The organism is Ideonella azotifigens, assembly GCF_021043325.1.
In the GTDB taxonomy this organism is placed as follows: Bacteria; Pseudomonadota; Gammaproteobacteria; order Burkholderiales; family Burkholderiaceae_C; genus Ideonella; species Ideonella azotifigens.
Window position 1 is genome coordinate 1 of the sequence record NZ_JAJNKD010000004.1, and the last position, 56,666, is coordinate 56,666.

At 67.1% G+C, this 56,666-nt stretch carries 50 protein-coding genes (1 of these 50 running past the window's edge); 18 read left to right on the forward strand and 32 right to left on the reverse strand.

Annotated elements, in window-relative coordinates; all coding sequences use genetic code 11:
* From LRH25_RS10675 to guaB, 15 genes are all read right to left on the reverse strand, one after another.
* The coding region (locus tag LRH25_RS10675) for an IS66 family transposase (protein ID WP_445663771.1) at positions 1–560 on the reverse strand (560 nt) is incomplete at its 3' end.
* Between the two features lie 79 nt (positions 561–639).
* Entirely contained in the window at positions 640–990 is a 351-nt protein-coding gene (tnpB, locus tag LRH25_RS10680; protein ID WP_231011135.1) for an IS66 family insertion sequence element accessory protein TnpB, read from the reverse strand.
* Positions 966–1,406, reverse strand: a complete 441-nt coding sequence (gene tnpA / locus LRH25_RS10685) for an IS66-like element accessory protein TnpA (protein WP_231011136.1) — start codon at positions 1,404–1,406, stop codon at positions 966–968. Before tnpA ends, tnpB begins: the two co-directional genes overlap by 25 nt.
* Before the next feature lie 168 nt (positions 1,407–1,574).
* Positions 1,575–4,703 carry a TonB-dependent receptor gene (locus tag LRH25_RS10690; protein ID WP_141285836.1) on the reverse strand — a complete coding sequence of 1,043 codons (3,129 nt, stop codon included), beginning with the start codon at positions 4,701–4,703 and terminating at the stop codon, positions 1,575–1,577.
* A gap of 120 nt (positions 4,704–4,823) precedes the next feature.
* Positions 4,824–6,695 (reverse strand): ABC transporter ATP-binding protein, encoded by a 1,872-nt coding sequence (locus tag LRH25_RS10695; RefSeq protein WP_141285838.1) that lies wholly within the window; start codon positions 6,693–6,695, stop codon positions 4,824–4,826.
* A 9-nt stretch (positions 6,696–6,704) separates the two neighbouring features.
* A complete protein-coding gene (locus LRH25_RS10700; protein ID WP_141285840.1) occupies positions 6,705–8,159 on the reverse strand; it encodes an ABC transporter permease in 1,455 nt (484 codons plus the stop codon).
* A 22-nt stretch (positions 8,160–8,181) separates the two neighbouring features.
* Positions 8,182–9,165: an ABC transporter permease gene (locus tag LRH25_RS10705; RefSeq protein WP_141285842.1), complete on the reverse strand. Its 984-nt coding sequence runs from the start codon at positions 9,163–9,165 to the stop codon at positions 8,182–8,184.
* A gap of 7 nt (positions 9,166–9,172) precedes the next feature.
* Entirely contained in the window at positions 9,173–11,404 is a 2,232-nt protein-coding gene (locus LRH25_RS10710) for an ABC transporter substrate-binding protein (protein ID WP_375140560.1), read from the reverse strand.
* A 253-nt stretch (positions 11,405–11,657) separates the two neighbouring features.
* Positions 11,658–12,653, reverse strand: a complete 996-nt coding sequence (locus LRH25_RS10715; protein ID WP_141285846.1) for an LD-carboxypeptidase — start codon at positions 12,651–12,653, stop codon at positions 11,658–11,660.
* The gene (tadA, locus tag LRH25_RS10720) at positions 12,650–13,357 is read right to left on the reverse strand and encodes a tRNA adenosine(34) deaminase TadA (protein ID WP_141285848.1); all 708 of its coding nucleotides are present in this window, start codon (positions 13,355–13,357) and stop codon (positions 12,650–12,652) included. The genes LRH25_RS10715 and tadA overlap by 4 nt, the downstream gene beginning before the upstream one ends.
* 37 nt (positions 13,358–13,394) lie before the next feature.
* Positions 13,395–14,003 (reverse strand): 2'-5' RNA ligase family protein, encoded by a 609-nt coding sequence (locus LRH25_RS10725; protein ID WP_170200756.1) that lies wholly within the window; start codon positions 14,001–14,003, stop codon positions 13,395–13,397.
* 50 nt (positions 14,004–14,053) lie between these two features.
* On the reverse strand, positions 14,054–14,266 hold the full coding sequence (locus LRH25_RS10730) for a hypothetical protein (RefSeq protein ID WP_141285852.1): 213 nt from the start codon (positions 14,264–14,266) through the stop codon (positions 14,054–14,056).
* 31 nt (positions 14,267–14,297) lie between these two features.
* On the reverse strand, positions 14,298–15,902 hold the full coding sequence (gene guaA, locus LRH25_RS10735) for a glutamine-hydrolyzing GMP synthase (RefSeq protein ID WP_141285854.1): 1,605 nt from the start codon (positions 15,900–15,902) through the stop codon (positions 14,298–14,300).
* Positions 15,903–15,945: 43 nt separating this feature from the next.
* Complete coding sequence (locus tag LRH25_RS10740) at positions 15,946–17,151, reverse strand: MFS transporter (RefSeq protein WP_231011137.1); 1,206 nt, start codon at positions 17,149–17,151, stop codon at positions 15,946–15,948.
* 158 nt (positions 17,152–17,309) lie between these two features.
* Positions 17,310–18,782: an IMP dehydrogenase gene (gene guaB, locus LRH25_RS10745; protein ID WP_141285858.1), complete on the reverse strand. Its 1,473-nt coding sequence runs from the start codon at positions 18,780–18,782 to the stop codon at positions 17,310–17,312.
* A gap of 291 nt (positions 18,783–19,073) precedes the next feature.
* Here guaB and LRH25_RS10750 point away from each other — a divergent pair, with 291 nt between their 5' ends.
* The gene (locus LRH25_RS10750) at positions 19,074–19,562 is read left to right on the forward strand and encodes a DUF4124 domain-containing protein (RefSeq protein ID WP_231011138.1); all 489 of its coding nucleotides are present in this window, start codon (positions 19,074–19,076) and stop codon (positions 19,560–19,562) included.
* A gap of 34 nt (positions 19,563–19,596) precedes the next feature.
* Here LRH25_RS10750 and LRH25_RS10755 read toward each other — a convergent pair whose 3' ends face one another.
* Positions 19,597–19,926, reverse strand: coding sequence for an RnfH family protein (locus LRH25_RS10755; protein WP_211361363.1), 330 nt, complete (start codon positions 19,924–19,926; stop codon positions 19,597–19,599).
* The gene (locus tag LRH25_RS10760) at positions 19,913–20,365 is read right to left on the reverse strand and encodes a type II toxin-antitoxin system RatA family toxin (RefSeq protein ID WP_141287388.1); all 453 of its coding nucleotides are present in this window, start codon (positions 20,363–20,365) and stop codon (positions 19,913–19,915) included. Before LRH25_RS10760 ends, LRH25_RS10755 begins: the two co-directional genes overlap by 14 nt.
* Before the next feature lie 65 nt (positions 20,366–20,430).
* Between LRH25_RS10760 and smpB the strand changes: the two genes are divergently transcribed.
* Positions 20,431–20,910: an SsrA-binding protein SmpB gene (smpB, locus tag LRH25_RS10765; protein ID WP_141287387.1), complete on the forward strand. Its 480-nt coding sequence runs from the start codon at positions 20,431–20,433 to the stop codon at positions 20,908–20,910.
* A gap of 114 nt (positions 20,911–21,024) precedes the next feature.
* Here the strand turns inward: smpB and LRH25_RS10770 are convergent, their stop codons facing one another.
* Entirely contained in the window at positions 21,025–22,290 is a 1,266-nt protein-coding gene (locus LRH25_RS10770) for a choice-of-anchor tandem repeat GloVer-containing protein (RefSeq protein ID WP_141287386.1), read from the reverse strand.
* Between the two features lie 249 nt (positions 22,291–22,539).
* On the opposite strand from LRH25_RS10770, the gene pip reads away from it, so the two are divergent.
* Positions 22,540–23,526, forward strand: a complete 987-nt coding sequence (pip, locus tag LRH25_RS10775; protein ID WP_141287385.1) for a prolyl aminopeptidase — start codon at positions 22,540–22,542, stop codon at positions 23,524–23,526.
* Here the strand turns inward: pip and LRH25_RS10780 are convergent.
* From LRH25_RS10780 to LRH25_RS10800, 5 genes are all read right to left on the reverse strand, one after another.
* Positions 23,523–24,794, reverse strand: a complete 1,272-nt coding sequence (locus LRH25_RS10780; RefSeq protein ID WP_141287384.1) for a PLP-dependent transferase — start codon at positions 24,792–24,794, stop codon at positions 23,523–23,525. The genes pip and LRH25_RS10780 overlap by 4 nt on opposite strands.
* Before the next feature lie 17 nt (positions 24,795–24,811).
* Positions 24,812–26,224 (reverse strand): 30S ribosomal protein S12 methylthiotransferase RimO, encoded by a 1,413-nt coding sequence (gene rimO, locus LRH25_RS10785; protein ID WP_141287383.1) that lies wholly within the window; start codon positions 26,222–26,224, stop codon positions 24,812–24,814.
* 79 nt (positions 26,225–26,303) lie between these two features.
* The gene (gene phaR / locus LRH25_RS10790) at positions 26,304–26,903 is read right to left on the reverse strand and encodes a polyhydroxyalkanoate synthesis repressor PhaR (protein WP_141287382.1); all 600 of its coding nucleotides are present in this window, start codon (positions 26,901–26,903) and stop codon (positions 26,304–26,306) included.
* 273 nt (positions 26,904–27,176) lie between these two features.
* On the reverse strand, positions 27,177–27,692 hold the full coding sequence (locus LRH25_RS10795; protein ID WP_231011139.1) for a MerR family transcriptional regulator: 516 nt from the start codon (positions 27,690–27,692) through the stop codon (positions 27,177–27,179).
* Positions 27,692–27,988 (reverse strand): SCP2 sterol-binding domain-containing protein, encoded by a 297-nt coding sequence (locus LRH25_RS10800; RefSeq protein WP_141287381.1) that lies wholly within the window; start codon positions 27,986–27,988, stop codon positions 27,692–27,694. The genes LRH25_RS10795 and LRH25_RS10800 overlap by 1 nt, the downstream gene beginning before the upstream one ends.
* A 255-nt stretch (positions 27,989–28,243) precedes the next feature.
* On the opposite strand from LRH25_RS10800, the gene LRH25_RS10805 reads away from it, so the two are divergent.
* From LRH25_RS10805 to LRH25_RS10830, 6 genes are read left to right on the forward strand one after another with little or no spacing between them, the layout of a single operon-like run.
* Positions 28,244–29,173, forward strand: a complete 930-nt coding sequence (locus LRH25_RS10805) for an SDR family oxidoreductase (RefSeq protein ID WP_141287380.1) — start codon at positions 28,244–28,246, stop codon at positions 29,171–29,173.
* Positions 29,173–30,783, forward strand: a complete 1,611-nt coding sequence (locus LRH25_RS10810) for an acyl-CoA carboxylase subunit beta (RefSeq protein ID WP_231011140.1) — start codon at positions 29,173–29,175, stop codon at positions 30,781–30,783. Before LRH25_RS10805 ends, LRH25_RS10810 begins: the two co-directional genes overlap by 1 nt.
* 36 nt (positions 30,784–30,819) lie before the next feature.
* The gene (locus LRH25_RS10815) at positions 30,820–31,989 is read left to right on the forward strand and encodes an acyl-CoA dehydrogenase family protein (RefSeq protein ID WP_141291703.1); all 1,170 of its coding nucleotides are present in this window, start codon (positions 30,820–30,822) and stop codon (positions 31,987–31,989) included.
* On the forward strand, positions 31,986–32,876 hold the full coding sequence (locus LRH25_RS10820) for an enoyl-CoA hydratase/isomerase family protein (RefSeq protein WP_231011141.1): 891 nt from the start codon (positions 31,986–31,988) through the stop codon (positions 32,874–32,876). The genes LRH25_RS10815 and LRH25_RS10820 overlap by 4 nt, the downstream gene beginning before the upstream one ends.
* 10 nt (positions 32,877–32,886) lie before the next feature.
* Positions 32,887–34,962: an acetyl/propionyl/methylcrotonyl-CoA carboxylase subunit alpha gene (locus tag LRH25_RS10825; RefSeq protein WP_231011142.1), complete on the forward strand. Its 2,076-nt coding sequence runs from the start codon at positions 32,887–32,889 to the stop codon at positions 34,960–34,962.
* A gap of 1 nt (position 34,963) precedes the next feature.
* Entirely contained in the window at positions 34,964–35,839 is an 876-nt protein-coding gene (locus LRH25_RS10830) for a beta-keto acid cleavage family enzyme (RefSeq protein ID WP_141291611.1), read from the forward strand.
* Between the two features lie 109 nt (positions 35,840–35,948).
* Here LRH25_RS10830 and LRH25_RS10835 read toward each other — a convergent pair whose 3' ends face one another.
* Positions 35,949–36,377, reverse strand: coding sequence for a hypothetical protein (locus LRH25_RS10835; protein ID WP_141291609.1), 429 nt, complete (start codon positions 36,375–36,377; stop codon positions 35,949–35,951).
* A 119-nt stretch (positions 36,378–36,496) separates the two neighbouring features.
* On the opposite strand from LRH25_RS10835, the gene LRH25_RS10840 reads away from it, so the two are divergent.
* Both LRH25_RS10840 and LRH25_RS10845 read left to right on the forward strand, forming a co-directional pair.
* Complete coding sequence (locus LRH25_RS10840; RefSeq protein WP_231011143.1) at positions 36,497–37,333, forward strand: helix-turn-helix domain-containing protein; 837 nt, start codon at positions 36,497–36,499, stop codon at positions 37,331–37,333.
* Positions 37,334–37,397: 64 nt separating this feature from the next.
* Positions 37,398–39,677 carry a molybdopterin-dependent oxidoreductase gene (locus tag LRH25_RS10845; RefSeq protein WP_231011144.1) on the forward strand — a complete coding sequence of 760 codons (2,280 nt, stop codon included), beginning with the start codon at positions 37,398–37,400 and terminating at the stop codon, positions 39,675–39,677.
* Positions 39,678–39,705: 28 nt separating this feature from the next.
* Here the strand turns inward: LRH25_RS10845 and LRH25_RS10850 are convergent, their stop codons facing one another.
* A complete protein-coding gene (locus LRH25_RS10850; RefSeq protein WP_141286585.1) occupies positions 39,706–40,215 on the reverse strand; it encodes a DinB family protein in 510 nt (169 codons plus the stop codon).
* Positions 40,216–40,381: 166 nt separating this feature from the next.
* On the opposite strand from LRH25_RS10850, the gene LRH25_RS10855 reads away from it, so the two are divergent.
* Entirely contained in the window at positions 40,382–40,954 is a 573-nt protein-coding gene (locus LRH25_RS10855; protein WP_231011145.1) for a TetR/AcrR family transcriptional regulator, read from the forward strand.
* Here LRH25_RS10855 and LRH25_RS10860 read toward each other — a convergent pair.
* Positions 40,943–41,437, reverse strand: coding sequence for a GNAT family N-acetyltransferase (locus tag LRH25_RS10860; protein WP_141286581.1), 495 nt, complete (start codon positions 41,435–41,437; stop codon positions 40,943–40,945). The two genes, LRH25_RS10855 and LRH25_RS10860, sit on opposite strands and share 12 nt — an antisense overlap.
* A gap of 70 nt (positions 41,438–41,507) precedes the next feature.
* Between LRH25_RS10860 and LRH25_RS10865 the strand changes: the two genes are divergently transcribed.
* Positions 41,508–42,407: a LysR substrate-binding domain-containing protein gene (locus LRH25_RS10865; protein ID WP_141286579.1), complete on the forward strand. Its 900-nt coding sequence runs from the start codon at positions 41,508–41,510 to the stop codon at positions 42,405–42,407.
* Between the two features lie 47 nt (positions 42,408–42,454).
* Here the strand turns inward: LRH25_RS10865 and LRH25_RS10870 are convergent, their stop codons facing one another.
* From LRH25_RS10870 to LRH25_RS10885, 4 genes are read right to left on the reverse strand one after another with little or no spacing between them, the layout of a single operon-like run.
* Positions 42,455–43,456, reverse strand: a complete 1,002-nt coding sequence (locus LRH25_RS10870) for an ABC transporter substrate-binding protein (RefSeq protein ID WP_141286577.1) — start codon at positions 43,454–43,456, stop codon at positions 42,455–42,457.
* Positions 43,457–43,511: 55 nt separating this feature from the next.
* Positions 43,512–44,390, reverse strand: a complete 879-nt coding sequence (locus LRH25_RS10875) for an ABC transporter permease (protein ID WP_141286575.1) — start codon at positions 44,388–44,390, stop codon at positions 43,512–43,514.
* Positions 44,387–45,223 (reverse strand): ABC transporter ATP-binding protein, encoded by an 837-nt coding sequence (locus tag LRH25_RS10880; protein ID WP_141286573.1) that lies wholly within the window; start codon positions 45,221–45,223, stop codon positions 44,387–44,389. Before LRH25_RS10880 ends, LRH25_RS10875 begins: the two co-directional genes overlap by 4 nt.
* An 11-nt stretch (positions 45,224–45,234) precedes the next feature.
* Complete coding sequence (locus LRH25_RS10885) at positions 45,235–46,146, reverse strand: TauD/TfdA dioxygenase family protein (RefSeq protein WP_141286571.1); 912 nt, start codon at positions 46,144–46,146, stop codon at positions 45,235–45,237.
* A gap of 198 nt (positions 46,147–46,344) precedes the next feature.
* Between LRH25_RS10885 and LRH25_RS10890 the strand changes: the two genes are divergently transcribed.
* Positions 46,345–46,734: a BlaI/MecI/CopY family transcriptional regulator gene (locus tag LRH25_RS10890; protein ID WP_141286569.1), complete on the forward strand. Its 390-nt coding sequence runs from the start codon at positions 46,345–46,347 to the stop codon at positions 46,732–46,734.
* Positions 46,731–47,981 (forward strand): M56 family metallopeptidase, encoded by a 1,251-nt coding sequence (locus LRH25_RS10895; RefSeq protein ID WP_141286567.1) that lies wholly within the window; start codon positions 46,731–46,733, stop codon positions 47,979–47,981. Before LRH25_RS10890 ends, LRH25_RS10895 begins: the two co-directional genes overlap by 4 nt.
* Positions 47,982–47,990: 9 nt before the next feature.
* On the opposite strand, the gene LRH25_RS10900 is transcribed toward LRH25_RS10895, so the two are convergent.
* Positions 47,991–50,015: an alkaline phosphatase gene (locus LRH25_RS10900; protein ID WP_141286565.1), complete on the reverse strand. Its 2,025-nt coding sequence runs from the start codon at positions 50,013–50,015 to the stop codon at positions 47,991–47,993.
* Between the two features lie 40 nt (positions 50,016–50,055).
* Positions 50,056–50,673 carry a hypothetical protein gene (locus LRH25_RS10905; protein ID WP_231011146.1) on the reverse strand — a complete coding sequence of 206 codons (618 nt, stop codon included), beginning with the start codon at positions 50,671–50,673 and terminating at the stop codon, positions 50,056–50,058.
* Positions 50,674–50,729: 56 nt separating this feature from the next.
* Between LRH25_RS10905 and LRH25_RS10910 the strand changes: the two genes are divergently transcribed.
* The 3 genes from LRH25_RS10910 to LRH25_RS10920 form a co-directional block, all read left to right on the forward strand.
* A complete protein-coding gene (locus tag LRH25_RS10910; protein WP_231011147.1) occupies positions 50,730–53,963 on the forward strand; it encodes an amino acid adenylation domain-containing protein in 3,234 nt (1,077 codons plus the stop codon).
* Positions 53,960–55,669 (forward strand): SWIM zinc finger family protein, encoded by a 1,710-nt coding sequence (locus tag LRH25_RS10915; RefSeq protein ID WP_231011148.1) that lies wholly within the window; start codon positions 53,960–53,962, stop codon positions 55,667–55,669. The genes LRH25_RS10910 and LRH25_RS10915 overlap by 4 nt, the downstream gene beginning before the upstream one ends.
* Before the next feature lie 277 nt (positions 55,670–55,946).
* Positions 55,947–56,666, forward strand: the beginning of a protein-coding gene (locus LRH25_RS10920; protein ID WP_231011149.1) for a reverse transcriptase family protein. The gene runs 1,203 nt beyond the window's last position; only the first 720 of its 1,923 coding nucleotides appear in the window; the start codon lies at positions 55,947–55,949; its stop codon lies off the right edge, out of view.

The following is a 56,666-nucleotide window of genomic DNA, read 5'->3' on the forward strand; positions in this document are numbered from 1 at the left end:
GCCAAGGTGTTGCGCGAGATGTCGGTGCCGCCGAAGCGGCCCAGCAGCGCCGCCTGGCGGTACAGCGGCAGCCCGTCGAGGTACTTCGCCTGCGGGATGATGTCGAGTTGCTCGGTGGCCTCTACGCCGATCTCGCGCAAGGCCGCGCCGTCGTGCGGGCACACGCGCTCGCCCTCGGGCAGTTCGTGGCGCACCACCTCGCGCGGCAGCGCCGGGTCCAGCGGCTTGCGCCCGCGCTTGGCGCGCTGGTGGCCGGGCACGTCGACCTTGTCGGCGTCAGGGATCTCTTCGGCAGCCGGCTCGGCCTGCGCCCCCAGGCTCTCGGCCTCGTCGAAGAACATGTCCTTCTGGTGCTGGCCGGTGACCTCGCTGCTGGCGGCGAACAGCTGGCGCTTGAACTTGTTGAGCTGTTCCTTGAGCAAATCCCGTTCGGTGCGCACGATGCGCAGCTCCCCTGTGGTCGTGCGCAGCTCACCGGCCAAGGCTTCGTTGTGCTGGCGCGCCTCGGCCAGCGCCTGCTGCAGGGCGTTGAACTGTTCGAGCGTGGGCATGTCGGCCATCTGCCAAACAGTGTCCCAGCCCATGGTCGGCTACGCCATTCGGATGTGCCGCAATGGCGCGGCCGCCATCGAACTGATCTCAGCCTACGCGCTCGTACAGCCGCTGTGGATGACGCTGCACCAGGCCGATGTCAATGCCTTCGAGCAGCCAGTGCAACTGCTCCACCGTCAGCGTGGGCACGTCCGCCTCGCTGGGCCAGATGAACCGGTCCTGCTCCAGCCGCTTGAGCAGCAGCCAGAAGCCGTTGCGCTCCCAGCCCAGCACCTGGACCCGGTTGCGCTGGCGGTTGCTGAACACGTAGACACACGCGGCGAACGGGTCCAGCCCGAGTGCTTGCTGCACCAGGGCAGCCAGGCCGTTGATGTTGAGCCGGAAGTCCACTGGCGCGCGGTGCAGGTAGACCTTCAGCCCTTCGTCGAGCCGGAACACCTCAGCCTCCCGAGTGCTTCAATCAGATGGCCGGCATGTCGTGCGTCGACACCCCGCAGATCGAACGCCACGCCGTTGGGCAGACGGGCCTGCAGGTGCATCGCAGCACTGCCATCGGCCGGCGTCGCCGTGGTCTGCATCACCGGCACTGCCATGAATGCCGACGGCGGCGAACTCACCTGCGCAACGGGTGCGACAGGCACACGCGGGCGGCGCACATGGCCGTGCTCGCGCAGCCAACGGCTGACCTGATTGGCATTGACGCCGCACTCGCGCGCCAGGCGCGACACCGACGCACCGGGCTGCAAACACAGCGCCACCAGCTCCGCCTTCGCCTGCGTGTCGTACACGCTGCGCCCGTCGTTCTTGCGGCCCACCACCAGCCTGCGCCTGAGCTCTTGCAATTCGTCTGTCATCACGTTCCCACGTTCGTCTACGTGGGAACGTAGGCTGCCAGCTCACAGCCGATGGCTCAAGGACGGGGTCTATTGACCGCTTACCGTCACTTATTCAATGGGCGTAAAAAAACCGCAGCCTAGGCTGCGGTTTTTGTTTGATTTGCTAACTGCTAAGCAGCAATCAAATCAGAAGTCGTACTGGGCCGTCAGGCGGAACTTGCGAGGATCCGAGTAGCTGATCACTCGGCCATAGGCCGGGTTGACCACGCCAGCGCCGTAAGTGGCTGACGAGTCGTGAGCTTCGTCGATCACGCGAGCGGTTTGACGGTTGAACACGTTGAAAACGTCCACGCGGAGCGCCAGACCCTTCACGTAATCAGGCTTGTACACAGCGTTCAGGTCCAGAGCGGTACTCCAAGGCAGGCGGCCTTGCGAACCACGCGGCGTTGCAACACCGTCGCAATAGAAGAACACTGCGCCGTATCCGCCACCGCCAATGTCGGTGCCCGTGCCACCGTAATCGCCGAAGCAGTTCTTCGGACGTCCCGATTCCAGCACCATGGTCGTGCCAAAGCCCCATTCAGGCGTCAGCTGATAGTAGCCGTAGCCCTTGATCTGGTGGGTGCGATCGTTCGGCAGATAGCCATACGAGCCTTCCATCAGCTCCTTGAAGTCCCAAGTCGAAGTTACAGCCACATCGGTCTGGGCATTGTCGGACTTGGTCTGGCCTTCGGTGTTGCCCTTGTTCTTGGAATACGTGTAGTTGATCTTGCCGTACCAGCCATCGCTGAACGGGTGTTCCAGGAACAGGTCAAGGGCAAAGTAGGTACGCTTCGGCTTCGGCACACCGATGTCGGCAGCCTTGAGCTTCACCTTGGTCAGGGTGCCGTCACCGGCATAGTCCACCAGGAAGGTATTGTCGCTGCCCGGATTGAAGGTCGCGCAACCGAAGCCACCGTAGTTGCTCGTGTCGATGCCGTTCGCATCAGCATAGGCATAGAACGGACGGTAGTCGCAGAAGTCGTCGATGGTCTGCTTCAGCTTGCGGTAGGTGACCTTCGCGCCGCCGACCAAGCCCTGCGTCAACGCGCCTTCAACACCCAGGGTCAGTTCATCCTGATAGGTCGGCTTCATGTCCTGAGCCGCCACGGTCTTAGGGTTCTTGGCCTGACCGTATTCATTGTTGGACGAGTACGGCTCACTGTTCAGCGCAGTCAGGCCAGTCGGCGCACCCGTTACTGGATCAACGCCGGTGTAGGCGAAGTACTGGTCAACGAACAGCGAGCGGCTGGCGCCACGCACGGCCACGTGCGTCGGGATTTGCAGGCTGTAGCGGCCGGCAGAGCCGTAGACCTTCAGCGACGAGTTGCCGAGCACATCCCACGATGCCGACAAACGCGGGCTGAAGAAACCGTCCATCTTCAGGAAGGTATCACCATCACCATTCTTGTTTTCGAAGGATTCGCGACGCACGCCAGCCGTCAGCAGCACTTCCTTCGTCACTTGCCAGCGGTCTTCAATGTATTGCGCCGACTGGTTCGAATCTGCATTCGTGACGGTGTCAAAATGGCGCTGACGAGCGTAATAGTACGTGCCGTTCACAGGCACTGCGCCGGCGTCGATCAGGCTGATCCGGGTGCTGGGGCCTGCGCCGGAATAGTTGCCGTTAGTGGTGTGATAGTAACGCCAGTAAGAACCACCCACATTGTCGTAGCTGTCGCCCGCGTTCTTGGACTTCAGCCGATTTTCATCCAGACCTGCACGGATCAGGTGATCACCCAGCTGGTATTCGAGGTCGAATCGGAATGATTTGGTGGTTTCCTTCGCATCATTGCCGATACCGGTAGTACCGCCGGGAAGCGGATTGGCCGGGTTGGTCGGGTAAGTCAGGTTTGGATTCCTGTCAGCATCGGTCGGAATGAAAGTTTCCGGGTCCGTCGGCTGGAAACTGTAGCCTTGCTTGTGCGGGCTGCTGCTTTGGCCATACAAAGCCGTCAACAGAAAATCGGACGTAATCTGGCCGCTGTACTTCAGGACTTGGGCATCGCCGCCCACACCGGTGGTGTAGTCGGACAGGTTCTTCGAATACTGGCTGAAGACGTAGTTGGTCTTCTTGTGCGCTGCGTAGTCGTAGCCGAAATAATCGTCCGTCGTCTTGTAGTTGTCGCCGATCAGGGTGGCTTCCAAATGGTGATCGGAAGTCAGGTACCAGTCGAACTTACCCAGATAACGGGTGTTGGTATTCTGCGATTCAAGCCAACCCGTGGTCGAGACTGCAGAGGAGCCTGGGGTGGAGTTGACCGCCTTGGTGTTCAGCTTGGTGACATCCGCCGCCACGAACATGAACAGCTTGTCCTCAACCAACGGGCCGCCAACGTACGCGCCGTAGCTGGTCTCTTGACGATAGTTGTCCTTGCGATAGAAATATTCAGTTCCGTCGGTGGCCGCGCCATTCTTCGGATAATAAATATTCTTCGGATTCGAACGCAGCGAGTTCGGCTCGATCGTGACATCGACCCCGCCGTGCCATTCATTGGTGCCGCTCTTGGTGATGATGTTCACCACGCCACCCACCGAGCGACCAAACTCAGCACCGAAACCACCGGTTTGCACCTGGGCCTGCTGGATGGCGCCAAATGGCAGTTCCATCGAGCCCAACTGCGTCAGTGCGTTCGTAACGGGGAAACCGTTGATGTAGTACGAGTTTTCCGAGGGAGCGCCACCACCGATGCTGATACCGCCGGAATAACGCGCGTCGGCCTTGGTCGTGTTGGCCGCGAGGGCCACAATGCCGTTGACGTCTTTGCTGGCAACCGGGATAGCATCCAGTTGCTTGGCGGTGAAGACGGAAGCGTTGACGGTATTGGAGGTGTCAATGCCGCGCAGCTTGCCAACCACCTGCACGGTTTGGGTGGCGTTGCCGGCGCCTGCGAATACGGCTTCAGCACCTTGGCCCGCCAAAACGTCCAATTCAGCCGTCGAAACGACCTTGCCGTCCTTCACCAGTTGAATCTGGTAATGGCCGGGAGCCAGGTTATTGGCTTGGAATCGACCGCCTTCGCCAACGGTCACCGTGCGCTTGAAGCCCACAGCCGCGTTTTCAATGACGATTTGGGTACCGGCACCCGTTGCAACCTGACCGTACACCGAGCCAACGGCGGTAGATTGCGCGTAGACCGCGCCGGACATGACGCTGAGGCCGACCGCCACAGCGACAGCTGACCGCCGCCACAGGGTGGAAGAATTTTTCATTTGAGCCACTGACTTCTCTCCAGAAAGGTTGATCGATAGACCCATTTCAGAAGCAAGGCACATGCCGGTCTTGTGAAGCCATGATGTCCTCGCTCCAGGAACGTGTAAATTGATTGTCACTGAAGGTCTTTTTGGTCCCCACCCCCACAAACCCTCTTTGCAATTTTCGGTGGATTTTTGTTGCTATTTCGCTGCAACTGCCGCCTTAGCAGCGGCGTTCAGGCGGGGTACGGCGTCGATCAGACGCCTTGTATAGACATGTGCGGGGTGTTGCAGAACGGCCTCGCATGAGCCCTGCTCAACGATCCGCCCGGCCTGCATCACGGCGACCTCGTCGGCGATGTACTCGACCACGCCGATGTTGTGCGTAATGAAGAGGAATGCGACGCCGGTGTCGCGCTGCAGATCGAGCAGCAGGTTCAGGATCTGCGCCTGCACCGACACGTCCAGTGCAGAGGTGGGCTCGTCGCAAACGATGAGGCGCGGCTGCACCGCGAGTGCTCGGGCGATGGCTATGCGCTGGCGTTGGCCGCCCGAGAATTCGTGCGGATGGCGCGCCAGCGCTTCGGCACGCAGGCCGACCTGGTCGGTGAGGTTTAGCAGACGGGCGCGCCGCTGAGCGGCGTCCAGATCGGGCCGCAGGGCCAGCAGGCCTTCTTCGAGGATGTCGAACACCCGCATGCGCGGGTTCAGCGAGGCAAATGGGTCCTGGAAGATGATCTGGACTTCGCGGCGCGCGCGCTGCAGCGCCTGCGAGTTCATGGCGAACAGGTCCTGGCCGTCCAGCAGCGCGCGGCCCTGGGTCGTGGCCATGCGCCGCAGCAGTTGCACGACGGCCTTGCCGGTGGTCGTCTTGCCGCAGCCGCTTTCGCCGACCAAGGCCAGCGTCTGCCCTGCCCTGACCTGGAACGAGACGCCGGCGACCGCATCGAAGTGCCCGCGCACGCGTTGCAGCAGCCCGCCGCGAATGGGGTAGCGCACATGCAGTGACTGCACGTCAAGCACCACGTTGGCAGCTCCAGGGGCTTTCGTCGACGCCGAGGGGGCCACTTCGACAGCCGCCGCTGCTGGTTCAACCTCATGGACGGTTTGTTCACGCCCTGGCGTGTACAGGATGCAACGCACCGAACGGGTGCCTGGCTGGGCCCATAGTGCGGGCCGTGTCTGGGCGCAGGCGGCTTCTGCGAGGGCGCAGCGTGGCTCGAAGCGGCAACCGTGAAAGCTTTGTGTCAGCGCGGGCACCGTTCCGGGGATTGCGGCCAAGGCCTGACCCCGGCGATGCGCATCGGGCAGTGCCCGCAACAGGGCTTGGGCATACGGGTGCTTGGGCGCGGAGAAGAAGCTTTGCGCGTCGGCGGTTTCAATGATCTGGCCGGCGTACATCAGCGCCACACGGTGCGCCATGCCGGCAACCACGGCGAGGTCGTGCGTGATTAGCAGCATGCCCAGGCCGGTCTCGGCCTGCAACTGGCGCAGCAGGTCCAGCACCTGCGCCTGGATTGTCACGTCGAGTGCGGTGGTGGGTTCGTCGGCGACCAGGAAGTCGGGCTCGGCCGCAAGCGTCATCGCAATCATCACGCGCTGCTTCTGCCCGCCGCTCATGCGGAACGGGTAGTCGTCCATGCGGCGTTCGGGCTCGGGGATGCTGACACGGCGCAGCCAGTCCAGTGCCCGTGCGCGTGCCGCGGCGCCGCGCAGCGAGGTGTGTGCCTCGATGGACTCGACGATCTGGTCGCCCACGCGCATCACAGGATTCAGGCTGGTCGAAGGCTCCTGGAAGATCATGCCGATGCGGCCGCCACGCACCGCGCGCATCTGCAGCTCCGGCAGGGCCAGCGTGTCGGCCCCTTCCAGCGCCACGCTGCCGGCCACCACGCGGCCGTTGTCCGGCAGCAGCCGCATCAGTGCCAGCGCGGTCATGCTCTTGCCGCAGCCGGACTCGCCGACCAACGCCAGCGTTTCGCCACGCTCTATGCACAGCGTGAGTTGGTCGATGGCCTGTACCAGGCCGGCTTCCGCATCCAGCTGAACGTTCAGTTCGTCAATCTTCAGCATCGGTGCGGCTCAGGCAATGGTGGGCTTCTTTGGGACAAGGCGCACGCGGAAGGCGCGGGCCCGCGGATCGAACGCATCGCGCACGCCGTCGGCAAACAGGTTGGCCGCCAGCACCAGCGTCACCATGAAGAAGAAGGCAGCGCTGAAAGACCACCAGACGACAGGGTCGCGGCTCATCTCGTTGCGGGCCAGGTTGATCATGCCGCCGAAGCTGCTGGTGGACGGATCCACGCCCACGCCAACGTAGGTCAGCACTGCCTCGTAGAGGATCAGGTCCGAGAAGCTCAGCACGGTGGTGATCAGCACCAGGTGCATCACGTTGGGCACGATGTGGCGCGCCATGATGCGCCAGTGGCTGACGCCGAAGGCAGTCGCCGCCTGAACGAAGTCCAGTTCGCGCAGTTTCAGCGTCTCGGCGCGCACCAGGCGGCACAGCGTGGCCCAGCCTGTGAGGCCGAGGATCACGCAGAGCAGGAAGGTCTTCAGGTCGGCCCGCTCCAGGCCGGTTTCGAACAGGTCGGGGTTCTTGTCCAGGAAGACCTGCACCATCAGCACGCAGGCGGCAATCAGCAACACGCTGGGCACCGAGCTGAGCGTCGTGTAGAGGTACTGGATCACCTCGTCCACCCAACCCTTGAAGTAACCCGCAAGCACGCCCAGCACGATGGCCAGCGGCAGCGTGGCCAGGGTCGACAAGGCGCCGATCACGAAGGCCGTGCGCACGCTTTTGAGCGCCAGCAGCAGCACGTCGTTGCCGGTGCGGTCGGTGCCCATCACGTGGTAACCACCGGCCAGCGCGGTGACGGGCCCGATCACGGCGCAGAGCGCCATCAAGGTGGCCAGCAGCGGCCGCAGCGGCAGCGCCGTGTGACCGCGCCACAGGGCCTGCCAGGCCGGACCGAGGCCACCGTGCGCGCGGCGCAAGGTGGCAGCCAGCGCCACGGCCAGGCCCACGAATGCCAGCAGACCGATGCCAAGCCCGGCCAGCACCCGACGCGTCACGTCCCCTGCCCAGTCGCGCACAGTATCAGCCAGGTGCGCACCGCCGAACTGCAGCCGCGGATAGATGCGCTGGATCTCGCCGTTGACCGTCACCGCGTCGCGCGTGTGCGCATGCGTGGCCAGCGGCGCGCTGTAGGTGGCTTCGCGGGTGGCGCGCAGGTGGTGCAAGGCCTCGTCCAGCAACGAGCTGGTGGTGGCGTCGTAGTAGACCGCGTGGCCCGTGCTCACTGTGGCCGGATTGGTCGGCAACGTCCGTCGGAAATGCACGCTGTCCAGCAAGGTGACGAGGACAAACAGCAGCAGCACGAAGCCGGCCGACAGCGCGGCCGGATCGTGCAAAACACGCTGCCATTTGCTGCGGCTCTGCGGCAGGCCGCGCAGGCGCACGGCGTAGACCGCGACTGACAGCGCCATCAACCACAGCGCGATGTCGGTCCAGAGGATGACCAGCTTGAAACCCATGTCATTCACTTCCTGAGGGCCGTCAAGCCAGCCGCACCCGGGGATCGACCCAGGTGTAGATCACGTCGATCAGCGCGTTCGACAGCACATACAGCAGCGCGCCCAGGAAGACCATCACCCGCACAATGGCGAAGTCCTGTCCGGCAATGCCGTCGATCACGAAAGCGCCGAGTCCGGGGATGCCGAAGAAGCTCTCGAACACCAGGCTGCCGAGGAACACATACGGCAGGTACGAGCCGGCGCTGGTGATGATGGGAATCAGCGCGTTGCGCAGCACATGGCGCCACAGCACCACCGCTTCCGAAAGGCCCTTTGCGCGCGCGGTGCGCACGTAGTCGCGGCCCATTTCCTCCAGGAACATCACGCGGTACAGCCGGGCCTCGGTGCCCAGCCGCGACAGCAGCGACAGCAGCACCGGCAGCACCAGGAACTTGACCATGTCCAGCCCGCCCGCATAGCCCGACAGCGGCACCAGCCGCAGCACGCGCGAGAACAGGAACTGGCCGACGATGATGTAGAACAGGCTGGAGATCGACAGCATCAGCACGCAGACCACCGTGCCCCAGAAGTCGATGCGCGAATGCCGGAAGAACACCAGCAGCAGCGCGAAGCCGGTGCTGGCAATGACCTGCAGCAAGAAGATCGGCACCGCCAGCGTCAGGCTCACGCCCATGCGGGTCTTGATCTCGTAGCCAATGTCCATGCTGCGCGCCGAGTCGGAGCGGCCGAAGTCCAGCAGCATCAGCGAGATCGAGCGCTCCCACAACACCGTGTGCGTGAGCTGCTCGGCGCCCTGCCCGGCGGCGTTCCAGTACAGCGGCTTGTCGTAGCCACGCTCGCCCTTCCACTTGTCGATCTGCACTTGCGTGACGCGCTTGCCGCCAATGTTCAAGCGGGCCATGTCGTCCGGCGTGTTGACGGTGAAGAACAGGAAGAAGGTCAGCAGGTTCACACCCACCAGGATCAACACGCCGTAACTCAGCCGGCGCACCAGGTAGTTCCACATGTCGCGCTCAGCCAGGGTTGGAAGAAGTTGACAGCGAGGGCGCTGCGCCCTCGCCTGTCGTGCCACGGGCGGTTGCCAGCTCGCGCGCCTTGAAGCTGCGCCGCGCCACCCAGGCCAGCGCGACCGCCAGCAGCGCCAGCAAAGCCAGTGGCCAGTAGATCGGGTGGTTCCATTCGGCCTGCAGCTTTGCGCGCATGGCAGGGTCCACTCGGTAGTACCGCACCATGTCGCGCACCAGGATGCTGGGCTTGCCGTTGTGCACCCAGGGCTGGAAGGCCAAACCGCCCCACGGGATGTAGCCGAAGGACCAGGGAGCGTCCTCTTGCGTGATCTTGTAGATCTCGTCAACCACCTGCTGCTTGCGCGGCCCGTCATCCAGCGACTGCAGCTCGCGGAACAGCTTGTCGAAGGCCGGGTTCTCGTAGTTCGCGGTGTTTTCGCCCTGGGTCTTGGACTTGGCGTTGGGCCCGTAGAGCAGGAACAGGAAGTTCTCGGCGTCCGGGTAGTCGGCCAGCCAGCCGGCCCAGAACAGCTGGTGCTTGCCCTTGAGGGTCTTGTCCTGAAACTGGTTGAAGTCGGTCGCGCGAATCTCCAGCTGAATGCCCAGCTTGGCGAACTGCCGCACCATCCAGTCGTTCTCGGCCTTGAACTCGGGCGTGACCACGCGCTGGAAGTCGTAGTTCAGCACCAGCGGCTTGCCGGTGATGGCGTCGCGACCGCCGGGGTAGCCGGCTTCGGCCAGCAACTGCTTCGCATCTTCGATTGAGCGCCGTACCGGCTTGCCGTCGACCAGCTTGTGCGTCACAGGGTTGTAGAAGCCGGGTTGGCCCTCGTGCGAGCCGAACACGCCTGGCGGGATCGGGCCCATCGCCGCCACGCCGCCCTTGTGCTTGAAGATGCGGCCATAGCCCTCTTCCCAGTCGATGGCAATGGAGACCGCCTGGCGCAGCTTGCGGTGCTTGATGACTTCTTCCGGCGTACCGCCGGTGCCGACCACCGGGTCCAGCATATTGAAGCCCACATACCAGTTGGTGATGTCGGTGCTGAGCGGGAACTGGAAGCCGCGGGCCTCGTACTCCTGCTTCACCGCGTCGGACTCTTCCATGTCGTTGCGGAAGTCCACGCCCCATTCGGGCCGCTCGATCTCGGGCATGTCCAGGTAGCCCTGGCGGAACTTGCCCTTGCGCCCTTCCTTTTCCTTTTCCATCTGCACGTAAAGCGTGTCGATGAACGGCAGGCGCTTGCCGCAGTCGTCCAGCAGGCCGGCGGCCTTGTCTTCGGGCTGGCCTTCGCAGGGGTAGAAGTCGTCGGCCCGGTAGTTCGGGTTGCGCTTCATCACGTGCAGGCGATCACGCTCGAACGTGGTCATCATGAACGGGCCCGAGCCCACCGGCCACTGGTTCAACGACAGGCCGTTTTCGGTCATGCCGGGCTGAGAGTAGAAGGCGTCTGCCTCCCACGGCAGCGGCGCGACGAAGGGCAGCGCCATCCAGTAGTTCCACTGCGGGTACTTGCCCTTCAGGCGAACCCGCAGTGTGTACTTGTCCAGCGCCTGAGCCCCCGCCAGTGGCCATTTGCGGAAGTCCAGGAAGGGCTTGTCCTGCAGGTCTTCCGGCAGTCCGGCCAGCAGCTTGGCGTCTTCCTTTTTGATCAGCTCGGCATAGTCCTTCAGGCCCAGCACGTATTCGGCAAACACCGCGAAGACCGGCGCCTCGATGCGTGTCGTTGCATGGCGCTTCAAGGTGTAGACGAAATCCTCGGCCTCCACCTCGCGGGTGTCCGTGTGCTCGAATTCCCAGGGCGAATGCTTCTCGCCGACCTGGGCACGCGTCATGTGGTGGTAGAGGTACTGCCCTTGCGCATCCTTGGCGAAGGCCGGATGCGGCGCGTAGCGCATGCCGTGGCGGATCGGAATGTCGTAGACGCTCTCTGCAATGTGCTCGGCGGCAGCGTCGGCCGGCAACTCGTGGCCGGCGGCGTCCAGGTAGCGCGGCTTGACGACCTTGGCGGCGGCCTTGCCCTCCAGCTCATACGGCCGCTTCAGATAGTGGTACCCGTAAAGCGGCTCGTAGATGGCCATCGTGAAGGCCGACTCCGGATTGGAGTACGAGGCGACCGGGTCCAGGTAGCGCGGGGAGCGCTCCTCAAAGGCATAAAACAGCGTGTTCTCTTTTTCCGCGCCCAGCGGAAAGGGGCTGTTGCCACAGGCGGTCAAACTGGCCAAAGCGGCGGCGGCCATCGTCGCCTGCACGCCCAGCACCACCCAGCGCCAAACTGCGGCGCCCAACACACCGCGCATGCGGTCACTCCTTCAAGCACGCACGGCAGCATCGATGACCACGCACGCACGCACAAAACACAAGCCTCCCGTCAGGCGCACTTTTGGTGCACCCAAACGCGAGGCGAAGCGAAAATTCTAGGCACCGTCGCGGTGCCTGCCGCTCAGGGTTTACCGAGGGGCAACGCGGCGGACCGGCTAACGCAACGCAGCGTCAGTGCCAACCGATGAGCACGTCCCGTGCCTGTACCAGCAGCTGGACTTTGTGGCCCATCGGCATCGTCACCTTGGTCGGCACATGCCCGAATGGCAGCCCGGTCAGGACCGGCGTCTTCGTGACCTCGCGCAGGTAGGCGACGACGGTCTTCAGGTTGTAGCCGCGGTCCATCGGCGACTTGCGCCAGTCGCTGAATGCCCCCAATACCACCGCCTTCTGCGCGGCCAGCACGCCCGCCTGGTGCAGCTGCAGCAGCATGCGCTCGACCCGGTACGGATGTTCGGCCACGTCTTCCAGGAACAGGATGCCGCCCTTGACCTTGGGCCAGTGCCGGGTGCCCAGCAGCGAGCACAGCACCGTCAGGTTGCCACCCCACAGCACACCCTTCTCGGCCAAGCCATCGAAGCCGGCCTCGGTGCGAAAGCCGATGGCCTCCAGCTCTCCACTCATGGCTTCGTTGAAACAGTCCGGTGTGACTTCGTCCAGTTCGTCGCGGCCAAAGTCATCGGTCGCCATCGGTCCGCACCAGCTGGCGGTGCCGGTGTGGGTCAGCAAGCCCATCTGCAGCGCGGTCAGGTCGCTGTAGCCGACCCAGCGTGTGCCTTGCTCGGCTGCCTTGGCCAGCAGCGCCCAGTCCAGCCGGTCCAGCAGCCGCGTCATGCCATAACCGCCGCGCGTGGCCATGGCGACCGACGGCGCTTCTTCGGCAATGCGGTGCAGCGTGGCCAGGCGGAAGTCGTCGTCGCCGGCAAAGCGCTGGTGCTTGGCCAGCGCGCTGGCGTCCACCGTCACCTGGTAGCCCATGCCCTTCAGCCGCTTGGCGGCCAGCTTCACCGCGGCGCTCTTCAGCACCACGCCGGCGGGCGAATAGATCGTCAGCGTGGAAGGTGACGTGTGCACGTGGTGATGGTCGTGTCCATGTTCGTCGTGGTCCTGCCCGTGGTCGTGCGCCGCCTGGTCGGCATGCGGGGTCTTCTTCTTGGCGGCGCTCATGGGCGGTTCCTGTTGGGTTCGGTGAATTCGGGCATGTCGTCGGCGCCGGGCGGCGGCGTGAGCACCCATTCGGTGGCCTCGCCCGTCGGAATGACAGGCTCAGGCGCTGTTTCTGGTGCGGACCGAGGCGGGCTGAACAAAGCAGCGCGCGGTGCAGCGGCCGGTGACTGCGTGCTTTCGGCGTCGGCTTGGTCGGCTGCGCGCACGGCCTTCTGTTGGGCGCGGCGTTCGGCAAAAAACTCGCGCAACACCTGGCCACAGGCCTCGCCCAACACACCGCCCTGCAGCGCCGTGTGGTGGTTCAGCTGCGGCTGAGCAAACAGGTCGACCACCGAGCCGGCGGCACCGGTCTTGGGATCCCGGGCACCAAACACCACGCGCTTGAAGCGGGCGTGCATCAGCGCCATCGCGCACATTGCGCAGGGCTCCAGGGTCACGTAGATCTCGCACTCGGGCAGCCGGTAGTTCTCCAGCAGCTGTGCGGCGTGCCGCAGCGCCACCAACTCGGCATGGGCGGTCGGGTCGTGGGTGGTGATCGGCCGGTTGTAGCCGGTGGCAATCACCTGGCCATCGCGCATGATGACCGCGCCCACAGGCACCTCGCCCACCAGCCAGGCGTTCTGCGCTTGGTCCAGCGCCAGTCGCATCGCGTTTTCGTCGGCTGGAGTGGCCTCCTTGCCGAGAGATGCGGAAAACTCGCTCATGGGATCTCTCAGGAGCTGCGCAGCAGGTTTGCCCGGCTCACGCTGTGGGTTTGAGGGGCCAGCGTCCCAACACGAAGTACACGCTCTGGCCGATGAGGCTGTGCACCAGCACCAACTCCCTCGCGTGCCAGCTCACGGGCGCTATCGCCTGCGCCGGCACGGTCTTCAGGTCGTAAGCCAGCGTCATGTGCGGCGTGAAGCTCTTTTCAACCTCGCGGGCCAGGCCGGCATGCGCCATGCGCACGCCAACCTCACGCTGCAGCGAGATCACGCCGGACAGGTTCTCTTCGCTGCCCACCATCACAAACGGTGGGTTGCTGCTGTGCTTGCCGAAGCTCATCACGATGTCGAAGCTCAACGCAAAAGTGGGGTGGGCCAGCGTTTCGCCTGCCTGTCTGGCCCGGTTCACCATCAGTTCCGGAACCTCGGGAAAGTCACCCAGGTGATGCAGCGTGATGTGCAGCCGGTTCTCGCCGATGGGCCGGCCGCGTACGCCGTGCGCCATGCGCAGCTCAGCGCCGAGCTGGAACAGGCGCGCGGCGTCCTGCTCGTCCGGCATCAGCGCGAAAAACAGCCGGTTCAGCGCGGGCTTGGCCACTGGCGCATCACCCAGCAAGGACATCTGCTCGAAACCGTCGTTACCCATTTCCGTGCCTCCCATGCATGCGTGGCTGGTGCGCGCGCACCATCAAGCCATCAGGGCTTCTCGCCTTCGGCGTCGGCCCGTTCCAGGGCCTGCTGATGCAGAAGCGTCGCGGCGTCAATTTGCTTGCCGACCTCATTGGCCACCTGGCCAGGTGGCACCTGCCGCACGGCCTGGCCGTCGGTGACGGGCACCGTCACCGGCACGGCGACAGGCGTCTTCAGCCGCTCACGCACCAGCCAGCCGGCACCCAGCAGCGCGATCAACACCACGATCAGTCCCGCACCCCGCATCAGTTCACTCCCACTCGATGGTTGCCGGCGGCTTGCTCGACACGTCGTAGGTGACGCGGTTGATGCCGCGCACTTCGTTGATGATGCGGCCCGATACCTTCTTCAGCAGGCTGTACGGCAGCTCGGCCCAGTCGGCCGTCATGAAGTCGCTGGTCTGCACGGCACGCAACGCGACCACGTAGTCATAAGTGCGCCCATCGCCCATCACGCCCACGCTCTTGACCGGCAGGAACACGGTGAAGGCCTGGCTGGTCAGCTCGTACCAGTTCTTGCCGCTGACCGGGTCCACCGCGGCGCGCAGCTCCTCGATGAAGATCGCATCGGCGCGTTGCAGCAGCGTGACGTACTCGGGCTTCACTTCGCCCAGCACGCGCACGCCAAGGCCTGGGCCGGGGAACGGGTGGCGGTAGACCATGTCGTGCGGCAGGCCCAGCGCAACGCCGAGTTCGCGCACTTCGTCCTTGAACAGCTCGCGCAGCGGCTCCAGCAGCTTCAGGCCCAGCTGTTCCGGCAAGCCGCCTACGTTGTGGTGGCTCTTGATCGTCACGGCCTTCTTGGTCTTGGTGCCGCCGCTCTCGACCACGTCAGGGTAGATCGTGCCTTGGGCCAGCCATTTGGCACCTTTAGCCGAGGCATTGGCGGCCTTCAGCTTGGCGGCTTCGGCCTTGAAGACTTCGACAAACTCGCGGCCGATGATCTTGCGCTTTTGCTCGGGGTCGGTCACGCCCGCGAGGTGGCCGAGGAACTGCGCGCTGGCGTCCACATGCACCACCTTGGCATGCAGCCGGCCGGCGAACATCTCCATCACCATGCGGCCTTCGTCCAGGCGCAGCAGGCCGTGGTCGACGAACACGCAGGTCAGCTGGTCGCCGATGGCGCGGTGGATCAGCGCCGCGGCGACGGAAGAATCGACGCCGCCGGACAAGCCGAGGATGACTTCTTCGTCGCCCACCTGCTCGCGGATGCGCGCCACGGCTTCGTCGACATAGCTGTCCATCACCCAGTCGGCCTTGGCCTTGGCGATCTCCAGCACGAAGCGGTTCAGCAATTCACGGCCCTGCACGGTGTGCGTTACTTCCGGATGGAACTGCACACCGTAATAGCCGCGGCTTTCATCCGCCATGCCGGCGATCGGGCAGCTGGGCGTGCTGGCCATCAGCTTGAAGCCAGGCGGCAGCGCCGTGACCTTGTCGCCATGACTCATCCAGACCTTCAGCATGCCGTGGCCCTCAGCCGTGCTGAAGTCTTCAATGCCTTGCAGCAGCGCGGTGTGGCCATGCGCGCGCACCTCGGCGTAACCGAACTCGCGGTGATCGGCCGGCTCCACTTCACCACCCTGCTGCACCGCCATCGCGAACATGCCGTAGCAGATGCCCAGCACCGGCACACCCAGGTCCCACACGGCCTGCGGCGCCCGCAGTTCGTGGTCCTCGTAGGTGCTGGCGTGGCTGCCCGACAGGATGATGCCCTTGGGTGCGAACTCGCGGATGAAATCGTCCGACACGTCGTTCGGATGGATCTCGCAGAACACGTTGGCTTCGCGCACACGGCGTGCGATCAGCTGGGTGACCTGGGAGCCGAAATCGAGGATCAGGATCTTGTCGTGCATGGCGTTCAAAGGACGGGAAAGATTCGGGGGAATGTGTGGGCTCTCAGGCCGAAGCAGGGGCTTCGCGGCTTGCAGCGCGGCGCACGCGCGAGAAGTGCACCACAGCCATCACGGTGGCCAGGGCCTGCAGCAGCGCGCAGAGGTAGTAAGGCGCGCCAATGCGCCAGTCGCCACGCGGCAGGTGGGCGACTTCCTTCAACAGCAAGGGGCCGATGACCGGTGCGAGCACCATCATCAGACTGGACAGGCCGGACACCGCGCCCATGGTCTGGCCCTGGGATTTGGGGTCGGCAGCGTTCGAGACCAGGCTTTGCAGCGTGGTGGCAGCCGCGAAGCCAAAGACGTTGGCGGCAATCACCGCATACATCATCCAGCCCTCGGTGGCCGCGCCCCAGCCGGCATAGCACAGCGATGAAGAGATCAGCCCGACGATGGCCAGCTTCTCCAGCGGCATCCACTTGGTGAAGCGGCCGATCAGCACGCCCTGCACCAGCACCGACATCACGCCCACCGCAAACAGCGAAGCGCCGATCTGCTCCGGGTCCCAGCCGAACTTCAGCTCGGTGTAGAGCGCCCAGGTGGTGTGCAGGATGAACTGGGCGAGCGAGGCAAAGGCAATGACGACGAGCAGCGCGCCAATGCCCTTCAGTTCCATCAGGTGAATCAAGGAACCGACAGGGTTGACCTTCTTCCAGCTGAAGGGCTGGCGCCGGTCCGGGGGCAGCGATTCAGGCAGCACGAAAAAGCCGTACAGCCAGTTGCACAGCGCCAGCGTGCCGGCCACAAAGAACGGCAGCCGCAGGTTGATGCCGCCCAGCAGCCCACCAATCACCGGCCCGAGGATGAAGCCCAAGCCGAACATCGCGCCCAGCATGCCGTAGCGCTTGGCTCGATCTTCGGGCGGCGTGATGTCGGCCACGTAGGCGTTGGCGACGGCCGCGTTGGCCTGCATCGCGCCGCTGAACAGGCGCACCGCCACCAGCATCCAGTATTCGGTGGCCAGCGCCGTGCCGAAGAAGCTGACTGCCAGGCCGCTGAAGCCCATCAGCAGCACAGGCCTGCGGCCGAAGCGGTCCGAGAGCGCGCCCAGGATGGGCGAGCCAATGAAGTTGGCGAAGGCAAAGGCCATTGCCACGGTCGCGTAGGCGCCCACCTGTTCGGTCGGCGTGCGCGCAAAGGTGCCCACGAGCTTGGGCAGCACCGGGATGATCAGCCCGATCGAGATCATGTCGATTAACACCGTCAGCATGATGAACGGCATGGCAGCCGCTCGCTGTGGCTTGCCGTCTGGGTTCATGGGGGCGGTGTGGCCGGAAGGCTCGCTAGCGGGCATCTTGAAACGGGAGCGGTTTCAGAAAACGCTGCGCCCGGCCGAAGCCGGGCGCAGCAGCGGTCATCGCCGGGAATTTACTCGGCGCGGTAGTTCGGCGCTTCCTTGGTGATCTGCACGTCGTGCACATGGCTCTCGCGGATGCCGGCCGAGGTGATCTCGACGAACTCGGCACGCTCGCGCATGTCGTCAATGGTCGCGCAACCGCAGTAGCCCATCGAGGCGCGCAGGCCGCCGGCCATCTGGAAGATGATCGAGACCATCGAACCCTTGTAGGGCACGCGGCCTTCGATGCCTTCGGGCACCAGCTTGTCGGCGTTCGGGTTGCTGGTCTCGTCGGCTTCCTGGAAGTAGCGATCGGCAGAACCAGCCTTCATCGCACCGATGGAGCCCATGCCGCGATAGCTCTTGTAGCTGCGGCCCTGGTACAGGATCACTTCGCCTGGCGCTTCTTCGGTGCCGGCGAACATGCCGCCCATCATCACCGTGCTGGCGCCGGCCGCAATGGCCTTGGAGATGTCGCCCGAGTAACGCACACCGCCATCCGCGATCAGCGGCACGCCGGTGCCACGCAGCGCAGTCGCCACGTTGTCGATCGCGGTGATCTGCGGCACGCCGACGCCAGCGACGATGCGGGTGGTGCAGATCGAACCCGGGCCGATGCCGACCTTCACGCCGTCGGCGCCGGCTTCGGCCAGTGCCAAGGCCGCGGAGCCGGTGGCAATGTTGCCGCCGATCACGTCGATGTGCGGATAGTTCTTCTTGACCCAGCGCACGCGCTCGATCACGCCGGCCGAGTGGCCGTGCGCGGTGTCTACCACCAGCGCGTCCACACCGGCCTTGACCAGCAGCTCAACGCGTTCTTCGGTGCCGTCGCCCACGCCAACCGCAGCGCCAACGCGCAGCTTCCCTTGGGCATCGCGCGCAGCGTTCGGGAAGCTGGTCTGCTTGGTGATGTCTTTCACCGTGAACAGGCCGCGCAACTCGGAGGCGTCGTTCAGCACCAAAACGCGTTCGAGCTTGTGCTGGTGCATCAGCGCCTTGGCTTCCGCCAACGTGGCACCTTCGCGCACGGTGATCAGCCGCTCGCGCGGCGTCATGATCTCGCGCACCGGGGCTTCGAGCCGGGTTTCGAAACGCAGGTCACGGCCGGTGATGATGCCCACCACGCGACCGTCTTCAACGACTGGGAAACCCGAGATGCCGTGGGCGCGGGAGAGCTCGATCACGTCGCGCACACGGGCGCCAGGGGCGATGGTGATCGGGTCCTTCAGCAGGCCCGATTCATAGCGCTTGACCCGCGCCACCTCGGCGGCCTGCTGCTTGGGTGGCAGGTTCTTGTGCACGATGCCGATGCCACCTTCTTGCGCGATGGCAATCGCCAGACGGGCTTCGGTCACGGTGTCCATCGCCGCTGAAACCAGCGGCAGGTTCAGCACGATGTTGCGGGAAAAGTGGGTGGCCAGCGAAGTGTCTCGCGGCAGCACCTGAGAGAAGGCCGGGACCAACAACACATCGTCGAAGGTCAGCGCTTTGCCTAGAAGGCGCATGAGGAAAGCTCCAGACGCAAAAGCGGATTATACGGAAAGACCGGACACGCGTCACGGTGCGGCTTCGCGTGCCCGCACAGGCCGCCGCGGCCCCGCCCACCTTTCAGCCGCGGGTGGCGACCGCCCGGCTGCGGTGCACGGCCAAAGCGGCAAGAAACCGCGGTAACAGGGCGCTCGCGCCACGAGACGCCCACTACACTAAGCCCTGGTTTGGACGTCCGCTTGCGCATCGACATGAAGCTTTCCCGCCCTGGTTTTTCTGGTCCTTTGTCAGCGGTCTTGTTGGCGCTCATGGCGCTGTCCGCCTCGAATGCTTCTGCGCAGGCCATCTGGAAATGGCGTGACCGCGATGGCCACCTCCAGGTCAGCGACCGCGCACCGCCGGTGGACGTGCCGGACAAGGACATCCTGCAGCGCCCGGGCGCTGCACGCGGCGTGACCGTCAGCGCCAGTGCGCCGCTGGACGCCGGCACCGACGCATTGATCCCCGCGCCCGGCGCCTCCGCCCCGTCGACCGACCGCGAACTGGAAGCCCGCAAGCGCAAGCTGTTGGCCGACCAGGCAGCCCAGAAGCAGGCCAAGGAATCGGCGGACAAGGAGCGCACCGCATCGGTCAAGGCTGAAAACTGCCGCCGCGCGCGCAACCAGCTGAAGACGCTGGAAAGCGGCGTGCGCATTTCGCGGCCCAATGAACAAGGCGAGCGCGAGGTGCTGGACGACCAGGGCCGCGAGCAGGAAACCCAGCGCGCCCGCGACTTGGTCAACTCCAACTGCAACTGAGCGACTGGGGGGCTTGCCGCTCCGTGCCAGCCACTCAAGCCCGGCGCGGTTTGGTGCCTGTTTGCCGGCGATAGCGCTGGCGGCGCGCTTCTTTCGGGTCGACCTGCAAGGGCCGGTAGACCTCCACCCGGTCCGCCTCGCGCAGCACAGCGCTCAGCGGCTGCTGCCTGGCCCAGATGCCCACGCTGAACTGCTCGTCCAGGTGCAGCCCATGGCGGGCCACGATGCCGCTGGCATGCAGCGCGTCGGCCACCGTAGAGCCCTGCGGCAAACTCAGCTGAACGTGGTCCACGCTGCGCGGGCCGTTGCCGTAAACCACCTCGACATGCAGCAGTGCCGCAGGGCCTACCTCAGCGCTTGCCATAGACCTGCTCGGCGCGGCTGACAAAGGCGTCGACAAAGGTGTTGGCCACGCGGTCGAACACGGGGCTCAGCACCAGTTCCAAGGGCCGGCTGGAAAACGCATAACGCAGGTCGAACTCGATCTTGCAGGCCTGCTCCGCTGCACCCGGCTTGCCCAGCGGCAGGAACTGCCACAGGCCGTCCAGCGTCGAGAATGGCCCGTCCACCAGTTCCATGCGGACCTCGCGGTCCGGCACGTTGGTGTTGCGGGTGGTGAAGGCGTGGCGCAGCCCGGCATAGGCCAGGTGCAGCTTGGCGGTCATGCTGTGCGCGTCCTGCGAGAGGATTTCAGCGCGATCGCACCACGGCAGGAACTGCGGATAGGCAGCCACATCGGTCACCAGCCGGAACATCTCGGCTGGCGAGTACCAGAGCAGGACGGACTTCTTGACGTGCTTCATACAATGCAGGGCATTCTAGGCGGCCCTGCCTTTCCTTTGGCTTCGCCGCCCTCACCTTCCACCTCATGTCCACCACCTCTGCCTACATTGCCGAAAACCGCCGCGCGCGCTTCGAATACCACATCGACGAACAGTTCGAAGCCGGCGTGGTGCTCGAAGGCTGGGAGGTCAAGGCCATCCGCGCTGGGCAGGTGCAGCTGACGGACGGCTACGTGCTGATCCGCGGCGGCGAGCTGTTCATGATCGGCTGCCGCATCAATGCCCTGGGCAGCGCGTCCACCCACGTCAATCCCGAGGCCGACCGGACCAAGAAGCTGCTGCTGCACAAGGAGCAGATCAAGCGCCTGGTCGGCAAGGTCGAGCAGCGCGGCTTCACGCTGGTGCCGCTGAACCTGCACTACAAGGGCGGCCGCGTGAAGGCCGAGATCGCGCTGGCCAAGGGCAAGGCCCAGCACGACAAGCGCGAGACCGAAAAGAAGCGGGACTGGGAGAGAGAAAAGGGCCAGCTGATGCGACACAAAGTCTCATCCAATCCGAAGGATTGAGCGCAAAGCGCTGGCTGGGCCTTTCGATAAAAAGGCCAGCTGATGCGACACAAGGTCTCATCTCCCAGCAAGGACTGACCGGCCCGGCGACCAAGCGCGGGCCGGCCTCGGCGCTCAGGGCGTCAGCGTGACCTTGTACAGCGTGCCGTTGCTGTACTTGCTGCCGCCGCCGGCCGTCATGCCGTAGAGGTTGCCATCGGCTGCCAGCGTGGTGCCGCCCCACGGGAAGCGCCCGTCCTGCTTGCCGCCTTCACCGAAGTTATGCAGGATCTGGAAAGTGTTGTTCTTCGGCTTGATGGCATACAGCGCGCCGCGCTTGTTGTGGCCGCCCCAGCGGGTCGTGCCGAACAACACGCCGTCTTCGCGGCGCGCCAGCCTGGTGGTCGGGCCATACGGGTGCACGCCGTGGTGGATGAACGAGGACAGCGTGGTGATCGTGCCGTCCGTGCCGCGCTTGAAGACCGCACCGTCGCCAAATTCGCCGCCGTATTCAGACACGCCGTAGAGGTTGCCCTCGGCATCCTCAATCAGCGCAGCAGATGACAGCGCCGGGTCCTGTTCACCGCCGCTGTGCATGTGGTTCACGGTCTGGAAGCCGCCGTCGGCCGGGTTCAGGCGGAAGATCACGCCGACGTTGCTGTCGCCACCGCTGCGCGTCGTGCCGTAAAGCCAGCCGTCCTTGCTCAGCATCATGGGCGCCAAGGGATGCGCGCCATCGTCGCTGCCACCGGTGAAGTTGTGCAGCACCTGATAGCCGCTGCCGTCGGTGCGCAGCTTGAAGATCATGCCGTTGTCGCTGCTGCCGTCATTGGCGGAGGTGCCATACAGCCAGCCATCCGGCCCGGCCGTGAGGAAGGTGTAGCTGACGATCGCAAAGGGCTGCAGCGGCGAGAACGAATACAGCGTCTTTACCTCGTGGGTCTTCTTGTCGAAGCGGTAGACCGTGCCGTAGTTGTTCGCACCACCGAGCTGGGTCGTGCCATACAGCGCGCCGTCTGCGCCTTCCACCGGCGTGGAGCCGGGCTGGCCGCCCATGGTCTCGTTGCCCGGGAATCCGGCCAGCATCTTGACGATGCCCTTGTCATTGAGCCTGAACATCGCACCATGCAGGTAGTCGCCGGTGCCGCCAATCGTCACGCCATACCAGGCGCCGTCGCTGCCGCGGACCAGTTCGGTGCGGCCGTCCTGGCCATCGTCCAGCTTGAAGGCGTACAGCTGGCTCATGGTCGCCGGGATCGGCGTGGTGGCGATGGCCACCTTCGCTGCGCCACCCGCAGCTTGCGCCGCCTGCATCGGCAGGCCCAGCAGCATGGAGGCGGACAGGGCCAGTGCGGCAAACTGCCAGCCGCGGGCGCGTGAAGAGATGAAACGAGATGCCATGGTGAAGATTCGGCCTCCTGTGCCGTAAATCGCTGAGGTCTGGAACTGCGCGCCGAGGTTCGGCGCTTCATGAAGGCGTGCCTTTTGGGTTGCCCTCGCTCGTGCCTGCGACTTTGCAATATTGGGACCTGTTGTACGACAACCTGCACTTCATTTGTGGGGGTATCTTCAAAATAACTCCAAGGTGCAAACACCAATGGCAGGCCCCGGCCGCCGCGAGGGCGCAGTGGCTTGCCGGACAATGCGACGATGCGCACCGCCCTCACCTCTCTGGACCAAGTCCTCTATCCGCCCATCGAGCCCAACCGCACGGGCCGGCTCGCCGTGGACGAACTGCACACGCTGCACTGGGAAAGCTGCGGCAACCCGGCCGGCATCCCTGTCATCTTCATCCACGGCGGGCCGGGGGCCGGCACGTCGCCCAAGAGCCGCCGCTTCTTCGACCCGGCGAAGTACCACATCGTGCTGCTGGACCAGCGCGGCGCCGGCCAGTCCACCCCGCTGGGCGAATGCCGCGAGAACACCACGCCGCTGCTGATCTCGGACCTGGAACGGCTGCGCGAACTGCTGGGCATCGAGCGCTGGCTGGTGTTTGGCGGCTCATGGGGCTCGACGCTGTCGCTGGCCTATGCGCAGGCCCATCCCGAGCGCTGCCTGGGCCTGGTGCTGCGCGGCATCTGGCTGGTCAGCGACGAGGAGATCGACTGGTGGCTCTACGGCATGCGCCAGTTCTTTCCCAAGGAATGGGAAGCCTTTGCGCAGCAGGTGCCTGAAGGCGAGCGCAGCGACCTGCTCGCCGCCTACCACCGTCGCCTCGCCAATGACGATCCTGCCGTGCACACGCCCGCGGCGCGCGCCTGGAGCCGCTACGAAGGCTCCTGCCTGCAACTGATCCCCGATCCGGTGACGGTCGATTCATTCGGCGAAGATGCCATCGCGCTGGGCGTGGGCCGGCTGGAAGCGCACTACTTCCACCACCGCGCCTTCCTGCAGCCCGGCCAGTTGCTGGCCGGCGTGACCAAGATCGCCCACCTGCCCTGCGTGATCGTGCACGGCCGCTACGACGTGATCTGCCCGGTGCGCTATGCGTTTGCACTGGCAGACGCCTGGCCCAGCGCCAAGCTGGTCGTCGTGCCGGACGCCGGGCATTCTTCCTACGAGCCCGGCATCGCCGCCGAGCTGGTCAAGGCCACCGACGCCTTCACGCTGGCAGACGACGGCGGCTTCGTCGCCTAGCCTGCGGTCGCGGTGAGCGCAGGATCTGCAGCAGGCGCCGCAGTTTCGGCCAGCCTTGCCAGGCCTTGCGCCAGGTCGGCAATCAGGTCATCGGTCGCTTCGAGGCCGATGCACAGGCGCACCAGCGTGCCCTGGTAAGGCGTGGCCAGCTTGCGCATGCCCTTGGCCTGGTACGGCACCGCCAGGCTGACCGGGCCACCCCAGCTCCAGCCAATGTGGAAGTAGCGCAGCCCGTCGACAAATGCATCGACCTGGGCTGGCGTGTACTGTGCGTTGATCTCCAGCGTCAGCAGGCCGGCCGCGGCCTTGCAGTGCGAGGCCCAGTGCGCATGACCCGGCGAGCCGGGCAACGCCGGGTGCAGCACCCGTGCCACCTGCGGCTGGGCCTGCGCCCATTCGGCGATGCGGCGGGCCGAAGCGTCTTGCGCGGCATAACGCAGCGGCAGGTTCGGCAAGGCGCGCAGCACCAGCTCCACGTCGTTCATGCCCACGCCGATGCCAAGGCGGCTGTGGGTCCACGTCAGCTTGTCGTTGAGCGCGTCGTCGCGGCAGGCGATGGAACCCATCAGCACGTCGCCGCCGCCGGAAGGGTACTTGGTCAGCGCGTGGATGGTCACATCCACGCCCAGGCCTTCGCCCAGGTCGAAAGCATTGAAGGCAATGCCGGCACCCCAGGTGTTGTCCAGCGCAATGACGGCCTGCGGCGCCTTCTCGCGCACCGTGCGCACAAGGGCGCGCAGGTCCGGGAACTCCAGCGTCACCGAGCCGGCCGCTTCCAGCCAGACCAGCTTGACCTCGCGGTCCAGCTGCGCGGCCAGCGAGGCCGGCTGCATCGGGTCGTACAGGCGCTGGCTGATGCCCCAGCGCGCCAGTTCGTTGCGCGCGAAGTCCTTGCTCGGGTTGTACACGTTGTCCGGCAGCAGCATCGCATCGCCCTGCTGCAGCAGCGCCATGTCGACGATGGTCAGCGCCGACAGCCCGCTGGGCGCCAGGATCACGTGCTTCGCGCCCTCCAGGCTGGCCAGGCGCGATTCCAGCGTGAAGCTGGTCGGCGTACCGTGCAGCCCGTAGGTGTAGCCGCTCTTGTCGGCCCAGGTGCGCTCGCGCAGTGCAGCCACCGTCGGGAAATAGACGGTCGAGCCCTTGAAGACCGGGACCGCAGGGGATTCAAAATCCGCCGGAGGCTTGTACGGGTGATGGATCAGTTCGGTGGCCAGCGTGTCGTTGCGCTGGGGCGTGGGGGTGCTGCCTTCGGAGGTGTCGCTCATTCTTTTGAGGCCGGCGTTCAGATCGGCTCGCCGACCAGGTCGTGGCCTTCGGCGGCCACGATGCGGGCGCGGGCGAATTCGCCCATGCGCAGCTGGGTCGAAGCCTTGGCCGGCGGCAGCAGCCGCACCGTGCCGTCGATCTCCGGCGCATCCGCATAGGTACGCGCCACGCCACCGCGGCGGCCCATGGCTGGCGCGCTGTCGACCAGCACCTGCATCGTCGAGCCAATGCGACGGCGCAGCCGGTTGATCGACACCTCTTCGGCCACCGCCATGAAGCGCGCGCGGCGCTCTTCGCGCAACTCGTCAGGCAAGGCGCCCGGCAGCTCGTTCGCGGCAGCGCCGGTCACAGGGCTGTAGGCGAAACAACCGGCGCGGTCGATCTGCGCCTCGCGCACGAAGTCCAGCAGGTACTGGAACTCCTCTTCCGTCTCGCCAGGGAAACCTGCGATGAAGGTCGAGCGCACGACGATTTCCGGGCACAGCTCGCGCCAGCGCTGGATGCGCTCCAGGTTGCGCTCGCCGCTGGCCGGGCGCTTCATGCGCTTGAGCACGTCCGGGTGCGCGTGCTGCAGCGGCACGTCCAGGTAAGGCAGCACCAGGCCTTCGGCCATCAGCGGCACCACCTCGTCAACGTGCGGATACGGGTAGACATAGTGCAGCCGCACCCATGCGCCGTGTTGCTTGGCAATCTCGCCCAGCTTGGCCACCAGGTCCAGCATGCGGGTCTTGACCGGCTGGCCGTCCCAGAAGCCGGTGCGGTACTTCACGTCCACGCCATAGGCCGAAGTGTCCTGGCTGACGACCAGCAGTTCCTTCACGCCGCCTTCGAACAAGGCCTTGGCTTCCTTCAGCACATCGCCCACCGGCCGCGACACCAGGTCGCCGCGCATGCTGGGGATGATGCAGAAGGTGCAGCGGTGGTTGCAGCCTTCGCTGATCTTCAGGTAGGCGTAGTGCCGCGGCGTCAGCTTGATGCCGGCGCCCGGGATGCCGCCGGGAATCAGGTCCAGGAACGGGTCGTGCGGCTTGGGCACGTGCGTGTGCACCGCGTCCATCACCTCCTGCGTCGCATGCGGCCCGGTCACGGCCAGCACCTTGGGGTGGATCTCCCGCACCAGGTTGCCGCCGCCGTCGCCCTGCTTGGCGCCCAGGCAGCCGGTGACGATCACCTTGCCGTTGGCAGTCAGCGCCTCGCCAATCGCGTCCAGGCTTTCCTTCACCGCGTCATCGATGAAGCCGCAGGTGTTGACGATCACCAGGTCCGCGCCCTGGTAGGTCTTGCTGGTGCGGTAGCCCTCCGCAGAGAGCTGGGTCAGGATCAGTTCGGAATCGGTCAAGGCCTTGGGACATCCAAGGCTGACAAACGCAACGGTAGGCGGCTGCTGGCTGGTGACGGGCACCGGCGGGCTGGCGAGGTCTTGGCTCATGGACCCGATTGTCGCAAACCCCACCACCCAGCGCCCGGCGGCCGGCCCAAGCCCGGTGGCCTTTCAGCTCATTTGTGGCTCACTTGGGCGTTTTGGAGCCCACCGGCGGCACCGGAAACACCGGGAACAGCCCCCCGGCCTGCTTTTGCATCTGCTCCTGCATCTGCACGAAGAGGTTCTTGGACTGTTCCAGGTAGTTGCCCATCAGGCCCTGCATCATCGGTGCCTGGCCGCTCATGAACTGGGTCCACATCTCGGGCGTGAACGCTGCGGGATCGTAGAGGCCGCGGGCCTGGTCGCCCAGGCGGCTCTGCATGTCGACGAAGGTCTGCAGGTTCTTCTCGAGGTACGAGCCCATCATGCCCTGCATGGCATGGCCGTAGAAGCGGATGATCTGGGCCAGCATGCGGGCGCTGAACATCGGCATGCCGCCGGCTTCTTCCTCTAGGATGATCTGCAGCAGGATGCTGCGGGTCAGGTCTTCGCCGGTCTTGGCGTCGCGCACCTCGAATTCCGCCCCCTCCAGCACCATCACCTTCACATCGGCCAGCGTGATGTAGCTGCTGGTGCGCGTGTCGTAGAGGCGGCGGTTCGGGTACTTCTTCAGGATGCGGGGCGCACTGGCCGACTCAGCGGCAGGCTCGGCACTGCCGGGTGCATCCGGGCGGGGTTCGGTCATCAGCAAAAGCTCCCTTCGCGGCCCTGGCGGGCCCGCACGAAAACACGGAATGCAAAAAACCGGGGGAGCTCGGTCAAGCCTGCGCTGCCAGCGCCGACGCCTGAGGCCTCACGGCACGTTCAACCATGCAGCACAAGCAAGCTGCATGCGCTGCTGTGTTCGATTCTAGGGTGCGCGCCCTGACGTGCCGCCGGGATTTGCCCTTGTCCTGCCGCGCCAGTTGCGCGGCCGCCGGAGCCAGAAGCTACCGGCGGCCGCGGCGACTCGGCGTTTTCAGTCGAGCGCGTTCAGGCCGTTTCGCACCGCATCGTTGATGACGTGCAGTTCGGCCAGCGTCGCGTCGATGTGCGCGCGCTTCTGCGACAGGTCGGCAATCGCCTGGCTGGTGCGGTCGAACACATACTGCATCTGCTGGCGCCGGCCTTCGCCTTGTGTGCCATACAGGTCCAGGTAATGCTTGATTTCGGCCAGCGACGAGCCGATGGCCTTGGCGCGCAGGATCAGCGCGAGCCGCGCGCGGTCGCGCCGGGTGTAGACCCGCGTGCCATTGACGCGGCGCGGGCTCAGCAGGCCCTTGTCCTCGTAGAAGCGGATGGCGCGCAGCGAGATGCCGAAGGCCTTGCACAGCTCGGTGATGCCAAAGAGCTCGGCGGTGTCGTCGTCATGGTGGGCGGCCACCGCGTCTTCGGCCGACAGGCCTTGCATCGCGGCGTCTGAGGGCACGAGGTTGAGGACGGGGGAGGCAGACAAGCTGTTGGCCACACTGGTGGCGAAGTCGGTCGCTGCCATCACAGCACCCGCTGCAGTTTGAGGGCCACGCTCATGTCGCCCGAGACCTTGAAGCGCCCGGTCATGAAGCCGGTGGTCGGCTCCAGGCGGCCTGCAATCAGGTCGTCCAGTGTCGACAGGTTGAGTGCCACCGTGCAGGCGGCGTCGCGGTTGTGGTTGTCCACCGTGTTGGGTTCGGCGCTGCCATCGATCAGCACGACGCCTTCGTCGCCGCAGTCGAATTTCAATGTGGTGTTCAAGCCGCTTTGCGTGCCAACCTTCTCGCGCAAAGATGCGGTCGCGGAAGCCAGATCCATGGTTGTCTCCTGTGCTGTTGTATCGCGGGTGTGTTCGCTTTGTTATGTCATCTGGGCGACGAGCACCCGGGCCGCATCGTAGGCCTGCGCAACTGGCGCAACATCAGCGTATTTCCCTATCAGAAATACAGTTGACGTTAACGTCACCCTGTCGCCAAATCCGGCGAAGAAGCAGCGCTGTGTTCACCGCAGCCGCCGCTCACGCCAGAGGCCCCGGCCATGACCGGGTGCACGGCGCCACACAGGAGACAAGACATGACGGCCCATTCCGCGCCGCGCCCTGCCCTGGGCGTTCCCGCAAGCGCCTACGACAGCGTGTTCCGCCCCGGCCTGCTGGCCGGCCAGCGCATCTGGGTCACCGGCGGTGGCTCCGGCATTGGCCGCTGCGTCGCCCATGAACTGGCTGCGCTTGGCGCCGAACTCATCCTCAGTGGCCGCAGCGAAGACAAGCTGCGCCGCGTGGCCGGCGAGATCGCCGAGGACGGCGGCCAGTGCAGCTGGCGCGCCTTCGACATCCGCGACGGAGCCGCCGTCAAGGCGCAGGTGGCCGAGCAATGCGCCAGCGGTCCGGTGCACGGGCTGGTCAACAACGCCGGCGGCCAGTTCCCGGCGCCAATGATGGCCATCAGCCAGCGCGGCTTCGACGCGGTGGTGGCCAACAACCTCACCGGCGGCTTCCTGATGATGCGCGAGCTGTACCTGCAGAGCATGCAGGCCCACGGCGGCGCCATCGTCAACATGACGGCCGACTTCCGCAACGGCATGCCCGGCATGGCCCACTCCGGCGCCGCGCGTGCCGGCATGAGCAACCTGACGATGAGCGCGGCCTACGAATGGGCGCCGGCCGGCGTGCGCGTCAACGCGGTGGCGCCCGGCTGGGTGGCCTCCAGCGGCATGGACACCTATGGCGGCGCGATGAAGGCCATCATCCCGCAGCTGAAGCAGCATGTGCCCATGGGCCGGCTGGCCTGGGAGGCCGAGGTCAGCGCGGCCATCGTCTTCCTGCTCTCGCCGGCCGCGGGTTTCATCACCGGCGTGACGCTGCAGATCGACGGCGGCGCCTCGCTGGGCAGCGCCATCTTCCCGATCCAGGAGGCCTCGCGCTCCACCGCCTGGAACGGCTTTCACCGCGCCAGCGTGCCGCAGGTGTTGCAGCAGGATGGGCAAGACGGGGAGGCGCGCTGATGCCCGCGCTTGTCTCGCAGCTGGACCTGCAAGCGCCCGCCTTCCAGGCCAATGTGGCGCGCATGGCCGAGCGCCTGGCGGAAGTGCGGCAACTCGAAGCGCTGGTGGTGGCCGAGTCAGCCGGTAAAGCGGCGCAGTTCGAGAAACGCGGCCAGTTGCTGCCGCGTGAACGCGTGGCCAGGCTGCTGGACCGCGGCAGCAGCTTCCTCGAACTGTCTGCGCTCGCCGGGCTGGGCATGCATGACGACGATGGCAAGCGTGCCGTGCTCGGTGGCGGCAGCATCGTCGGCATTGGCCAGGTGGCCGGCAAGCGGGTGCTGATCTCCGCCAGCGACTCCGCGCTCAAAGGCGGCACCGTCTCGCCGATGGGCCTGAAGAAGGCGCTGCGCGCGCAGGAGATTGCGCGGGAAAACAAGCTGCCGCTGATCTACCTGGTCGAGTCCGGCGGTGCCAACCTGATGTACCAGAGCGAGATGTTCGTCGAGGGTGGCCGCAGCTTCGCGAACCAGGCGCGGCTCTCGGCCGCCGGCATTCCGCAGGTCGCCGTGGTGCACGGCTCGTCCACCGCCGGCGGCGCCTACCTGCCGGGGCTGTCGGACTACGTGGTGCTGGTGCGTGGCAAGAGCCGCATCTTCCTGGCCGGCCCGCCGCTGGTGAAAGCGGCCATCGGCGAAGACGTGACCGACGAGGAGCTGGGTGGCAGCGAGACGCACGCCAGTGTCACCGGACTGGGCGAATACGTGGCCGAGAACGACGCCGACGCGATCGCGGTCACTCGCGAGCTGCTGGACAAGCTGGCGTGGGACGAAACGCCCGCTCGCGCCGCCGCGCCAGCGCCGCTGTACGAGCCCGAGGAGCTGATGGGCCTGGTGCCGGCCGACGACAAGACACCTTACGACGTGCGCGAAGTCATTGCCCGGCTGGTCGACGGTTCGGACTTCCTCGAATTCAAGGCGGCCTACGCCAGCGAAACCTTGTGCGGCCACGCGCGCATAGCCGGCCACCGCGTCGGCATCCTGGGCAACAACGGCCCGATCCAGCCGGCCGGCTCGACCAAGGCCGCGCAGTTCATCCAGCTCTGCGACCAGAGCGGCACGCCGCTGGTCTTCCTGCAGAACACCACCGGCTACATGGTGGGCCGCGAAGCCGAACATGCCGGCGCGATCAAGCACGGCAGCAAGATGATCCAGGCGGTGGCGAATGCGCACGTGCCCAAGTTCACCATCGTGCTGGGCGGCTCGTTTGGCGCCGGCAACTACGGCATGTGCGGCCGCGGCTTCGACCCGCGCTTCATCTTCAGCTGGCCCAGCGCCCGCACGGCCGTGATGGGCGGCGCGCAGGCCGCGCAGGTGATGGAGATCGTCAGCGCCGCGAAGCTCGCGCGCGCCGGCCAGCCCGTCGTGCCCGAGGCCTTGCAGGCCATGAGCGGCCAGTTGCGCCAGCGCATCGACCGTGAGTCGCACGTGCTGTTCGGCACCGCCCGGCTGTGGGACGACGGCGTGATCGCCCCGCCCGACACGCGCCGCGTGCTCGCGCTGTGCCTGGCGCTGGCCGCTGAGGCCGACAGCCGCACGCTGCGGCCCAACGCCTTTGGCGTCGCCCGCCTCTGAACAGTTTTCCGGTTCCCACAAGCAGAGGAGACCACCATGCAATTCACCCCCGAGCACCGCGCACTGGCGGACACCGTGACCCGCTTCGTCCAGCAGGAGATCAACCCCTTTGTGGCCGAATGGGAGGCTGCCGAGCAGTTCCCCAGCCACGAGCTGTTCAAGAAGCTGGGCAACCTGGGCCTGCTGGGCCTCAAGTACCCCGAGCAGTTCGGCGGCGCCGGGCTGGATTTTGGCTACTCCATGGTCATGGCCGAAGCGCTGGGCGAGGCCAACTGCGGCGGCGTGCCGATGGCGATTGGCGTGCAGACCGACATGTGCACCCCTGCGCTGGCCCGCTTCGGCACGGACGAGCTGCGCCACGAATTCCTCGCGCCGACGATTGCCGGCGACTACGTGGGCAGCCTGGGCGTGTCCGAAGCCGGCGGCGGTTCGGACGTGGCCGCGGCGAAGACGACGGCCCGCGTCGAAGGCGGCGACTACGTCATCAACGGCAGCAAGATGTGGATCACCAACGGCATGAAGGCCGACTGGTGCTGTCTGCTGGCCAACACCAGCGACGTGGCTGCGGCCGGCGGCCCGCACAAGAACAAGAGCCTGATCGTGGTGCCGATGGACGCCCCCGGCATCACCCGCCAGAAGATCCACAAGATCGGCATGGACAGCTCGGACACCGCGCAGCTCTTCTTCGACAACGTGCGCGTGCCCCGCCGCAACCTGATCGGCCAGGAAGGCATGGGCTTCATGTTCCAGATGCTGCAGTTCCAGGAGGAGCGGCTGTGGGGCGCCGCCTCTTCGCTGCGCAGCCTGGACCGGCTGATCGACCAGACGATAGCCTACACCCGCCAGCGCCAGGCCTTTGGCAAGAGCATCCTGGACAACCAGGTCGTGCACTTCCGCCTGGCTGAGCTGCGCACCGAGGTCGAAGCGCTGCGCGCCCTGACCTACCAGGCCGTGGACCTCTACCTCTCCGGCAAGGACGTGACCCGCCTGGCCTCGATGGCCAAGCTCAAGTGCGGCCGCCTCTCGCGCGAAGTGGCCGACAGCTGCCTGCAGTACTGGGGCGGCATGGGCTTCACGCGCGACAACCCGATCTCCCAGGCCTTCCGCGACGGCCGCCTGATCTCCATTGGCGGTGGTGCCGATGAGGTGATGCTCAGCATCATCTGCAAGCTCGAAGGCACACTGCCGAAGGCGACCAAGGCATGAGCCCGTTGGGCCGCCCCAAGGGCGAAACCGAAGCGCTTCAGCGCGAAGGCATGCCAGTCACCGAGCCGCTGTTGCTCGTGCGTCGGCAGGTGCTGCAGCCGGCGACCGCCGGCGCGGTGCTGCACCTCACGCTGAACCGCCCCGAAGCGCGCAATGCGATGTCGCTCGCGCTGGTGGACGCCTTGCTCGCCGCGCTGGCCGAAGCTGAGGCCGCGGGCGATGTGCGGGCCATCGTGCTGCGAGGTGCCGGCGGGAATTTCTGTGCCGGTGGCGACCTGAAGGACATGGCCGCAGCGCGGGCACGGTCCATGAACGGAGATCGCACCGGCGAAGACCCGTTCGAGCGCATCAGCGCCCGTTTCGGCGAGCTGTGCGTGGCCTTTGCCAACACCGGCATTGCGACGATTGCGTTGCTGCAAGGCGCGGTCATGGGCGGCGGCTTCGGCCTGGCCTGCGTGGTGGACGTGGCACTGGCCAGTGCGGACGCGCGCTTTCGCTTGCCCGAAACCTCGCTGGGCGTGCTGCCGGCGCAGATCGCGCCCTTCCTGGTCGAGCGCCTGGGCCCGGCCGAAGCGCGCCGCCTGGCCGTCACCGGCGCCACGCTGGACGGCGCACAGGCGCTGGCGATGGGCCTGGTGCACGAACTGCTGCCAGATGCGGAGTCGCTGGAAGCCGCGGCCGAGCGCACGCTGGCCGGCATCCTGCGCTGCGCCCCTCAGGCGCTGGCCGCCACCAAGCGCTTGATCGCCCAGGCACGCTGGCAGCCTGCACCCACGCTGGTGCCCGCCGCCGCGCAGGCCTTTGCCCGCGCGCTGCTGGGTGACGAAGGCGTGGAAGGCACGCTGGCCTTCCTGCAAAAGCGGCCGGCCTACTGGGTGCCGCAATGAGGGTGCCGCAATGAGCAAGCCGTTCACCAAAGTCCTGATCGCCAACCGCGGCGAGATCGCCTGCCGCGTGATGCGCACCGCGCGCGCCATGGGCTACCGCACCGTTGCCGTCTACAGCGAGGTGGACGCACAGGCGCCGCACGTCGTCCAGGCCGACGAAGCGGTGTGCATCGGCCCGGCGGCCGCGGCCGAGAGCTACCTGAGCATCCCCGCGCTGCTGGACGCCGCCCGCCGCACTGGTGCGGATGCTGTTCATCCCGGCTACGGCTTCCTGTCCGAACGAGCCGACTTCGCGCAGGCCTGCGCCGAAGCCGGCCTGGTCTTCATCGGCCCACCGCCTTCGGCCATTGAAGCCATGGGCGACAAGGCCGGCGCCAAGCGCCGCATGCTGGCCGCGGGCGTGCCTTGTGCGCCGGGCTACCTGCCCGCTGAAGGCGAGCCGCAGGTCGAGGATGAACAGCTGGTGCGCGAGGCCCGCCGCCTCGGTGCGCCGTTGCTGGTCAAGGCCGTGGCCGGCGGTGGGGGCCGTGGCATGCGCTTGCTGCGTGAAGACGCGGACCTGGCCGATGCCTCCTTGGCCCAGGCGCTCAGCGGCGCCCGTCGCGAAGCCGAGAACGCCTTTGGCAACGGCCGGCTGATGCTGGAGCGGCTGATCGAAGGTGGCCGCCACATCGAGATCCAGGTGTTTGCCGACGCGCACGGCCAGGCCGTGCACCTGGGCGAGCGCGACTGCACGGCCCAGCGCCGCCGCCAGAAGGTGATCGAAGAAGCACCTTCGCCCAGCGTGTCGCCCGAGATGCGCGCCGCGATGGGTGCTGACGCGGTGGCCGCGGCGCTGGCAGTGGGTTACGTGGGCGCCGGCACGGTGGAGTTCATCGTCGATGCCGAGGGCCGCCACTTCTTCCTGGAGATGAACACCCGGCTGCAGGTCGAGCACCCTGTCACCGAGGCCGTCACCGGCTTTGACCTGGTGCAGTGGCAGCTGCGCGTGGCGGCCGGCGAGCCGCTGCGGCACTGGCTGCCGCGCGGGCAGGACGACGTGCGCTTCGATCCGGCGCGCATGGGCCACGCCATCGAGGTGCGGCTATACGCGGAAGACCCCTACCAGGGCTTCCAGCCGCAGACCGGCACGGTGCTGCACTGGCAGCCGCAGCACGCCGTGGCCGCCGGCCAGCTCGCCGGCGGCGGCCAGCTGCAAGCCTCGGCCTCGGTGCGCATTGACGCCGGCATTGCCGAGGGCGGCCAGGTCTCGCCCTGGTACGACGCGATGATCGCCAAGTTCATCGCCCATGGCACGACGCGCGAAGACGCCCGCCGCCGGCTGATCGCCGCGCTGCAGGACAGCCCGCTGCTGGGCCTGGCCACCAACCGCCGCTTCCTGATCGCGCTGCTGCAGCACCCGCAGTTCATCGCCAGCGAACTGACCACGACGCGGCTCGACGAATGGGCCGCCGAAGACGCGCCGCCGCTGCAGCGCCCTGCCCCCAGCGACGCCGACTGGCGCCTCGCCGCCGCATTGCGCTGGTGGTCCGCTTCATCGCCTGGCGGCCTGGCCAACGGCTGGCGCGGCGCCGGCATGGCAAGCCAGACCGTCACGCTGCGCTGGCGCGAGGCCCAGCGCAAGCTGCGCCTCACGCTGTCCGGCCAGGGCGACGCCATGACCGTGACCGACGACAGCAGCGAGCAGACGCTGAAGTTGCTGTCCCGCGACGGCGCGCGCTGGCGAATCTCCGCTGATGGCGTGGCGCAAAGCTGCATTGCGCTGAGCGACGCGCAAGGCGGCTTGCACTTCGCCGCCGCCAACGCGGACTTCGTCTTCACCGAACCCGCCGCCGCACCGCGCGCCAGCGACATGCCAGATGCCAGCCGCCTGTGCTCGCCCGTCGCCGGCACCGTCGCCAGCGTTGCGGTGCAGCCGGGCGAGCGCGTGGCCCTGGGCCAGCCGCTGGTCTGCGTCGAGGCGATGAAGATGGAGATGTGGCAACACGCCCGCGCCGCAGGCACGGTGCGCGCGGTGCACGTGGCACCCAAGGCCTCGGTGCGCAGCGGCGCGCTGCTGGTCGAGCTGACCCTGGAGGCGTCTTGAGATGAACGACAACGTGATCCTCACCTGCGCGCTGACCGGCGTGCTGACCGACCCCAGGCAACACCCGGTGCCGGTGACGCCCGCGCAAATGGCCGCCGAGGCGCGCGACGCCTTCAACGCCGGGGCCTCCGTCATGCATGTGCACCTGCGCCAGCAGCAGGACGGCATGGGCCACTGGCCCAGCTGGGATCCGGACGTGGCGGAGGCGGTGACCGCCGCGATCCGCACCGCCTGCCCCGGCGTCATCATCAACCTGACCACCGGCGTGATCGGCCCGGACATCAGCGGCCCAGCCGCCTGCATCCGCCGCGTGAAGCCGGAGATCGCCGCCTGCAACGCCGGCAGCCTGAACTACCTGAAGCTCAAGGACAACGGCCAGTGGGCCTGGCCGCCCATGGTCTTCGATAACCCGGTCACCAAGGTCCAGCAGTTCCTGGACGTGATGGCCGAATGCGGCACGCACCCCGAGTTCGAATGCTTCGACGTCGGCATCGTGCGCTCGGTCGCGATGTTTGTGAAAAGCGGCATGGCGCCCGCCGGCCACCCGGTGGACGTGAACTTCGTGATGGGCGTGGCTTCCGGCATGCCGTGCGACGCCGACCTGCTCGCGCTGCTGCCCCGCTGGCTGCCCGACGGCGCGCTGTGGCAGACCACGTTGATCGGCCGCGCCGAGATCTGGCCGGTGCACCAGAAGACCGCCGAGCTCGGCGGCATGCTGCGCACCGGCCTGGAAGACACCTTCTACCTGCCCGACGGCAGCCGCGCCAGCGGCAACGGCGCGCTGATCCAGCACCTCGCCGCCTGCGCCGAGCGTGCCGGCCGCAAAGTGGCTTCGCCCGCCATCGCCCGTGAATTGCTGGGCTTGCCGGCAGCTTGACGCTGCCCCGCCCATGACTGTGACATTGCACAACCGTTCACGCCCGTCGTTGATGCGGAGAACCAGCAACGCAGTGGCCGCATTTGCCGTTCTGGGCGATTGAGGCGGTTCACCTGCTGCGCCACAGCGCCCACAGCATCAGGTCGGCCAGCAGCAGAGTGGTCACCCCCTGCAGCGCCAGGAAACCCTGGCCCAGCGCTGTGGTTGCAAACGCAGCGCCAAAAGCAACCCAGGCGCAGTCCAGCGTCCAGCCCAGGTTCAAGAGCGCCACGGCCCACAGCAACGGCCGAGGCAGCCGCTCACGCGTGGCCAGCCAAGCCAGCGCCGCCACCCATGCGAGCAGGAACAGCCCGGCGCCGAACAGCAGCGCGGTGGGCAGGCCGGTGAGCCCGCCCAGCCAGTTGGATGCGACCAGCATCGGCAGCGCGCTGGCGGCGCTGAGCGCGGCGTCCACCTTCAGCAGGCGACGAAGAAAGGCCGTCTGCGGCGTGGCGCGTTCGGCGGCCGGGAAGGCAGAGGTCGAAGAGATCGTGGTCATGGCAAGACTCCTTCAAAGTGGATGAGGACAACGGCTTTGATGCTGAGCGCCAGCCCGCCCCGTGGCGATGACCTCCCAGGTCATGGCCGCTGGCATGCAGGCGCGCTAAGGTGGCGGCCATGCTTGCTTCCTCTTCCTCCCCTTCCCAGGCGGCCCCGGTCGGCACGCTGCTGCGCGAATGGCGCCAGCGCCGCCACTGGAGCCAGTTCGAACTGGCCGACGAGGCGGGGTTGTCCACCCGCCACCTGAGCTGCCTGGAAACCGGCCGCGCGCTGCCCAGCCGGCAGATGCTGCTGCGCCTGACCGAGCGGCTGCAGGTGCCGCTGCGCGAGCGCAACCGTTTGTTCACGGCGGCCGGCTACGCGCCCATGTACGCCGAACGCGCGTTGGGCGACCCGGCGCTGCAGGCCGCGCACGACGCGGTGCAGCGCGTGCTGCAGGCCCACGAGCCCTACCCTGCGCTGGCGGTGGACCGGCACTGGCAGCTGCTGAGCGCGAACCGCGCGATTGCGCCGCTGCTGGCCGGCGTGGCGCCCGAACTGCTGGCCAGCCCCGTCAACGTGCTGCGGCTGTCGCTGCACCCTGGTGGCCTGGCGCCGCGCATTGCCAACCTGCCCGCGTGGCGCAGCCATTTGCTGGCCCGGCTCGCGCAGCAGATCCAGGCCAGCGGCGACCCGGTGCTGGCTGCACTGGCCGATGAATTGCGCGCCTACCCCTGCCCGGCCGACGACGAGCCGCATGCCGCGCCCGGCATTGCCGTGCCGCTGCAACTGAACACGCCTGCCGGCCTGCTGTCCTTCATCAGCACCACCACGGTTTTCGGCACGCCGGTGGACATCACGCTGTCCGAGCTGGCGATCGAGGCCTTTTTCCCGGCGGACGCGCAGACTGCGCAGGCCTTGCAGGCGCTGATGGCCGCCGAAACCCCGCCTACCCCCGGGACAACCACGAGGTGACAAGGTCGCGTGGGTGACGGACAACCGGACTGGCGCAGGCGATAACGCTTGCCAGGAGACAGACATGAACCACACCCCCGTTCAGGCCGCCGACGGCACCACGACCCACTACCGCATCTGCCCGCTCTGCGAGGCCTGCTGCGGGCTGGACGTGCAGGTGCAGGACGGCAAGGTCATCCGCATCCGCGGCGCGGAGCACGACGTCTTCAGCGCCGGCTTCATCTGCCCCAAGGGCTACGCGCTGAAAGACCTGCACGAAGACCCGGACCGGCTGCGCCAGCCCATGATCAAGCGCAACGGCCAGCATGTGGCGGTGAGCTGGGACGAGGCCTTTGCCGAGGCCGAGCGGCTGCTGAAACCCGTCATCGCCCAGCACGGGCGGGACGCCGTGGCGCTGTCGGTGGGCAACCCTTCGGCCCACAAGATCGGCCTGCTGCTGTACTTCGCCAAGTTCGCGCGCGTGCTGGGCAGCCGCAACATTTTCTCGGCCTCCACGCTGGACCAGATGCCCAAGCAGCTGCAGTCCGGCCTGATGTTCGGCCACTGGCTCAGCGTGGCGGTGCCGGACATCGAACGCTGCGACTACCTACTGGTGCTGGGCGCCAACCCCATGGCCAGCAACGGCAGCATGTGGACCGTGCCCGACTTTCGCGGCAAGGCCAAGGCGCTGCGGGCGCGCGGCGGCAAGCTGGTGGTGATCGACCCGCGCCGCGGCGAAACCGCCGCTGTCGCCGACGCGCACCACTTCATCCGCCCAGGCGGGGACGCCTTCCTGCTGGCCGGCATGCTGCACACGGTGCTGGCCGAAGGCCTGGAAAAGCCCGGACGGCTCGCGCCCATGCTCAAGGGGCTGGACGACGTTCGCCACGCCGTGGCGACGTTTTCGCCCGAGGCGGTGGCCACGCGCTGCGGCGTGCCGGCCGAGACCATCCGCCAACTGGCGCGAGAGTTCGCCAACACGCCGCGTGCCTGCATCTACGGCCGCATCGGCACCTGCACCCAGCGCTACGGCACCGTGGCCAGCTGGCTGATCGACACGCTGAACGCCGTTACCGGCCACCTGGACAGCGAAGGCGGCGCGATGTTCCCGCAGGCTGCCGCCTTCGCCGCCAACACGCAGGGCAAGCCCGGCCAGGGCCGTGGCGTGACGCGTGGCCGGCACGCCAGCCGGGTCAGCGGCGCGCCCGAGGTCTACGGCGAGCTGCCGATGACGCTGCTGGCCGAGGAGATCGAAACCCCCGGCGACGGCCAGGTGCGTGCGCTGATCAGCGTGGCCAGCAACCCGGTGCTCTCCAGCCCCGGTGGCCCGCGGCTGGCCCAGGCGCTGCAAAAGCTGGACTGCATGATCAGCCTGGACATCTACCTCAACGAGACCACGCAGCACGCGCACGTGATCCTGCCCGGCCTGTCGCCGCTGGAAGAAGCGCACTACGACGTGGCCTTCCCGCAGCTCTCCTTCCGCAACCATGCGCGCCACAGCGCACCAGTCTTCGCCCCGCCTGCAGACCACTCACCCGAATGGCAGACGCTGCTGCGCCTGGCCGCGATGGTCGCGCCCGAGGGCAAGCTGCCGGCCGACCCGCTGCTGGCCGACGACGCCTTGCTCTTGGACGACCTGAATCGCAGCGCCGGCCCACAAGCCCAAGCGCTGATGGCCGCCCTCTCCGCCGACGGCCTGCGCGGCCCCGAGCGGCAACTGGAACTGGCGCTGCGCAGCGGCCCCTATGGCGATCAGTTCGGCCGCAAGCCAGAAGGCCTGACGCTGGCCAAGGTGAAGGCCGCGAACGGCGGCATCGACCTCGGCCCGCTGCAGCCCCGCCTGCCCGAACTGCTGCGCACGCCCAGCGGCAAGGTGGAACTGGCGCCCGCGCTGTGCCTGGCCGACCTGGCCGAAGCCGCGAAGGAACTGGTGCCAGCGACATCGGCAGCATCGAAAGACGAACTGCTGCTGATCGGCCGCCGCGAACTGCGCTCGAACAACAGCTGGATGCACAACCTGCCCACGCTGGCGAAGGGCCCGATGCGCTGCACCGCGCTGGTCCACCCGCAGGACGCCCAGCGCCTGGGCCTGTCAGACGGCGGCCGGGCCGAACTCTCGCGCGGCGGCCAGTCCATTGAGGTGCCTGTGGTGCTGAGCGACGAGATGATGCCCGGCGTGATCAGCCTGCCCCACGGCTGGGGCCACGACCAGCCAGGCACGAAGCTCGGCCTGGCCGCCCAGCGCCCCGGCGCCAACCTGAACGCCGTACTGGACGACACCTTGCGCGACCCGCTCTCGGGCAACGCTGTGCTGTCCGGCGTGGCGGTCAAGGTGCGGGCCTTGCAGCCCGCGGAAGTGACCTGAGGCCTCTGCGCGCCGCTGAACAAGGCTCTCAGGCGCGAAGGCGGCGCCCGGGATCGGTTTCGTGCAGGTGCACCGCCAAGGTGTCCCAGGGCAAGTCCGCCGGAATCTGCTTCAGGATGCGCCCCACCTCGCCGCGGTGGTAGCCGCCATGCGTGACCACGTGCAGCAGCATTTCCTGGCGCGTCATGCAGCCCTGGTCGCCATCGGTGAAGGTGAAGGCAACGGGTTCCGACAGCTGCGCTGGCGTGGCCGTCTCGGCGTAGGTTTGAAACCAGTCGTCCAGGGCCGCCAGCGAAGCGCGCAAGGCCTGCGGCGTGGGCGTCTCGGGCGTGTTGTCGGCCGTGAAGCCATGCGCGGTGCCGGTGAGGTGCGCCTTGAAGATCTGGTTCACCACGAGGCAGTGGTTCAACAGCCGCAAGGCCGTGCGACGTTCCTCGGGATGCCGATCAGCATCCAGGGCTTCAAGCTTCTGCAGGAAGGCATCGTGCGCCCAGGCTTGGTAGCGGAGCAAGGTGGCAAAGATGGCACTGGTGCTCATGGTTCGCATGTCCTTTCAGGTGGCAACGGGGCGCCCTGGCCGACCCCTATCATGAAAGGAAATCTAGGTTCCCGCCGCTGCCATGTCCACTCGCGTTCCCCTTTCGCCGCCAACGCCGCGTCGAGCCCCGCGCCAGGCGCGTTCGCGGGCCTTGGTGGAGGCCATCGTGACGGCAGGCGCTCGCGTTCTGGGCACGCGTGGGTGGACCGGATTCACCACCAACGAGGTGGCCCAGGTGGCCGGCGTCAGCATCGGCTCGCTCTACCAGTACTTCCCGAACAAGGTCGCCCTGGTCGACGCGATCCGCCGCCGGCACCTGGAAACCGTGCTGGCCGCAGTGAGCGCAGGCTGCAATGGCGACAAGCCGGCGGGCCAACTCGTCGACGACCTGGTAGGCGGCCTGATCGCCGCACACAGCATCGAGCCCGAGGTGCATCGCGTGCTGCTGGACGAACTGCCGCGCGCAGGCCAGGCCGACGCCGACAAAGCCGCGTTCATGGCCGAATACCTGGCCAGCTACAAGCTGCTCATCGCCCGCCACTGCGGTGGCGCGCCGGAGGCCGTCAGCGACCTGAGCGCGCAAGTCCTGTCCGCCACCGTCGAGGGCGTGATCCACGACTTCGCACGCCGCGGCATGCTGGACGCGCCGACGCTGCAACAGGAACTGGTTCGGCTGGTGCGGGCCTATCTGCTGGGCCTGCAGGCCCAGGGCATGCCCGTGCTTTCGTCAAACCAGTGACCGCCGCATCAGCACATCGGCGCGAGCGTAGTAGTCGGCCACGGGCAGCTCGTCTCGCGTGATGCGCTCGAAGCCTGCGGCTTCGTAGAGGTGAATGGCCGGCTGCAGGCGCGAGTTGGTGCCGAGGAAAAGGCGGGTGCCACCGAGTTCGGCGGCCCGGGCGATCGCGGCGTCGACCAGCCGGCGGCCGATGCCGGCCCCTTGCGCCTCGGGCACGACCCCCATCTTCGCCATCTCGAAGATGCTGCCTCCGAGGGACAGCAGCGCCACGCATCCCACCACCTCGCCGTCGCCGAGGCGAGCCAGCAACACGTCTCCCCCGTGCGCCAGGATGCGGCCTTGCGGGTCACCCAGCACCCGTTGGTCTTCCTCGGTCAGGGAAAACAGGCGCGAGATCCATGCTTCGTTGATGTTGCGAAATGCCAGCGCGTCAGCGGGTGTGGCGAGGGACGAGACGGTGACTTCGGTTTGGACGTTCGGCATGCGGCAAGCCTAAGTCCGCGGGATTCATGCGTCCAATACAAACGAATGCGCTCATCCATACACTGGAAGTATGGATGCCCGAATCGAACTGCGCCATCTGCGCTATTTCCTGGCCGTGGCCGAAGAACTGCACTTCGGTCGCGCTGCGCACCGCCTGCACATCGCCCAGCCGGCCCTGTCGCAGCAGATCCGCCAGCTCGAAGGGCTGATGCACGTGCCGCTCTTCACGCGCACTTCAAGGGCCGTGGCGCTCACCGAAGCGGGGCGCAGCTTCCGGCCGCGCGCCAGCGAACTGCTTGCGCGGCTGTCGTCCGACCTGGACGAGGCCCAGCGCGTGGCTCGGGGTGAATCCGGCCGCATCGACCTGGCGTTCATCTCCTCTGCCTCCGGCATGCTGAGCGCAATGCTGCGCTGCTTCATCGCGCAGCGCCCGGGCGTGCAGGTGCAACTGCATGAGGGCTTCACCGCGGAGGTGATGGAGCAGCTGGCCCGCGGCACGGCCGACCTCGGCATCGTCCGGGATGCGGAAGCACGCGAAGGCATCGCGCTGACCACGCTGCTCGAAGAGCCGTTCATGGCGGTGCTTTCGACGGACCACCCACTCGCTGCGGCGGCGAGCGTCACCGCCGCAGAGCTGGCCTTGTCACCCCTGGTGCTGTTCCCGTATGCCGCAGGCTCTCTGGCCCATGCCCGCAACCTGCAGCCCTTCCAGGAGGCGGGGCTGGAGCCGGAGATCCGCTTTCGCGGATCGCAATGGCGAACGATCTGCCAGCTCGTGGCCCAGGGCCTGGGGGTCACCGTCGCGCCGGCCAGCGCGGTCGAGCCGCTGCCAGCGGGCGCCAGGGCCATTCCGCTGGGCGCCACCGAGGCCCGTAGTGCCATCCAGATCGCACACCGCGTCGATGACGACAACGGCCTGGTGCGCGCGTTCAAGGCCCTGGCCACCGGCACGGCCGGGCCCGTGACCTGAGCGCGGGGGTCCAGCGCCCTGGCGCTGGTTCACCCAAGCCTGGCCGCTCAGCTGCCCTGCGCAAACGCCTCGTCGAAGAAATAGTCCTTCCACGACGCGGCCTTGTTCTTCAGCACGCCGAGCTTGAAGAGTTCGTCGGCGTAGACGGCCGTGCGGAACGGGACGATGGTGAAGTCGTTTTCGGGGTCTTCGATGATCTTGCGCACGAAGTCCAGCGGGAGCTTGGACTTCTGCGCGCGGATGAAGAGCTGGGCGGCGCGGGTCTTGTCGGCCTTCACGTACTGCTCGGCTTCCTTCAGCGCGGCGTAGAAAGCCTTGTAGGTCTTCGGGTTCTCGTCGTGGAACTTCTGCGTGGTGTAGAGCACGTTGAAGGTCGCCGGGCCGCCGAGGATGTCGTAGCTGCTCAGCACCTTGTGCACCGCCTTGTTGGCGTCCATGGCCTGGTAGTAGAACGGCGCGCTGGAGAAGTGCGAGTTGATCTCCGAGCCGCCGGCAATCAGCGCGGCCGTCGCGTCCGGGTGCGGCAGGCTGACCGAGATGGTGTCGAAGCGCTTGAAGTCGTCCTTGCCGAACTGCTTGGCGGTTTCGATCTGCAGCGTGCGGGACTGGAAGCCAGTGCCTGCGGCCGGCACGGCAATGCGGTCCTTGTCGCTGAAGTCCTTCAGCGTCTTGACCTTGGGGTTGTTGGTGATCAGGTAGTTCGGCAGCGAGCCCAGCGCCGAGATGGCCTTGACGTTCTGCTTGCCCTTGGTGCGGTCCCAAAGTGTCAGCATCGGCGGCACGCCGGCCGAGACGACGTCCAGCGAACCCGACAGCAGCGCCTCGTTCATCGCGGTGGCGCCGGAGATCTGGTTCCACTCCACTTCCACCTCGCCCAGGCCCTGCGCCTTGGCGTGTTTTTCGATCAGCTTCTGGTCCTGCACGACGTCGAGCAGCAGGTAGGCAATGCCGAACTGCTGGGCGATGCGGATAGTGCCTTCGGCCCGTGCAGCCAGCGGGCTGGCGAGCATTGCAACGGCTGCGATCAAGGACGGAATTCGGTACTTCATGGCGGTACTTTTGGAGAGAAACGGAGCGGGTTGGGGACTGGGAATTCGGAGGCGATCACTGGTTCGTGCGCTGCATGCCCCAGCGTTGAACGGTCAGTCTTTCCAGGGTCCGGAAGACCAGCGCTTCGACCACCAGGCCGATGACCACGACCATCGCCAGGCCGGCGAACACGCGGTCGGTGTAGAGCTCGTTGCGGTTCTGGAAGATGTACCAGCCCAACCCGCCCTTGCCGGACGAGGCACCGAACACCAGCTCGGCCGCGATCAGCGTGCGCCATGCAAACGCCCAGCTGATCTTCAGGCCCGAGAGGATGGCCGGCAGCGCCGCGGGTACCAGGATCTGCAGCACGTAGCGCAACCCGCGCAGGCCATAGTTGCGGCCCGCCATGCGCAGGGTTTCGGGCACGGCCTGGAAGCCGGCATGCGTGGCCAATGCAAGCGGCCACAGGACAGAGTGCACCAGCACGAACATCAGGCTGCCCTGGCCCAGGCCAAACCACAGCAGCGCCACCGGCAGCAGCGCAATCGCCGGCAGCGGGTTGAACATGGCCGTCAAGGTGGACAGCAGGTCCCGGCCCACGCGCGTGGCGGCCGCCAGGCTGGTCAGCACAAAGGCCGCGGCGATGCCGATCACGTAGCTCTTCAGCAGCACCGAGAGCGAAATGCCGGTCTTCACCAGCAACTCGCCCGAGGCCACGCCTTCAACGAAGGCGCGCAGCGTCTGCACGAAGGTCGGCAGCAGCAAATCGTTGGCCTGCCAGCGCGCCAGCGCCTCCCACACCGCTGCCAACACGACCAGCACAATGCCGCGGCGCACGCCATCGTGCTGCAGCACGCGGCGCCAGGCCGGCAGCGCGCGCGGCTTGAGGGCCGGCGGCGCGGCGCTCAGCACATATTCCACATCCGGCCGAACGGTCAATACAGCGGCGTTCATGCTTCCACTCCTGCGGCCGCGCGCGGCGTTTCAAACAGCAGGCCGTGGATGCGCTGCGTGGTGGCCTGGAAGTCGGCGCTGCCGGCGTTGTTGAAGCCGAAGCGCTCGCTGTCGATCTCGGCACGCAGGCGGCCAGGGTGCGGCGACAGGATGGCGATGCGGTTGCCCACCACCAGCGCTTCTTCGATCGCGTGCGTCACGAACACCAGCGTGAAGCGGAACTCGTCCCACAGCGCGAGCAGCTCGTCCTGCATGCGGCGGCGGGTCAGCGCATCCAGCGCGGCGAAAGGCTCGTCCATCAGCAGCAGCTCGGGCTGCATGGCCAGCGCACGGGCAATCGCCACGCGCTGCTTCATGCCGCCGGAGAGCTGGTGCGGATAAGCGTCCGCGAACTTGGCCAGGCCGACCTTGGCGAGGTACAGCTCGGCCCGTTCGGCCGCTTCCTTGCGGCCGCAGCGGCGCGCCGCCAGCAGCGGAAACAGCACGTTTTCGCGCACCGTTTTCCACGGCGGCAGCTGGTCGAATTCCTGGAACACCACCGCCCGGTCAGGCCCCGGCTGCGTGATGCGCCGGCCGGCCAGCGTGATGCTGCCTTCGCTGGGCGTGACGAAGCCGCCAATCGCCTTCAGCAAGGTGGACTTGCCGCAGCCCGAGGCGCCCAGCAGCACGAAGCGGTCGCCCTGCATCACGCTGAGGCTGATTTGATGCGTGGCGCGCACCCAGTGCTCGCCTTGTGGGTAGTCGATGCTGACCTGGGCCAGCTGCAACAGCGGCGTGGCGGACAGGGCCTGGGGCGGCGCATCGGCGCCAGGTTGGGTCAAGGGCAACTGCATGGTCAAAGCCTTCAAAACGGTGCGTCGCCTTCGACAGTCGTGCGATTCAGGCGGCGGCGCAGATGGTCCGGCGTGCCTGCCGCCAAATGCATCACCGAGCGGTTGTCCCAGAACACCATGTCGTGCGGCTGCCAGACGTGGCGGTAGACGAACTGCGGCTGCACGCTGAAGGCGAACAGCTCGGCCAGCAGCGCGGCGCTTTCCTCTTCCGGCAGGCCGACGATGCGGGTCGTGAAATGCTCGCTCACGAACAGCGCCTTGCGGCCCGTCTCCGGGTGCGTGCGCACCACCGGATGCACCGCAGGCGGCACCTCGGCCAGTTGCGCGGCGGTCAGCTTGGGCCGCCACGGGCTCTTGGCGCGCAGCTCCTCGTACTTGGCCAAGTAGCTGTGCTCGGCCTTCAGGTCGGCAATGCGCGCCTTCAGGTCTTCGGGCAGTGCGTCGTAGGCCGCATGCTGGTTGGCGAACAAGGTGTCGCCACCCTCTTCCGGCAGCTCCTGCGCGTGCAGCAGCGAGCCCAGGCTGGGCGTTTCCTTGTACGACAGGTCCGAGTGCCAATACTGGCCCGCATCGCCCAGCCCAATCGGCTGGCCCTGCTCGTTCTTGATGTTCGAGACGACCAGGATCTCCGGGTGCCCGGCCAGCTGGAAGTTCTTCAGCACATGGATCTGCAGCGGCCCGAAGCGCCGGCTGAAGTCCACGTGCTGCTGCGGCGTGATGCGCTGGTCGCGGAACACCAGCACATGGTGGTCCAGGTGCGCCTGGTGGATGCGCCGGAAATCAGCCTCGCCCAGCGGCAGGTTCAGGTCCAGCCCAATGACCTCGGCGCCGACGCCGCTGGGGCTCTCAGACAGGCTGCGGATCTGGATCTCTTGCGGCGCGGCCGCGGGGTCACCCGGGGTGGCAGTCAATACAGCAGACATGGGGCCATGAGTTTTGTGTCGTCGAAGCGGCCACTCTAGAAGCGCAGCGCGTATCGGCGAACAAAGCTTTCCGGCATAGGCCATGCGGGATTCGAGTAAGTCGTCAGACAACCTTGTGCGCCCCGCTTTTGTCAGGCTTGACTCTGTCGATTACATGCGTAATCATCGCTTCATGTTTACACCTGTAATCGAAACACCATGACTCCACCCGTCTCACCCGTCAGCGACGCCGAAGCCCAGGTCATGGAAGTGCTCTGGCAATCCAGCCCGCGCAGCACTGACGAGATTGCCGCTTCCCTGCAAGGCCAGCGTGAATGGCAGATCGCCACCATCAAGACGCTGCTGAATCGGCTGTTGAAGAAAGGCGCCGTGGCGGCAGAGAAGGACGGCAGGCGCTACCTCTACAGCGCCGTGCTGTCGCGCGAGGCTTGGCTCAGCCACCAGAGCCTGGGCCTGGTGGACCGTCTGTTCAATGGCAGGCTGGCGCCCCTGGTGGCGCACTTTGGCGCAGAGCGCGGGCTGTCGCAGGCCGACGTGGACGCATTGAAGGCGCTGGTGCGCACATACGAGAAAGCGCCCAAGCCATGACCGCCGCACGTTTCGTGGATGTGCTTGCGAGCCAAAGCCTTTGGCTGAGCGCGCTGGTGCTGGTGACCGGTCTGGTGCAGCGTGTGCTGCTGCACCGCTTCGGCGCCGGGCCGGTACTGGCAACTTGGTGGCTGGTGCCGCTCGGTCTGCTTGCCACCTGGTTGCCGGCGGCGCGCGTGCCGGCAGACCTGGCGCTGGTGCAGTGGCTGCAGTCCCCGGTGATCATGGTGCCCCAGGTGCGTGGGCCGCACACCGCCCCGCCCTCCTCGTCGCCCGCCGTGGCAATCGGCTTGGCCGTTCTGTGGGCCGCGGGCGTGGTCACATCCCTTGCTGTGGCCTGGCGAGCCCAGCACCGCTACCTCAGTTCCCTGCGCCGGGCCGCTGTCGGCCCATGGCGCGCACCTGCTGGCAGCAGCCCGGCCGAGGCCGGCGTGTGGCACAGCCTTCTGGTGTTACCGGAAGACTTTGAGCAGCGCTTCAGTCCCGCCGAGCAAGCCCTGGTGCTGGCACACGAAGCCGTGCACATCCGGCAACACGACAACGCCTGGCGCTTACTGGCGCTGCTGCTGTGCGCGATGCACTGGTTCAACCCGCTGGCCTGGCGCGCGGCGCGCCGCTTTCGGCAGCACCAGGAACTGGCTTGCGACGCCGCTGTGCTGCGCCAACAACCAAAAGCGCTGGCCACCTACGCCAATGCGCTGATGAAGTCACACGCCCCGGTTACCGAAGTTCCCACCGCCAGCAGCGCCTGGCATTCCACCCACCCCTTGATCGAAAGAGTCCACATGCTCGAACTTCATGCCACCCACGCTGCCCGCCAGCCCGCTGGCCGATGGCTGGCCGCCACACTCGCCGTGCTCGGTGCTGGCGCCGTCTACGCCACCCAAGTCCAGCCCACGGAACCGGCCGCCAAGACGACTTCGGTGATGCTCACGCTGAACCTCATCAACGACGGGCTGCCTGGCGGCTCGCCGCAGGTGCTGACCCAACTCGGTCAACCGGCCACGGTCCGGGTGTCGCCCAAGGATGGCACGCCCGGCGCGAGCTGGGAGATCGAGCTCGTGACCACCCAACTGGCCGATGGCCGGCTGCAGGTCGAAAGCCGCTACCGCACCGGCGAGCCTGCCCAGGATGTGGCGAGGTACACCCAGGTCATGGCGTCGGACCAACCGTTCCAGTTCGTCGTGGTCTCAGACGAGCATGTGCTGAGTGGCAATCAGACGGCGCGCCTGCTTGCAGCACGCTGAACGCACCGCTCAGCGCTTGCCCTTCGCCTTCACCGTCATGTCCGCCGGCGCCACCGGCCCCTTCACCGCGGCCTGGGCCAGCTTGAAGAACACGTCGGTGTTGTCGATCACGCCGACGAAGCTGAAGGCGCCGGGGCCGAAGGCGGACAGCGGCACGTCGGTGGCGGTGTGCACGGCCGATTCGCCGGGGACCTGGCCCGTGATCAGGTAGTTGCCCAGGCCGTCGCGTTCGGCCGGGTTTTCGGGGTACCACTTCAGCGGCTCGGCCTTCACCAGCGGCTGCTGACTGTCTTTCACGGGCTGCGGGTTGCTGCGCCAGTCTTCGTAGCGGTCGGCATTGGCGCCGTAGGCCACCAGCAGGCGGAAGTCGATGTCGGTGGTTTCGGGGTAGCCGTCGGCGGCAATGCGGTACTTCGGGAATCCGGCCTGCTCGTAGACGCCCACGACCTTGTCGCGCAGGTTGGCCGAACCGCCGGCCTTGCCGAGCTGCTGCAGCACGGCGTCGGTCACGCGGCTGGCGCCGATCAGCGCGGCGCCAGAGCATTCGTGGTCGGCCGTGACGATGACCAGCGTGTCGCCGCGGTCGCGGGCGAAGTCCTGCGCCACCTGCACCGTGCGGTCGAACTCGATGGTGTCCAGCATCCAGCGCTCGGTGTCCATGTTGTGCGCCTGCTTGTCGATGGACGCGCCTTCGATCATCAGCACGAAACCTTGCGTCTGGCGGGCCAGCGTGGACAGGGCCTTCTCGGCCATTTCGTCGAGCATGGGCTGGTCGGGGAAGCCGTAATCGTCGACCACGCTGCCGGTCAGGCCCTGCTTCTTGCCGCGCCGGCCGTCGATCTTGTCCAGCGCCACGTTCATGTTGGACAGCGAGAACAGGCCCAGCAGCTTGCCACCCTTGGCGGCGTCCAGCTCGGTCTTGCTGGCGGCGTACTGGAAGCCGGCGCCCTGGAAGTCCTTGATCAGGTCGCGGTCCTTGTCCAGCGCGCCGGGCGAAATGCCCCAGCGCTTGGCGATCTCGGCGCGGTGCGGGTCGGCCGCGTCGAACACGTAGTCGGTCTTGTCGCCGCGGGCCGAGCCCGGCGTGGCAGACGGCAGGAACCACTTGCGGCCGCCGCCCATCAGCACGGTCAGCCCGGTGGCACCCCGGTCGTCGAAGAACTGGTCGACGATGCCGGTGCCAGCGCCGCGGTTGCTGGTGTGCACCGCATTGCCGGCCGGCGTGGCGTCGAACACATCGGCCGTGGTGACGATGCCCAGCGCCTTGCCCTGCGTGCGGTGCAGGTACTCCGAGAGGTACTCGATGCGCGGGTTGTCGAAGGCGTCCGTCGTGTCGTCCGGGAACACGCCTTCTTCATTGTTGTTGTTCTTGTTGCCCAGCACGTAGGAGGTCATGCCCGGCGAAGAGTCGGTCACCACCGAGTTCAGCGACGAGGTCTTGACCAGCGCAGTCGCCGGGAAGGTGTCCATCGCCAGCGGCGCGATGGCCTTGCCCTGCGCGTAGCCGTTCTTCACGATGCGCGCTGCCGTGCGCTGCGCCGCGCCCATGCCGTCGCCCAGCAGGATGATCACATTCTTGACCGGCTTGCCCTGCGGCGTGTTGAACGGGATCACATCGAAATTACCCCGTGCGCTGAGCGTCTGCCCATCGTCCTGCTCAGCCTCGATGCTGAACTCATGCCGCCCGGTGGCCGCCACGCTGAACGCGCGCAGCGAAGCGATCACCGCATTCGCGGGCACGCCCGTAGCGCAACCGCTGGCGCAGTCGCGCAGGGTCACGTTGCCCGCCACCGGCTTGCCGTCCAGCAGGAAGCGCGCAGCGCGCAGGCTGCGGCCTGCATCGGGCCGCAAGGTGGCCTGCAGGTCGAAACGCTGGCCGGGCAGGAAGCGCGCAATCACCGGCTCGGGCCGGCCCGAGCTGAACAACTCGCTCGGCGGCGTGAGCCGGCTCACGCTCGGCGCGGCGATGGCGCCGAGTGGCGCCAGTGCCAGCACGGCGATCAACTTGAGACGGTGAAGGCGGTCAGCGTTCATGGTGGGCATGGGTTGGATTGGATGAATGTCTTGTGCGAATTCAGGGCTGGGCCAGCTGCAGTTCCAGCCAGGCAACACGCCCGTCCGGCGCCACCGTGCGCCCGTAATGCAACCTGCCCTGCAGCTCGATCAACCCAGGCTGATGCGGCAGCACCCGCGAAGCATCCGGCAGCCGCACCAGCACCGTGGCCGGCGGCAAGTCATCCGCATCCCCATCCGCGTGCTCGCTCATCTGCACCGGCCGCGCCGTCAGAAGGAAAGCACCCGGCGCCGGGTCTTCCTGCGCGACCATCCAGCCGACCAGGCGCACCTGCTGGTCCTGCGCCGCGAGCAGGCGCTCGGTGGGCTGCAGGCCGGCCGCGCCGACGGGGGTCTGGAAGAAATCGGCGAAGCGGAGGGTTTGGGGGGCGTTGTCCGCGGCTTGGGCGGAGGAGAAACCACATGCCAGCACCAGGCTGGCGGCCAGGAAACTCAAGCGGAGGTTGTTCGGCATCTTGGGGGCGTAGATCAACAGCGCATCATCGAGGCTCAGCATGACCAAACGGTGACAGCGCGGTCGGAGTACCGGGAGGTAAAACGTCGACGAGAAGCCCGCCTGTGAAAACCGGGCTCGCGCGGCCATCCGCGCCAGCATCCTCATCCGTTCACCAAGGCTCACCAACACGTGGCTTCGACGCCGGTAACATCGCCCTCCCCGAGGCAGGAGCCGGTGCCATGAGAAGAATCGCATTCGCCACGCTTTACCGCGCCAGCCCGCGTGAACGGCAGTGCGTGGTCGAGATCGTCGAGCTGGACCTGCCGGCACAGGCTTCCAACCGCTACGTCGTGACGCTGCGCCAGGGCCTGCTGAAGGGCGGCGTGGTGCTTGAGCCGCAGGAGTCTTCGCTGACGGCAACGCCGTGCACGCTGGACGAGGCCCTACGCCGCGCGACTGACTTCATTCAACGCCGGCTTGCCGCGGGAGAACGGCTGCAACAGCACCAGGGCCTGCCCGGTCTCTCCACCGCTGAATCGCTTGCGCCATCCAGCCCCCGTGCCGCAAAGGCGCCGGCCAGTGACGCCGTGCCGCCCAGCATCGCTGCGCTGGTGGCCCGCTTCGCTCCCGAGCGCTGGCAACTGCTGCCGGCGTCGCAGCGGTCCCGCGCCGTGTGGCGCGTCGCCGAATGCAGTGATGCAGCCGGTGGTGCCGGCCAGCGTGCGCTGGTGGCGCTGGTGCCCCGCCTGGTCGAACTACTGGAGAATGGCGATGACCTGCTGGACCTGTGCATTGCCGTGGCCCTTGCCCGCCTGGGCGATGGCGGCGCCGCGGTGGCCATGCAGGCGCTGGCAGGCCGGGGCCGCAGCCCGGCCACCCGGCGTGCGGCGCACCAGGCCTGGCTGATGCTGCAAGCGCCCGACGCGCTGCGCGCGCATGCGGAGGGCCTGCTGCCCGATTGGCAGGCCGAGGTCGAGAGCACCGCGCCCGCCGCGGAGCGCGCCACCGCGCTGCAGGACCGCGTGACGGCCCGCGGGCCGGGCTGGGTGCCGCTGCTGGGCGACTGGTACGACCTCGCGCTGGTGCGCCCGGCGGCGCGGGCCAGCCTGCTCGCATTGCTGGCCGAGTTGCCGCTGCAGCCCGGCCCGTTCCAGGCGCTGCGCTACCTGTACAAGGCGGCCGAAATTCGCCGGGATGCGCCGGTGCTGGGCCTGCTGCATGCACGCTTCGAAACCACGCGCGCCTATTTCAACCGCCCGGCCTACAGCGGCAACGGTTTCACCGATCCGGCCACGCAGCGCTGGGTCAAGACGCCCATTGCCAAAGAACTGTGCCAGCCGAATCCGCGCCTGGCCTACGGCAGCGCCACGCGCGACTACCTGCGCCTGCGCGGCTGGCGCACGCTGCGGCGGCTGGCCGCCATCGGTCACTCGCACGCCCCCGAACTGTCGGTGCAGTTGCTGCTGGGGCTGGCGGACGATGCCTTGCCAGCGGCGCGAGTGGAAGCGCGCTGGGATCGCGTCGACGGCCAGTACCAGCGGCATGACCGGCACTACCACCAGGCAGCCTACTGGCTGCTGGTGCCCAAGCTGCTGCTGGCGCAAGCCCCGGGTGTGCATGTCAGCGCCCGCGGCAAGCGCTGGTGGACCGATCAGCCGCTGGACACCAGCGCCGCGTTGCCCCAGCGCAGCGAGGGCCTTCAGGACATGTGGAACGCCCACCCTGAAGCACTGCTTGCGTTGGCGCTGCAAAGCCGCAGCGCGCTGGTGCATGCGGTGGTGGCGAGGGCGCTGCAGGACCACGCCGGATTCGTGGCACAGCAACCGGTGGCCGTGCTGAAGGAGCTGCTGCAAAGCGCGCATGCGCCGACTGCCCGCGTCGGCTTCGAAGCCGTGCGTGCCCGCGTGTTGGCCAGCAGTGCGCTGCAGGACCAGGTGCCGTGGCTGCTGTTGCTGGCCCAGAGCAGCGACGGCGCTGCCCGTGAGTTCGCCTTCGTGCACATCGCCTCGGACCCGGCCGGCTTTGCCGTGCACGCCGAACTGGTGGTGGCGCTGCTGCTGTCGGCCCACGAACGCACACGACGCCAGGGCCAGGGCCTGGCCTTGATCGCCTCGGCGCCGGCCCTGGTCAGCGAACTGCAGGGCGCGCTGCTGGCCGCCGATGCGGATGCACCGGGCCTGCGCGACGGCCTGGTGCTGGTGGAACAGTTGCTGCGCGGCCCGCTGGCCGAGGCTGCGGCGCAGGCGCCGACCGAAGCGCTGCTGTGCCTGCTCGACCATGCCGATGCAGCCGTGCTGCACCTGGCGGTCGTTTGGCTGCTGCTGCATGCCCATGGCGCCGCGCTGGTGGCGCCTACCACGCTGGCACGCCTGCTGGTAGACGAGGACCCTTACCGCCGCGCCTCGGGCGTGCGTCTGCTGGCGGCCTTGCCCGACGAGGTGCTGCGCACGCAGGCCGAACTGCTGGGCGACCTGGCCGTGAGCCCGCATGCGGGCATCCGCGAAGCCCTGGCGCCGGCATTGCAGCGGCTGGCGGGCGACCCCGACTTCGCCTCGGCCCTGGCTGCGCGCCTGCATGCCTCGCTGTTCACCAGCGAAGCCGGCGAAGGCCAGCACGAGGACGCGCTGCGCTGGCTCACCACCACGCTGCAGCCCCACGCCCCGGCGTGCGACGCCTCGGGCGCGTGGCGCGCGCTGCATGCGCAAAGCGCCGGTGCACAGCTTTATGGCGCCTGGGCATTGGCATCATTGCCCAGCACCGAGTTCAGCCTGAAGCAGCAGGCCACGCTGGCCCGCCATGCGGACGCTTCGGTGCGCGCCTGGGCCATGGCCGCGATCGACCACACGCTGCCGGCCGTGCCCAGCCCGGAACAGTCGGCCCAGCTCTTGCCGCTGGCCGACACGCTGTTCGACGACGCCCGTGCCTACGCCCACCAGTTGTTCGCCGAGCGCCTGCCGGACGCAGCGCTGACGCCCGAGCTGCTGATCGCCTGGGTCGACCACCCGCAGCCCTGGGTGCAGGCACTGGGCCGCACGCGGCTCGTGCGCCGCATGGCCGCTGGCGAAGCCAGCCTTTGCCTCACCCGGCTGAGCCAGCACCCGAGTGCCAGCGTGCAGCTGTTTGTCACCCAGTGGCTTCTGGAACTGCCCCGGGACGACGACGCCCAGCTCGCGGCGCGCCTGCGCGAATTGACGCCCTACTTCCTGACCGTGCTGAGCCAAGTGAACCGTGGCCGCGTGGCCAAGTCGCGCATCACCGCCTTCCTGCGTGAGGCGAGCGACGCGCCGCAAGCCGCTGCAGTGGTGGCCGAGATCTTTGCGCGCCAGGTGGTGACCTGCAGCCTGACCGACAAGCCGCAATACATCGCCGGGCTGCGCGACATTGCCGCGCGCCACCCGCAGATCGCCCTGCCCTTCATCGCCTGGGCGCCGCCACCGGTGCGCAGCGCGGCCAACGCCACGGAGGGCGCATGAAGTTCCAGTACCGCTACTACGGCAGCACCTCGGTCGATTCGAGCGACGCCACGCAGGCCTTCAGCCTCGCGCCCGACACGCTGCGCCCGCCCACCAGTTTCCAGGGCGAGCTGGGCCGCAGCGGCGGCATGCACCTGGCCTTTCGCGAGGCCTTGTCGGCGCTGCATTCGGTGGTGGTGAGCGACCAGCGCTACCGCGGCCGTGACCCTTCGGCCTACAAGACCTGGCTGGAGGCCAACGAGAACACGCTACTCGCGCAGTACATGCAACAGGCCCAAACACTGCGTGCCGAGGCGAGTGCCGTCACCAGCGAGCTGAAGACCCTGCGCAACCAGAAGGACGCGCTGCTGCGCCCGTTCTACACGGCAAGGCAGAAATACTTCAACTGGCTCTACCTGGCCAACCGCGACGCCTGGTACGTGCTGGATCCGGTCATCACGGTGCATCCCGAGCGCCTGCTGTTCGAGGCCTTCAGCCAGGACGAGTCCAGCTACTGCGCAGTGAGCGTCAGCCACAACGTGTTCCGCCGCACCGCGGAGATGGCCTGCGGCACCACCAACATCGACTACTCCATCGGCCTGTTCGACGAGTTCCAGAAGATTCGCGACTACAAGGCCACGAGCTTCCAGGTGGACCCGGCCGGCTTCAGCGTGGCCACCGGCAGCGACCCGGCCTTCCGCGAAGAGAAGATCGACCTGCCCGACAGCTGGGTGCGCGGCTTCCTTCAGGTCTCCAGTGCGATGACGCTGCCGGCCACCGTGCTGGAGCTGCATGCCATGGACCTGCACAACCTGTGCGCCACCTTGCGCCAGCACAAGGAGCGCGCTGGCCCGCGCTCGCTGCGCTTCGAGCTGGCGCCGGGCCAGCCGGCACGCATGGTCTTCGAGCCCTGGGGCATCGAGCTCACGGCCCGGCGCAGTGCCATCGTCGGCCCGCCGCTGGCCGAGCCGCGAAGCATCCGCCTGTGGGGCCGGCGCCGGCTGCTGACGCTGGAGCGGCTGATCGCGCTGGCCACGCGCGTGCGGGTCCACCTGCTGGGCACCGGCATGCCGAGCTTCTGGGTCATCGAGATGGGCGAGATCAGCGTCACGCTGGGCCTTTCGGGCTGGACGGCCAACGACTGGTCCGCCGCCGGCCGCTTCAACCTGCTGGCGCCGCGCCACAAGGTCAGCGACGCCACCAAGCAGAGCGTTGCCTCCGCGCTGCAGCGCGACTGGGTGGCCACACCGGCCGAACTCGCCGCCCGCACCGCGCTGCCCGAAGCGGACGTGAGCGCCGCGCTCGCGCTGTGGGTGCAGGCCGGCCGCGCGGTGTACGACCTGCCGGGCCGGCGCTATGCCTGGCGCGAGCTGTCGCGCGAGCCGCTGCCGCTGGAAACGCTGCGCTTCGCCAGCCCGGAGGAAGACGCGGCGCTGAAGCTGGTGCAGGCGCGTGGCGGTGTGTCGTTGAAGGACATCAGCGCCGCCGACAACGGGCAGCTTCGCGTCACCGGCACGGTGAAGGACGGCAAGCGAGAGTTCTCGCCATCGCTGCTGCTGAATGCCGACGAGCAGCTGCGCGACGCGCAATGCGGCTGCAACTTCTTCCAGCAGAACAAGCTGCGCCGCGGTCCGTGTGCGCACATGCTGGCGTTGCGGCAGGTGGCACAACCAACGTTGAATGAAACCAGAACACAGCGCGCCGTGACGGCTGGAGAAGCGGCATGAGCACTGATAGACTTCTTGCGGGTGCAGCGCGTTGGCTCTTGCAATCCGGGCGATGTTTCGTCGCCCTTGCCAACCGCCTGTTCATGCGTCACGGGTGCCGTCTTCACTGTGCCGCGCTCGCGCCCTGTGCGCAATTGCGGTTGGGCTTGTCTCAAGCCAATTGGCGCACAGGGCGCGGCGCGGCGTCGAGTGGACAGCCTCCGTCCTCGGAGCCCCCTGGGCTCTTCGATGAGAAACGCGCTGCACCCACCCTTCCCGTTCCCGGAGCGATGGCAGCATGAGCGGCGAGCGTCAACCGACCCGCGCCGAGCTGATCGCGCGCATTGCCGCCTCCAGCAAGGACGCGGTGGTGCTGAAGGAGATGCAGCGCTCGGGCTTCTGGCCAGCCGATGCCGCCGCCCCCACCGTCGAGGCCGCGCTGATCCAGCGCGAAGCCGAGTTGGTGCAGGTGCTGAACAAGCTGCAGGCCGAGCTGCGCGAGAAAGGCGACCCGCAGGGCGCGCTGAAGGCCATGCGCCAGCAACGCATGGCCGAGGCCAGGGAACGCCGCGAGGCCACCGCGCAGAAGCTCGAACGTGAACGCTACGAGCGCGCAGTGCAGTGGCGCGAGCGCAGCCGGCATGAGATCGGCTACCTGGGCCAGGGGGTGTCTGCCGGCTTGCAAGCTCGGGCCGACAACGCCGGCTCGCACGAGAAGCTGCAGCGCGAGGGCCTGCCATTGTTGGACACGCCACAGGCCCTGGCCGATGCGATGGGCGTGCCCGTGGCCGAACTGCGTTTCCTGGCCTTCCACCGCGAGGTGGCGCGCACGCAGCATTACCGCCGCTTCTCGCTGCCGAAGAAGACTGGTGGCGTGCGCACCATCAGCGCGCCGATGCCGCGGCTCAAGCGCGCGCAGTACTGGGTGCTGGACAACCTGCTGGCCAAGGTGCCGGTGCATGCCGCCGCGCATGGCTTCCTGCCCGGCAAGTCCATCGTCAGCAATGCCGCGCCGCAT

Bases quoted from the DNA above. Each gene is read 5' to 3' on its own strand.
- tnpA (WP_231011136.1), bottom strand. From the start codon at position 1,406: ATGACAGACGAATTGCAAGAGCTCAGGCGCAGGCTGGTGGTGGGCCGC.
- LRH25_RS10690 (WP_141285836.1), bottom strand. From the start codon at position 4,703: ATGTGCCTTGCTTCTGAAATGGGTCTATCGATCAACCTTTCTGGAGAG.
- LRH25_RS10695 (WP_141285838.1), bottom strand. From the start codon at position 6,695: ATGCTGAAGATTGACGAACTGAACGTTCAGCTGGATGCGGAAGCCGGC.
- LRH25_RS10700 (WP_141285840.1), bottom strand. From the start codon at position 8,159: ATGGGTTTCAAGCTGGTCATCCTCTGGACCGACATCGCGCTGTGGTTG.
- LRH25_RS10705 (WP_141285842.1), bottom strand. From the start codon at position 9,165: ATGTGGAACTACCTGGTGCGCCGGCTGAGTTACGGCGTGTTGATCCTG.
- LRH25_RS10710 (WP_375140560.1), bottom strand. From the start codon at position 11,404: ATGGCCGCCGCCGCTTTGGCCAGTTTGACCGCCTGTGGCAACAGCCCC.
- LRH25_RS10715 (WP_141285846.1), bottom strand. From the start codon at position 12,653: ATGAGCGCCGCCAAGAAGAAGACCCCGCATGCCGACCAGGCGGCGCAC.
- tadA (WP_141285848.1), bottom strand. From the start codon at position 13,357: ATGAGCGAGTTTTCCGCATCTCTCGGCAAGGAGGCCACTCCAGCCGAC.
- LRH25_RS10725 (WP_170200756.1), bottom strand. From the start codon at position 14,003: ATGGGTAACGACGGTTTCGAGCAGATGTCCTTGCTGGGTGATGCGCCA.
- guaA (WP_141285854.1), bottom strand. From the start codon at position 15,902: ATGCACGACAAGATCCTGATCCTCGATTTCGGCTCCCAGGTCACCCAG.
- LRH25_RS10740 (WP_231011137.1), bottom strand. From the start codon at position 17,151: ATGCTGACGGTGTTAATCGACATGATCTCGATCGGGCTGATCATCCCG.
- guaB (WP_141285858.1), bottom strand. From the start codon at position 18,782: ATGCGCCTTCTAGGCAAAGCGCTGACCTTCGACGATGTGTTGTTGGTC.
- LRH25_RS10750 (WP_231011138.1), top strand. From the start codon at position 19,074: ATGGCGCTGTCCGCCTCGAATGCTTCTGCGCAGGCCATCTGGAAATGG.
- LRH25_RS10755 (WP_211361363.1), bottom strand. From the start codon at position 19,926: ATGGCAAGCGCTGAGGTAGGCCCTGCGGCACTGCTGCATGTCGAGGTG.
- LRH25_RS10760 (WP_141287388.1), bottom strand. From the start codon at position 20,365: ATGAAGCACGTCAAGAAGTCCGTCCTGCTCTGGTACTCGCCAGCCGAG.
- smpB (WP_141287387.1), top strand. From the start codon at position 20,431: ATGTCCACCACCTCTGCCTACATTGCCGAAAACCGCCGCGCGCGCTTC.
- LRH25_RS10770 (WP_141287386.1), bottom strand. From the start codon at position 22,290: ATGGCATCTCGTTTCATCTCTTCACGCGCCCGCGGCTGGCAGTTTGCC.
- pip (WP_141287385.1), top strand. From the start codon at position 22,540: ATGCGCACCGCCCTCACCTCTCTGGACCAAGTCCTCTATCCGCCCATC.
- LRH25_RS10780 (WP_141287384.1), bottom strand. From the start codon at position 24,794: ATGAGCGACACCTCCGAAGGCAGCACCCCCACGCCCCAGCGCAACGAC.
- rimO (WP_141287383.1), bottom strand. From the start codon at position 26,224: ATGAGCCAAGACCTCGCCAGCCCGCCGGTGCCCGTCACCAGCCAGCAG.
- phaR (WP_141287382.1), bottom strand. From the start codon at position 26,903: ATGACCGAACCCCGCCCGGATGCACCCGGCAGTGCCGAGCCTGCCGCT.
- LRH25_RS10795 (WP_231011139.1), bottom strand. From the start codon at position 27,692: ATGGCAGCGACCGACTTCGCCACCAGTGTGGCCAACAGCTTGTCTGCC.
- LRH25_RS10800 (WP_141287381.1), bottom strand. From the start codon at position 27,988: ATGGATCTGGCTTCCGCGACCGCATCTTTGCGCGAGAAGGTTGGCACG.
- LRH25_RS10805 (WP_141287380.1), top strand. From the start codon at position 28,244: ATGACGGCCCATTCCGCGCCGCGCCCTGCCCTGGGCGTTCCCGCAAGC.
- LRH25_RS10810 (WP_231011140.1), top strand. From the start codon at position 29,173: ATGCCCGCGCTTGTCTCGCAGCTGGACCTGCAAGCGCCCGCCTTCCAG.
- LRH25_RS10815 (WP_141291703.1), top strand. From the start codon at position 30,820: ATGCAATTCACCCCCGAGCACCGCGCACTGGCGGACACCGTGACCCGC.
- LRH25_RS10820 (WP_231011141.1), top strand. From the start codon at position 31,986: ATGAGCCCGTTGGGCCGCCCCAAGGGCGAAACCGAAGCGCTTCAGCGC.
- LRH25_RS10825 (WP_231011142.1), top strand. From the start codon at position 32,887: ATGAGCAAGCCGTTCACCAAAGTCCTGATCGCCAACCGCGGCGAGATC.
- LRH25_RS10830 (WP_141291611.1), top strand. From the start codon at position 34,964: ATGAACGACAACGTGATCCTCACCTGCGCGCTGACCGGCGTGCTGACC.
- LRH25_RS10835 (WP_141291609.1), bottom strand. From the start codon at position 36,377: ATGACCACGATCTCTTCGACCTCTGCCTTCCCGGCCGCCGAACGCGCC.
- LRH25_RS10840 (WP_231011143.1), top strand. From the start codon at position 36,497: ATGCTTGCTTCCTCTTCCTCCCCTTCCCAGGCGGCCCCGGTCGGCACG.
- LRH25_RS10845 (WP_231011144.1), top strand. From the start codon at position 37,398: ATGAACCACACCCCCGTTCAGGCCGCCGACGGCACCACGACCCACTAC.
- LRH25_RS10850 (WP_141286585.1), bottom strand. From the start codon at position 40,215: ATGAGCACCAGTGCCATCTTTGCCACCTTGCTCCGCTACCAAGCCTGG.
- LRH25_RS10860 (WP_141286581.1), bottom strand. From the start codon at position 41,437: ATGCCGAACGTCCAAACCGAAGTCACCGTCTCGTCCCTCGCCACACCC.
- LRH25_RS10865 (WP_141286579.1), top strand. From the start codon at position 41,508: ATGGATGCCCGAATCGAACTGCGCCATCTGCGCTATTTCCTGGCCGTG.
- LRH25_RS10870 (WP_141286577.1), bottom strand. From the start codon at position 43,456: ATGAAGTACCGAATTCCGTCCTTGATCGCAGCCGTTGCAATGCTCGCC.
- LRH25_RS10875 (WP_141286575.1), bottom strand. From the start codon at position 44,390: ATGAACGCCGCTGTATTGACCGTTCGGCCGGATGTGGAATATGTGCTG.
- LRH25_RS10880 (WP_141286573.1), bottom strand. From the start codon at position 45,223: ATGCAGTTGCCCTTGACCCAACCTGGCGCCGATGCGCCGCCCCAGGCC.
- LRH25_RS10885 (WP_141286571.1), bottom strand. From the start codon at position 46,146: ATGTCTGCTGTATTGACTGCCACCCCGGGTGACCCCGCGGCCGCGCCG.
- LRH25_RS10890 (WP_141286569.1), top strand. From the start codon at position 46,345: ATGACTCCACCCGTCTCACCCGTCAGCGACGCCGAAGCCCAGGTCATG.
- LRH25_RS10895 (WP_141286567.1), top strand. From the start codon at position 46,731: ATGACCGCCGCACGTTTCGTGGATGTGCTTGCGAGCCAAAGCCTTTGG.
- LRH25_RS10900 (WP_141286565.1), bottom strand. From the start codon at position 50,015: ATGAACGCTGACCGCCTTCACCGTCTCAAGTTGATCGCCGTGCTGGCA.
- LRH25_RS10910 (WP_231011147.1), top strand. From the start codon at position 50,730: ATGAGAAGAATCGCATTCGCCACGCTTTACCGCGCCAGCCCGCGTGAA.
- LRH25_RS10915 (WP_231011148.1), top strand. From the start codon at position 53,960: ATGAAGTTCCAGTACCGCTACTACGGCAGCACCTCGGTCGATTCGAGC.